This window comes from Tildeniella sp. (assembly GCF_059505325.1).
This window is the reverse complement of the sequence record NZ_JCACKI010000066.1, coordinates 37,825-88,695: the sequence shown is the minus strand read 5'-3', so window position 1 is coordinate 88,695 and position 50,871 is coordinate 37,825. Positions and strand designations below refer to the sequence as shown.

69 protein-coding genes (1 of these 69 only partly in view) are annotated in these 50,871 nt (G+C 49.1%); 37 read left to right on the top strand and 32 right to left on the bottom strand.

All coding sequences use genetic code 11. The annotated features are described in order from the left end of the window. The 6 genes from AC5JO6_RS23460 to AC5JO6_RS23435 all read left to right on the top strand — a co-directional run. Positions 1-267, top strand: the 3' portion of a protein-coding gene (locus AC5JO6_RS23460) for a hypothetical protein (protein WP_496083456.1). 165 nt of this gene lie to the left of the window's left edge; only the last 267 of its 432 coding nucleotides appear in the window; its start codon lies beyond the left edge, outside the window; it ends in the stop codon at positions 265-267. A 24-nt stretch (positions 268-291) separates the two neighbouring features. Next, positions 292-1,218, top strand: coding sequence for a hypothetical protein (locus AC5JO6_RS23455; RefSeq protein ID WP_496083455.1), 927 nt, complete (start codon positions 292-294; stop codon positions 1,216-1,218). A 2-nt stretch (positions 1,219-1,220) separates the two neighbouring features. Then, on the top strand, positions 1,221-1,472 hold the full coding sequence (locus AC5JO6_RS23450; protein WP_496083454.1) for a hypothetical protein: 252 nt from the start codon (positions 1,221-1,223) through the stop codon (positions 1,470-1,472). After that, a complete protein-coding gene (locus AC5JO6_RS23445; RefSeq protein WP_496083453.1) occupies positions 1,469-1,693 on the top strand; it encodes a hypothetical protein in 225 nt (74 codons plus the stop codon). The genes AC5JO6_RS23450 and AC5JO6_RS23445 overlap by 4 nt, the downstream gene beginning before the upstream one ends. A 61-nt stretch (positions 1,694-1,754) precedes the next feature. Continuing rightward, entirely contained in the window at positions 1,755-2,720 is a 966-nt protein-coding gene (locus AC5JO6_RS23440; protein ID WP_496083452.1) for a hypothetical protein, read from the top strand. A 98-nt stretch (positions 2,721-2,818) separates the two neighbouring features. Continuing rightward, the gene (locus AC5JO6_RS23435; RefSeq protein WP_496083451.1) at positions 2,819-3,055 is read left to right on the top strand and encodes a hypothetical protein; all 237 of its coding nucleotides are present in this window, start codon (positions 2,819-2,821) and stop codon (positions 3,053-3,055) included. Between the two features lie 4 nt (positions 3,056-3,059). Here the strand turns inward: AC5JO6_RS23435 and AC5JO6_RS23430 are convergent, their stop codons facing one another. Beyond that, positions 3,060-4,259: an RNA-guided endonuclease InsQ/TnpB family protein gene (locus AC5JO6_RS23430; RefSeq protein WP_496083450.1), complete on the bottom strand. Its 1,200-nt coding sequence runs from the start codon at positions 4,257-4,259 to the stop codon at positions 3,060-3,062. Positions 4,260-4,412: 153 nt separating this feature from the next. Here AC5JO6_RS23430 and AC5JO6_RS23425 point away from each other — a divergent pair, with 153 nt between their 5' ends. Then, a complete protein-coding gene (locus tag AC5JO6_RS23425) occupies positions 4,413-13,436 on the top strand; it encodes a tape measure protein (protein WP_496083449.1) in 9,024 nt (3,007 codons plus the stop codon). A 126-nt stretch (positions 13,437-13,562) separates the two neighbouring features. Beyond that, positions 13,563-14,210 (top strand): hypothetical protein, encoded by a 648-nt coding sequence (locus AC5JO6_RS23420; RefSeq protein ID WP_496083448.1) that lies wholly within the window; start codon positions 13,563-13,565, stop codon positions 14,208-14,210. Between the two features lie 34 nt (positions 14,211-14,244). Here the strand turns inward: AC5JO6_RS23420 and AC5JO6_RS23415 are convergent, their stop codons facing one another. Next, the gene (locus AC5JO6_RS23415; protein ID WP_496083447.1) at positions 14,245-15,198 is read right to left on the bottom strand and encodes an HNH endonuclease; all 954 of its coding nucleotides are present in this window, start codon (positions 15,196-15,198) and stop codon (positions 14,245-14,247) included. Positions 15,199-15,272: 74 nt separating this feature from the next. Beyond that, positions 15,273-15,545, bottom strand: coding sequence for a hypothetical protein (locus tag AC5JO6_RS23410; RefSeq protein ID WP_496083446.1), 273 nt, complete (start codon positions 15,543-15,545; stop codon positions 15,273-15,275). A 203-nt stretch (positions 15,546-15,748) separates the two neighbouring features. On the opposite strand from AC5JO6_RS23410, the gene AC5JO6_RS23405 reads away from it, so the two are divergent. From AC5JO6_RS23405 to AC5JO6_RS23380, 6 genes are all read left to right on the top strand, one after another. Then, positions 15,749-15,979, top strand: a complete 231-nt coding sequence (locus AC5JO6_RS23405) for a hypothetical protein (RefSeq protein ID WP_496083445.1) — start codon at positions 15,749-15,751, stop codon at positions 15,977-15,979. 71 nt (positions 15,980-16,050) lie between these two features. Further along, a complete protein-coding gene (locus AC5JO6_RS23400) occupies positions 16,051-16,335 on the top strand; it encodes a hypothetical protein (protein WP_496083444.1) in 285 nt (94 codons plus the stop codon). Beyond that, positions 16,322-16,816, top strand: a complete 495-nt coding sequence (locus tag AC5JO6_RS23395; protein ID WP_496083443.1) for a hypothetical protein — start codon at positions 16,322-16,324, stop codon at positions 16,814-16,816. The genes AC5JO6_RS23400 and AC5JO6_RS23395 overlap by 14 nt, the downstream gene beginning before the upstream one ends. A gap of 192 nt (positions 16,817-17,008) precedes the next feature. After that, positions 17,009-17,473 (top strand): hypothetical protein, encoded by a 465-nt coding sequence (locus AC5JO6_RS23390; RefSeq protein WP_496083442.1) that lies wholly within the window; start codon positions 17,009-17,011, stop codon positions 17,471-17,473. After that, positions 17,473-21,186, top strand: coding sequence for a hypothetical protein (locus tag AC5JO6_RS23385; protein WP_496083441.1), 3,714 nt, complete (start codon positions 17,473-17,475; stop codon positions 21,184-21,186). The genes AC5JO6_RS23390 and AC5JO6_RS23385 overlap by 1 nt, the downstream gene beginning before the upstream one ends. Before the next feature lie 31 nt (positions 21,187-21,217). Next, positions 21,218-21,751 carry a type IV pilin-like G/H family protein gene (locus tag AC5JO6_RS23380; protein WP_496083440.1) on the top strand — a complete coding sequence of 178 codons (534 nt, stop codon included), beginning with the start codon at positions 21,218-21,220 and terminating at the stop codon, positions 21,749-21,751. Between the two features lie 78 nt (positions 21,752-21,829). Here the strand turns inward: AC5JO6_RS23380 and AC5JO6_RS23375 are convergent, their stop codons facing one another. From AC5JO6_RS23375 to AC5JO6_RS23365, 3 genes are all read right to left on the bottom strand, one after another. Continuing rightward, complete coding sequence (locus AC5JO6_RS23375; protein WP_496083439.1) at positions 21,830-22,594, bottom strand: hypothetical protein; 765 nt, start codon at positions 22,592-22,594, stop codon at positions 21,830-21,832. Next, complete coding sequence (locus AC5JO6_RS23370) at positions 22,581-22,865, bottom strand: hypothetical protein (RefSeq protein WP_496083438.1); 285 nt, start codon at positions 22,863-22,865, stop codon at positions 22,581-22,583. Before AC5JO6_RS23370 ends, AC5JO6_RS23375 begins: the two co-directional genes overlap by 14 nt. A 73-nt stretch (positions 22,866-22,938) precedes the next feature. Next, the gene (locus AC5JO6_RS23365) at positions 22,939-23,202 is read right to left on the bottom strand and encodes a hypothetical protein (RefSeq protein WP_496083437.1); all 264 of its coding nucleotides are present in this window, start codon (positions 23,200-23,202) and stop codon (positions 22,939-22,941) included. Positions 23,203-23,375: 173 nt separating this feature from the next. On the opposite strand from AC5JO6_RS23365, the gene AC5JO6_RS23360 reads away from it, so the two are divergent. Genes AC5JO6_RS23360 through AC5JO6_RS23350 form a run of 3 tightly spaced genes read left to right on the top strand, consistent with a single transcriptional unit; the run spans position 23,376 to position 24,696 of the window. Further along, a complete protein-coding gene (locus AC5JO6_RS23360; protein WP_496083436.1) occupies positions 23,376-23,597 on the top strand; it encodes a helix-turn-helix domain-containing protein in 222 nt (73 codons plus the stop codon). Next, entirely contained in the window at positions 23,590-24,474 is an 885-nt protein-coding gene (locus AC5JO6_RS23355; protein ID WP_496083435.1) for a BRO family protein, read from the top strand. The genes AC5JO6_RS23360 and AC5JO6_RS23355 overlap by 8 nt, the downstream gene beginning before the upstream one ends. Before the next feature lie 3 nt (positions 24,475-24,477). Beyond that, the gene (locus tag AC5JO6_RS23350) at positions 24,478-24,696 is read left to right on the top strand and encodes a hypothetical protein (protein ID WP_496083434.1); all 219 of its coding nucleotides are present in this window, start codon (positions 24,478-24,480) and stop codon (positions 24,694-24,696) included. Positions 24,697-24,714: 18 nt separating this feature from the next. On the opposite strand, the gene AC5JO6_RS23345 is transcribed toward AC5JO6_RS23350, so the two are convergent. Next, positions 24,715-24,954: a hypothetical protein gene (locus AC5JO6_RS23345; protein ID WP_496083433.1), complete on the bottom strand. Its 240-nt coding sequence runs from the start codon at positions 24,952-24,954 to the stop codon at positions 24,715-24,717. A 93-nt stretch (positions 24,955-25,047) separates the two neighbouring features. Between AC5JO6_RS23345 and AC5JO6_RS23340 the strand changes: the two genes are divergently transcribed. Then, entirely contained in the window at positions 25,048-26,451 is a 1,404-nt protein-coding gene (locus tag AC5JO6_RS23340; protein ID WP_496083432.1) for a hypothetical protein, read from the top strand. Positions 26,452-26,513: 62 nt separating this feature from the next. Here AC5JO6_RS23340 and AC5JO6_RS23335 read toward each other — a convergent pair whose 3' ends face one another. Next, positions 26,514-27,320: a hypothetical protein gene (locus AC5JO6_RS23335; protein ID WP_496083431.1), complete on the bottom strand. Its 807-nt coding sequence runs from the start codon at positions 27,318-27,320 to the stop codon at positions 26,514-26,516. A gap of 124 nt (positions 27,321-27,444) precedes the next feature. Here AC5JO6_RS23335 and AC5JO6_RS23330 point away from each other — a divergent pair, with 124 nt between their 5' ends. Genes AC5JO6_RS23330 through AC5JO6_RS23320 form a run of 3 tightly spaced genes read left to right on the top strand, consistent with a single transcriptional unit; the run spans position 27,445 to position 29,846 of the window. Next, positions 27,445-28,095 (top strand): hypothetical protein, encoded by a 651-nt coding sequence (locus tag AC5JO6_RS23330; RefSeq protein ID WP_496083430.1) that lies wholly within the window; start codon positions 27,445-27,447, stop codon positions 28,093-28,095. Continuing rightward, positions 28,095-29,558 (top strand): hypothetical protein, encoded by a 1,464-nt coding sequence (locus AC5JO6_RS23325; RefSeq protein ID WP_496083429.1) that lies wholly within the window; start codon positions 28,095-28,097, stop codon positions 29,556-29,558. The genes AC5JO6_RS23330 and AC5JO6_RS23325 overlap by 1 nt, the downstream gene beginning before the upstream one ends. A gap of 6 nt (positions 29,559-29,564) precedes the next feature. Beyond that, a complete protein-coding gene (locus AC5JO6_RS23320; RefSeq protein ID WP_496083428.1) occupies positions 29,565-29,846 on the top strand; it encodes a hypothetical protein in 282 nt (93 codons plus the stop codon). Here the strand turns inward: AC5JO6_RS23320 and AC5JO6_RS23315 are convergent. The 17 genes from AC5JO6_RS23315 to AC5JO6_RS23235 all read right to left on the bottom strand — a co-directional run bounded on the left by AC5JO6_RS23315 (position 29,827) and on the right by AC5JO6_RS23235 (position 39,914). Beyond that, positions 29,827-30,057: a hypothetical protein gene (locus AC5JO6_RS23315; protein ID WP_496083427.1), complete on the bottom strand. Its 231-nt coding sequence runs from the start codon at positions 30,055-30,057 to the stop codon at positions 29,827-29,829. The two genes, AC5JO6_RS23320 and AC5JO6_RS23315, sit on opposite strands and share 20 nt — an antisense overlap. A 191-nt stretch (positions 30,058-30,248) precedes the next feature. Then, positions 30,249-31,448 (bottom strand): RNA-guided endonuclease InsQ/TnpB family protein, encoded by a 1,200-nt coding sequence (locus AC5JO6_RS23310; protein WP_496083426.1) that lies wholly within the window; start codon positions 31,446-31,448, stop codon positions 30,249-30,251. Positions 31,449-31,579: 131 nt separating this feature from the next. Further along, a complete protein-coding gene (locus tag AC5JO6_RS23305) occupies positions 31,580-31,945 on the bottom strand; it encodes a hypothetical protein (protein ID WP_496083425.1) in 366 nt (121 codons plus the stop codon). 9 nt (positions 31,946-31,954) lie between these two features. Then, entirely contained in the window at positions 31,955-32,320 is a 366-nt protein-coding gene (locus tag AC5JO6_RS23300) for a hypothetical protein (protein WP_496083424.1), read from the bottom strand. Then, on the bottom strand, positions 32,313-32,519 hold the full coding sequence (locus AC5JO6_RS23295) for a hypothetical protein (RefSeq protein ID WP_496083423.1): 207 nt from the start codon (positions 32,517-32,519) through the stop codon (positions 32,313-32,315). The genes AC5JO6_RS23300 and AC5JO6_RS23295 overlap by 8 nt, the downstream gene beginning before the upstream one ends. After that, entirely contained in the window at positions 32,516-32,914 is a 399-nt protein-coding gene (locus tag AC5JO6_RS23290; protein ID WP_496083422.1) for a hypothetical protein, read from the bottom strand. The genes AC5JO6_RS23295 and AC5JO6_RS23290 overlap by 4 nt, the downstream gene beginning before the upstream one ends. Continuing rightward, positions 32,914-33,279 (bottom strand): hypothetical protein, encoded by a 366-nt coding sequence (locus AC5JO6_RS23285; RefSeq protein WP_496083421.1) that lies wholly within the window; start codon positions 33,277-33,279, stop codon positions 32,914-32,916. The genes AC5JO6_RS23290 and AC5JO6_RS23285 overlap by 1 nt, the downstream gene beginning before the upstream one ends. Before the next feature lie 86 nt (positions 33,280-33,365). Next, the gene (locus tag AC5JO6_RS23280; protein WP_496083420.1) at positions 33,366-33,671 is read right to left on the bottom strand and encodes a hypothetical protein; all 306 of its coding nucleotides are present in this window, start codon (positions 33,669-33,671) and stop codon (positions 33,366-33,368) included. 18 nt (positions 33,672-33,689) lie between these two features. Further along, entirely contained in the window at positions 33,690-34,118 is a 429-nt protein-coding gene (locus tag AC5JO6_RS23275; protein WP_496083419.1) for a hypothetical protein, read from the bottom strand. Continuing rightward, positions 34,111-35,835, bottom strand: a complete 1,725-nt coding sequence (locus AC5JO6_RS23270; RefSeq protein ID WP_496083418.1) for a trypsin-like peptidase domain-containing protein — start codon at positions 35,833-35,835, stop codon at positions 34,111-34,113. The genes AC5JO6_RS23275 and AC5JO6_RS23270 overlap by 8 nt, the downstream gene beginning before the upstream one ends. A 3-nt stretch (positions 35,836-35,838) precedes the next feature. Next, entirely contained in the window at positions 35,839-36,015 is a 177-nt protein-coding gene (locus AC5JO6_RS23265; protein ID WP_496083417.1) for a hypothetical protein, read from the bottom strand. Beyond that, entirely contained in the window at positions 36,015-36,212 is a 198-nt protein-coding gene (locus AC5JO6_RS23260; protein WP_496083416.1) for a hypothetical protein, read from the bottom strand. The genes AC5JO6_RS23265 and AC5JO6_RS23260 overlap by 1 nt, the downstream gene beginning before the upstream one ends. Further along, the gene (locus tag AC5JO6_RS23255; protein ID WP_496083415.1) at positions 36,205-37,443 is read right to left on the bottom strand and encodes a P-loop NTPase family protein; all 1,239 of its coding nucleotides are present in this window, start codon (positions 37,441-37,443) and stop codon (positions 36,205-36,207) included. Before AC5JO6_RS23255 ends, AC5JO6_RS23260 begins: the two co-directional genes overlap by 8 nt. 13 nt (positions 37,444-37,456) lie before the next feature. Beyond that, entirely contained in the window at positions 37,457-38,158 is a 702-nt protein-coding gene (locus tag AC5JO6_RS23250) for a hypothetical protein (protein ID WP_496083414.1), read from the bottom strand. 89 nt (positions 38,159-38,247) lie between these two features. Beyond that, positions 38,248-38,622 carry a hypothetical protein gene (locus tag AC5JO6_RS23245; protein WP_496083413.1) on the bottom strand — a complete coding sequence of 125 codons (375 nt, stop codon included), beginning with the start codon at positions 38,620-38,622 and terminating at the stop codon, positions 38,248-38,250. A 69-nt stretch (positions 38,623-38,691) separates the two neighbouring features. After that, positions 38,692-38,934, bottom strand: coding sequence for a hypothetical protein (locus AC5JO6_RS23240; RefSeq protein WP_496083412.1), 243 nt, complete (start codon positions 38,932-38,934; stop codon positions 38,692-38,694). After that, positions 38,931-39,914 carry a ParM/StbA family protein gene (locus AC5JO6_RS23235; RefSeq protein WP_496083411.1) on the bottom strand — a complete coding sequence of 328 codons (984 nt, stop codon included), beginning with the start codon at positions 39,912-39,914 and terminating at the stop codon, positions 38,931-38,933. Before AC5JO6_RS23235 ends, AC5JO6_RS23240 begins: the two co-directional genes overlap by 4 nt. Positions 39,915-40,076: 162 nt before the next feature. Between AC5JO6_RS23235 and AC5JO6_RS23230 the strand changes: the two genes are divergently transcribed. Further along, positions 40,077-40,361 (top strand): hypothetical protein, encoded by a 285-nt coding sequence (locus AC5JO6_RS23230; RefSeq protein WP_496083410.1) that lies wholly within the window; start codon positions 40,077-40,079, stop codon positions 40,359-40,361. A 128-nt stretch (positions 40,362-40,489) separates the two neighbouring features. Here AC5JO6_RS23230 and iscB read toward each other — a convergent pair whose 3' ends face one another. Beyond that, the gene (gene iscB / locus AC5JO6_RS23225) at positions 40,490-41,764 is read right to left on the bottom strand and encodes an RNA-guided endonuclease IscB (RefSeq protein WP_496083409.1); all 1,275 of its coding nucleotides are present in this window, start codon (positions 41,762-41,764) and stop codon (positions 40,490-40,492) included. Between the two features lie 274 nt (positions 41,765-42,038). Between iscB and AC5JO6_RS23220 the strand changes: the two genes are divergently transcribed. After that, the gene (locus AC5JO6_RS23220) at positions 42,039-42,338 is read left to right on the top strand and encodes a hypothetical protein (protein WP_496083408.1); all 300 of its coding nucleotides are present in this window, start codon (positions 42,039-42,041) and stop codon (positions 42,336-42,338) included. A gap of 15 nt (positions 42,339-42,353) precedes the next feature. On the opposite strand, the gene AC5JO6_RS23215 is transcribed toward AC5JO6_RS23220, so the two are convergent. The 4 genes from AC5JO6_RS23215 to AC5JO6_RS23200 form a co-directional block, all read right to left on the bottom strand. Beyond that, positions 42,354-42,839: a hypothetical protein gene (locus AC5JO6_RS23215; RefSeq protein ID WP_496083407.1), complete on the bottom strand. Its 486-nt coding sequence runs from the start codon at positions 42,837-42,839 to the stop codon at positions 42,354-42,356. Next, entirely contained in the window at positions 42,836-43,081 is a 246-nt protein-coding gene (locus tag AC5JO6_RS23210; protein ID WP_496083406.1) for a hypothetical protein, read from the bottom strand. The genes AC5JO6_RS23215 and AC5JO6_RS23210 overlap by 4 nt, the downstream gene beginning before the upstream one ends. Positions 43,082-43,178: 97 nt before the next feature. Continuing rightward, the gene (locus tag AC5JO6_RS23205) at positions 43,179-43,691 is read right to left on the bottom strand and encodes a GIY-YIG nuclease family protein (RefSeq protein WP_496083405.1); all 513 of its coding nucleotides are present in this window, start codon (positions 43,689-43,691) and stop codon (positions 43,179-43,181) included. Further along, the gene (locus AC5JO6_RS23200; protein ID WP_496083404.1) at positions 43,688-43,894 is read right to left on the bottom strand and encodes a helix-turn-helix domain-containing protein; all 207 of its coding nucleotides are present in this window, start codon (positions 43,892-43,894) and stop codon (positions 43,688-43,690) included. Before AC5JO6_RS23200 ends, AC5JO6_RS23205 begins: the two co-directional genes overlap by 4 nt. 282 nt (positions 43,895-44,176) lie before the next feature. Between AC5JO6_RS23200 and AC5JO6_RS23195 the strand changes: the two genes are divergently transcribed. The 7 genes from AC5JO6_RS23195 to AC5JO6_RS23165 all read left to right on the top strand — a co-directional run bounded on the left by AC5JO6_RS23195 (position 44,177) and on the right by AC5JO6_RS23165 (position 46,155). Further along, positions 44,177-44,323 (top strand): hypothetical protein, encoded by a 147-nt coding sequence (locus AC5JO6_RS23195; RefSeq protein WP_496083403.1) that lies wholly within the window; start codon positions 44,177-44,179, stop codon positions 44,321-44,323. Between the two features lie 30 nt (positions 44,324-44,353). Further along, positions 44,354-44,788: a hypothetical protein gene (locus tag AC5JO6_RS23190; RefSeq protein ID WP_496083402.1), complete on the top strand. Its 435-nt coding sequence runs from the start codon at positions 44,354-44,356 to the stop codon at positions 44,786-44,788. Between the two features lie 2 nt (positions 44,789-44,790). Continuing rightward, positions 44,791-45,018, top strand: a complete 228-nt coding sequence (locus tag AC5JO6_RS23185) for a hypothetical protein (RefSeq protein WP_496083401.1) — start codon at positions 44,791-44,793, stop codon at positions 45,016-45,018. Positions 45,019-45,073: 55 nt separating this feature from the next. After that, positions 45,074-45,265, top strand: a complete 192-nt coding sequence (locus tag AC5JO6_RS23180) for a hypothetical protein (RefSeq protein WP_496083400.1) — start codon at positions 45,074-45,076, stop codon at positions 45,263-45,265. Next, positions 45,262-45,495 (top strand): hypothetical protein, encoded by a 234-nt coding sequence (locus AC5JO6_RS23175; RefSeq protein WP_496083399.1) that lies wholly within the window; start codon positions 45,262-45,264, stop codon positions 45,493-45,495. Before AC5JO6_RS23180 ends, AC5JO6_RS23175 begins: the two co-directional genes overlap by 4 nt. Next, positions 45,492-45,800: a hypothetical protein gene (locus AC5JO6_RS23170; protein ID WP_496083398.1), complete on the top strand. Its 309-nt coding sequence runs from the start codon at positions 45,492-45,494 to the stop codon at positions 45,798-45,800. The genes AC5JO6_RS23175 and AC5JO6_RS23170 overlap by 4 nt, the downstream gene beginning before the upstream one ends. A 79-nt stretch (positions 45,801-45,879) precedes the next feature. Then, positions 45,880-46,155: a hypothetical protein gene (locus AC5JO6_RS23165; RefSeq protein ID WP_496083397.1), complete on the top strand. Its 276-nt coding sequence runs from the start codon at positions 45,880-45,882 to the stop codon at positions 46,153-46,155. A 21-nt stretch (positions 46,156-46,176) separates the two neighbouring features. Here AC5JO6_RS23165 and AC5JO6_RS23160 read toward each other — a convergent pair whose 3' ends face one another. Continuing rightward, on the bottom strand, positions 46,177-46,443 hold the full coding sequence (locus tag AC5JO6_RS23160; RefSeq protein ID WP_496083396.1) for a transcriptional regulator: 267 nt from the start codon (positions 46,441-46,443) through the stop codon (positions 46,177-46,179). Between the two features lie 460 nt (positions 46,444-46,903). On the opposite strand from AC5JO6_RS23160, the gene AC5JO6_RS23155 reads away from it, so the two are divergent. Beyond that, positions 46,904-47,776, top strand: a complete 873-nt coding sequence (locus AC5JO6_RS23155; protein WP_496083395.1) for a hypothetical protein — start codon at positions 46,904-46,906, stop codon at positions 47,774-47,776. A gap of 15 nt (positions 47,777-47,791) precedes the next feature. Here the strand turns inward: AC5JO6_RS23155 and AC5JO6_RS23150 are convergent, their stop codons facing one another. Beyond that, positions 47,792-48,490: a hypothetical protein gene (locus AC5JO6_RS23150; protein ID WP_496083394.1), complete on the bottom strand. Its 699-nt coding sequence runs from the start codon at positions 48,488-48,490 to the stop codon at positions 47,792-47,794. A gap of 215 nt (positions 48,491-48,705) precedes the next feature. Between AC5JO6_RS23150 and AC5JO6_RS23145 the strand changes: the two genes are divergently transcribed. The 6 genes from AC5JO6_RS23145 to AC5JO6_RS23120 form a co-directional block, all read left to right on the top strand. Beyond that, complete coding sequence (locus tag AC5JO6_RS23145) at positions 48,706-48,882, top strand: hypothetical protein (RefSeq protein ID WP_496083393.1); 177 nt, start codon at positions 48,706-48,708, stop codon at positions 48,880-48,882. 67 nt (positions 48,883-48,949) lie between these two features. Continuing rightward, positions 48,950-49,399 (top strand): hypothetical protein, encoded by a 450-nt coding sequence (locus AC5JO6_RS23140; protein WP_496083392.1) that lies wholly within the window; start codon positions 48,950-48,952, stop codon positions 49,397-49,399. Then, positions 49,396-49,590, top strand: a complete 195-nt coding sequence (locus AC5JO6_RS23135) for a hypothetical protein (protein WP_496083391.1) — start codon at positions 49,396-49,398, stop codon at positions 49,588-49,590. Before AC5JO6_RS23140 ends, AC5JO6_RS23135 begins: the two co-directional genes overlap by 4 nt. Beyond that, complete coding sequence (locus AC5JO6_RS23130; protein WP_496083390.1) at positions 49,587-50,195, top strand: DEAD/DEAH box helicase family protein; 609 nt, start codon at positions 49,587-49,589, stop codon at positions 50,193-50,195. Before AC5JO6_RS23135 ends, AC5JO6_RS23130 begins: the two co-directional genes overlap by 4 nt. Then, positions 50,195-50,635: a hypothetical protein gene (locus tag AC5JO6_RS23125; protein ID WP_496083389.1), complete on the top strand. Its 441-nt coding sequence runs from the start codon at positions 50,195-50,197 to the stop codon at positions 50,633-50,635. The genes AC5JO6_RS23130 and AC5JO6_RS23125 overlap by 1 nt, the downstream gene beginning before the upstream one ends. Before the next feature lie 63 nt (positions 50,636-50,698). Continuing rightward, a partial coding sequence (locus tag AC5JO6_RS23120) for a pentapeptide repeat-containing protein (RefSeq protein ID WP_496083663.1) occupies positions 50,699-50,871 on the top strand: 173 nt, incomplete at its 3' end.

The window sequence follows — 50,871 nt, the reverse complement described above, 5'->3', positions numbered from 1 at the left end:
CGGCATTTCACACAATTAACCAATGACACCTATCAATGGCGTGTGGATTTAGTACTGCATGGTTCACCCGGTAAGACACCAGCAGAATACGCAATTTACGAAGCCAATTTACAAAAGTTTGACCGCGCGATCGCGCTAATGCGATCGGCGTTCCCTGTGCGTCGTGAGTCCATCCCTTCATACAGAGAGGATCTACCACCACAGGCAATCTTCCAAATCACTGTTCGGCAATTCGTGTCTGGGCAGCAAGTTTTGGTGTCTCGCTGACTGTTTACTTACTGGAGTTCCTGAATGTCTACTGCTGTTCTCAATTATCCCGGTGGTGCCAAAGTCACTACGGGTATTGCGCTCCGAGTTGGTGAACTACCGCTCGGTGTGCGTACCCCTGCTACCTATACCGTCACTGTTGGTACGGGTGGATCATCTGTCAACGTGATTGTGGCTGCTGATGCTGCGATCGGTGCTACGACTTTAACGGTCGGTGCGCTGACTGCTGCAGTTCCTGCTAACTCAATCCTATCGATCGGCGGTCAAGTTGTCGTCACATCCGCTGCGGCTGCTTCGTCTGCTACATCGCTCACGATCTACCCTGCCAACTTCACGATCCTCAACGGCACAACCTTTGTCTACAACCCAGGCACGCTCACCATCGGTTCTAGGGTCATCCCTGTCACTGCTCTACCCGCACTGATTGACGTGGGCGATACGCTGCTATTCAACAGCACCATTCCTCAAACGTTAACTGTGACTGGGCGATCGCCTGCTGGTGCCACACAGCTACGGGTTAATGCAATTACATCAGCCCTAACCGCTGGCAACTCTGCCTCAACTAAAGCGCTCTATGCAGTCGTTGGTTGTACTGTTAGCCCGGTGCCTAGTCCGACTCCCAAGGTGGTCGATACCACCAACCTGCTATCCGGTATCGGGATGGAGAAGGTCATCACTGCCATTTCGCAAGAAATGAGTGTTGACTTCAACATCGTGCGCGGTGACTTGGGTGGTGGGCTGCTGGTAGAAATCCTGCGCGACAAAGACAAGTACAACAAGGAAATTTACTTCCAAGTGACGATGGATGACGGCGAACGGCATGAGGGTGTTGCCATCATTACCGCTGGTCCTGAAACAGGTTCAGTCCAAGATTTGCGGAAAATCCAATGTAAGTTGCAAGTTCAGGGTCAGACCTACGTTTACACGAAGTCTACCTACGCCTTCTACTAACGATGGTTTACGACTACCTCACTTCCGAGAATGGCGAGGTCTTCGCTTGCAATTGCGAGGTATCAGCGCGTCGCGTGTTGGCGGGTTTGCTTTATTTCGCTGGGAATCTGCCACCCACGATCGCGCTCTACAACCCACAGTTCCAAAAAACTTGCATCATCAAAATCGCGCCTCAGATTCAACGCAATCAAACGCCAACGCTGCTCAGCAGCCCTAACGACAACCTACAAATCGACGTGGAGAAACTCCTATGAAACTCGTTGCGATTACCGCTTGCTCTGACGACAAAGGCATTGTGCATCAGCCCGGTGCCGAGTTTGAACTACCTGATGCGATGGCAAAGTCCTTGATTGAAATCAAAGCGGCAGCCAAGCCCGGTGATGTTCCTGCTGTCACTCCGCTAGTCGGTGTCTCACAGTTTGGCGAAGAGCCTGTATTGCCAACCGTGGAACCTGCTAAGCCCGCTACCAAATAGTTTCCTGCTTCACGCTGTCTCCCTAAAATCCGCGCCCTTTCTTGATTCCTGAGAATAAACCATGCGTAGCCGTTCACCCTTTGCCTCACTCAAACAAGAAATCCGACCTGTTGTGACGATGCCCGATGGCGCGATCGTCTACTTTGTCAGCACTGGCAGCATTGACCCAAACACATCACCTGTTTCCATTCAGGAAAAACAACGCAAACAAGCCCGGATTAATGCGTTAATTCTAGAAGCGATCGAAACCCTAGCGGTACGCCAAGGCATCACTTCAGAGCAAGCACGATCGCTCATCTTTCCTGATGACAAAGAAAAGGGCACTGCGATCGAAGTCAATCCACTTTCCTACCTAAACCTGGAACAAAAAACCGAGTATTTTGGGCTGACGGCTGAAGCGGCTGAATTGCCACTGCTAGCAGCCACACTGATGATGCGCTTCAGGGTTGCCTATGACTTGACACTACTTGAACCAGTAGAAGGTAAAGCCCGTAAACTCTACGTGCGTGAGCCGTGGTATGAAATCAGCGTCGGTGCTGTGTTTAAGTTTGACCAATTAAAGGTATCCATCACTGAACCTTACGATGCTGAGGATGGTTCGATCGGCATTGCTCAGATTGATACAGTCTTGCCAGTCGGCGCGGCTGGCTTTCTTCTCAACAGCGATCGCAAGACCTATGCAATGGGCGATCCATTTTGGACGATCGAACATACCAAGGAACTATCGCTAGAGAATGCCGATGGTAGCGACTCACAGATTCAATCAATCTATAACTTCTATCTGCGTGAGTCCGGTCAGTTTGTGGAGCCAAAGCTAGAGACGCTGACTGATAAGCCACAGCTAGAAGGTAGCGAAGAGGAGCCAAAGCGTGAGGGAAAGTCTCAGAGCAAAAGCAAAATCTTGAAACCTACTACAGATCAGCCTGCATTGACTGGGATGACATCTTCGGTAGAGTCCACACCTACGGAATCAGAGACGAACGGCTTGCCAATTACGAGAACTTTGGAAACTGCCCCGATTGGCTGATCTTTTGGTTCCTAGAGCGTTACGAAAAGCAGCGACAGTTAGACGCGAATATCGCAGCGAAGACTAACGCGATCGGGTGGGCAGGCGTTGATCAATTAGTGGATGCCTGGAAAAAAGCGAACGGTGGTAAAGGTAGAGAAGTGCAAACAACCTGGATTCAATATCTACCTTTCCCTGATGCTGTTGGCGAGACACGCGATCGTCGCCGCGTGTCCAAGGAAACGGCGCGGATTTTTTTAGGGTTAGAGGCTCAAGGGCTGATACCTGTGCAAGTAATTGGTGCTGCTAGTGAGTTGCTAGGCGAGATGGAATCGGTAACGTCTTCCCAATGCTGACCGCTTAGGCAGTGCATCGCGGGCTTTCCAAAAGCCCAGGAAGTTTCAGTAGCCCGCCAGCGATCTCGCAAGATAACCAGGAGCCTCCAGGCTGTATTACCGACAACCCGATTCTTTGAATGTTTTTCGCCCCGTTCAAATCCGCATCACCATGCCAACCGCAATGACCACACTTAAACCGCTTACCGTGCCTGTACGACTCCCTTTTGACGGGGTGAATGTGCAGGCATTGGTGGCAGGTTTGGCTGGTATAGGCAGGCTTGATCATGATGACCTTTACCCCTGCTCCCAAAGCTTTGTAGTCAATAAACAGTCTCAGTTGGTTGAATGCCCAACTGTTCGACCGTCTGCGCTCGGTTTTGTTGCGGGGTTGTTGGTTCGTGCACTCACGAATGCCTGTCAAATCTTCCAGCGCGATGCTGGCTTGTTTGGACTTGGCGGTTTGAACAAGACTTTTCGAGATGTTGTGATTCAACCAGCTTTGAAAACGACGCTCACGACCAGACAACCGTTGCAACAGTTCACGCACTCGGCGGCGTGTACTGCGTGTGCCTTTACTGGCTTTATGCTGGAGATTCGCTCTCAAGTTGGTGTAGTGGTCACGCACCTTGTTGATACTCTGACCTTCCCAGGTTTGACCCTCAGAAGTATGAGCAATGTCAGTGCGCCCCAAATCCACACCCAAAATATCGCCACCGTCTTGCGGCTCTGGCGGCTCCGACTCCAGACAAATTTGGATGTAGTAAGAACCATCCTGTCGCTTGATCAGTGTGGCGGACTTGGGGTTAGCGTCTGCCAGCATTCCCCGTTGGTAGTTACCAATTGCCAACTCAAACCGCTCACGACCATCAACAGTAGTGAGCGAAACCGTCCAGTCCTTTTCTCGAAACGAGAAGATCCGAGCGTCGTAGGTCGCAAAGCTATGCTTGAACGCCTTGACCGGACGGTGCTTTTGTTTGGCGACCTTGCGAGAACCTGCTACCCGCCTACAGACCTGTTGAGCCAAATTACTCGACAGACCAAAACGAGCGCGGACTTCGTAATAACAAAGGGACTGCAGTTTGACCGCATTGGCTATCTTCTCAGGTGTGTTCTGGTTCACCCAGTTCAACGCCTGCCCAAAAGCGTTCAGTGTCGCAGCAAGTTTTATAGCTTGCGATTCGGATACCTTGAGCTTGCAGGAGACAGTCAGGACTTGATTCATAGCCCTATTCTACCTCATCAGAAACAGGAGTACAACTGTATGCCCGGTGAATTATTGTCCGGCTCCGTGTCTCCGCCAGATCCGCATTCCTCCCGACTCTCGACCTCATTAGAGTGCAGGAGTCCTGTTGTTTTAGCTGATCGGAGGTGACAGTTGACCTCACTTGGATCTCTCTATCTTGAGTTGGGGCTACAGACAGATAACTTCGATCGCTCTCTTGCCAGTATCAAAAACCAGACTGCGGCAATGGGTAAAGACTTGGAGCGATCGCTAAAAGTTGCTCCTACTTTTGATGCCAAGGTTTTACAAAATCAGATCAGACAAACTGAAAGTCAAAAGCCTACAATTGCCATCGGTGTCAAGGTCGATCGCTTACAGGTAGCCCACGAAATCAGTCAGACTACTTCTACCACGCTTGACCTGAGAGCTACGCTAACAATCAACAGTAGCAATGTTGAGCAAGTCAGGGCACGGCTAGAGCGATCACTACAGGTCACAGTCAGTGCTGACACGCCATCAAATACTAGCCGCAAGGTTGAGCTAGACACTAAAGGATTAGAAGAGGATTTAACTAAGGCAGTTACTGAAGGCACGAAGAAAGCACAGGCACGATCGGGTTTGTTTGCACCGATTACAGGTGGGCTACAAAACACGATTCGAGGCTTTCAGGAAGGCGTAGGTGCTACCTATGCCCGCAAGTTTACAGAAGGCTCTATCAAGAATATCGAAGCTGAGCTAGGCACATCACTAGATAAACTAGGCGAGAAATTTAGTGCTGGGTTTGGCAAGGCTGGCAAGTTTGCAGGCGATCGCTTTGTCAAACGGTTAGGCATTGAAGAAGGTCTGGCAGGGCTAAAGCCTAAAGTAGCGCAAGCCACTGAGTTCCTCAATGAAATCATTGATACCAAAACGCTCGATCGCAAATTCAGTGTTCTTGAAACCCAGATCGGCAAACTCATTGACGACCTGCTGCGGCTTAAAGGGGTGGGTGTCCAGGTCGGCAATCTCCAGGGTATTGCTGGAGCGGTTGCCGATATTGCTGCTACACCGCTGGAAGGTATTGAAGACAGGCGGCAGCGCTTAGTTAAGGAAGCAGCCAAAACAGCGCAGGCAAGATCAGAACAAATTGAAGCACCAAAATACGACAATGCTGATTCTGTAGTGTTTGGGATTGGTGGCTTTGCTGGCAATGAAGATAAGGCGCAACGAGGTAAAAGCAGTATTCCTGTCGCTGAACGCTTGCAACTGCTGACGGGTGAGCGGAATCCCGTTATCCCTGTTGAAAACCAGGCTACTGATTTATCAGTGAATTTGGGTGAAGGTAAGCTCAGATTCTTTGCTGAAGCGATCAACAAGATCGTCATGCAAAACCTCGTAGTTAGCAAAGATGCTATTGAGGCAGCAGCGCAGGCGATCGCGGTGCGTCGGGAAAATCCAGACTTACCGATCGGCATTGCGGGTTATTCAGCAGGTGGCTTTACTGCTAGAGAATCCTCTGAAGTACTCAATGCGGCAAACGTTGATAATGTTCGCGCCGTTGGTATTGGTACACCGCGCTTTAGCAGCACTGCCAGCACTACGAAAGAACAGTTTCAAACGGTTTTAGGTGAAGGTGACCCATTATCTAAGATCGCTAGGTTGTCAGGCGCAAAGGATGCTCAGATTCATGCTGAGGGTGGTAAGGGGCATAAACTATCGAGCTACCTCAGTGCTGATGACACGCAAGGGGCAATCCTCAAGCAACTCAATATCAAGCGCCAGATTCCTGCCGAATTAAAATCGGCTGTGGCGTTTGAGATGAAGTCGGTTGAGCAGGACATGGAGGCGGCAGCCAATGATTTCATGGCAGCAATGCAAGGTTCTGACTTTTACCTGAAAACAGGACTCTATAAAACGGTCATTGCCAAAATTAAGATCAACCGTGAAAAGCTGCAATTGCTGATGGAGCAAGCCACGGGCAATCTTGATCAGACACTTGCTGGCTATGATGAGCAACTGGCTGAAGCTGAAACAATGCTGTATCAGGCGTTCGGCACGCAGCAGCAAGCGGCACCCGCACTCAAAGCAAGACAGCGTGAGCAGGCGATCGTAGAAGCGGCTGCCATCCCTCCCCCACAGATGGCGCAACCACTGCAAACGAAACCGCTCGATCGCTCGATCATTAGTGGCTATAACACCGAAATACTCAAGGAAGTCTCCAGTCTTTCTGGTGGTGCTGGCAAAGGTACAAAAGACAGGCTAGTCAAAGAATTACTAGAAGCCGATGCCCGGTCCGTGCGTGAAGCGTTTGATGCGATCGCGCCTTTGGTGCAAACGGGTCCGAAGGGTGGGCAGTCGATCAAAAAATTGCCGCAGTCGGCTGAAGAGAAAAAGGCGATCGCGGCTACTAAAGACGCCGAGAAACGCATCAATGATTCGCTACGTATTTTTGTTGATGCCCAAGGCAAGCGTCGTGAAGAGATTGCCGCAGCAGCAAACAATGAAATCAATGCCACCTTAGCAGAGCTTGAAAAGCTACGCGCTTCGCAGTCTCCTGATACTCGCTTGCAAGCAGGCAGGACGCGCGGACGCTTAGAGTCACTGCGAACCAACTTTAACGCAGCCGATGTTGAAGGGCTAGCAAGATCGCCTAGAGAAACACTGAGAGACGCTACAGGCGCTTTAGCAAAATCCTTTAATGCTGAACCTGTTGGTTCCATTCGTGGCAATTTGGCGCAGACGGCGCGTACACCCAAAGCAAAAGCGATCGCTACTGATTTAGCAGTGAATACGGCTGGGTTTGCCGCTTCTCAGCTAGGCAATAACTTTGGCGTTGTCCCTGGTCTTGCAGGCGATTTGGTCGGGGCATTGGTAGCGCGTCAGGCGATCGCAGCATCGGCTGAAGTGTTCAAGGCTTATCAGTCTAGTACTGGTAGGCAGTTTAAGGAGATTGCACGAGCAGCGCTAAACGGGATGCGTGGTGCGGCGTTCCAGAAAGAAATGGGCGCAAACCTCACAGGCGACTTGACTGGTTTTGCCATTGGCAATGTTTCAGCAATGGCGGCTAATGCTGGGCTATCAGCGCTGAATGGTGTTGTGCCCGGTGCAGGACTGCTAGGCAAAATACCGCTCAAAGGTGCTGCTGTGGCAATGGCTACGGTGCCTCGTATTGTGAATGCTAGAGAGCGAGTTTTAGAACCTGACGTTGCAGAATTAGCACGAGTTGGCGATCAGCCCAAGCAAGGGTTGTTAGGCGGTTTGATCAACCGAGCGAAAGCTGACACTGAGAAAGCTAAAGCAGCGATCGCGTCAGGTCTGAATAAGACAATGGATGCTCTAGAAGAACGTTATATCAAAGAGCCTACGCCCGTTGCACAACCACCTTCAATGGCTGCCAAGGTGCAGGCAGCAGCAAGAGAAGCGCAGAAGCAAGTAGAACGTCTGCCTCAACAGCTTAAGTTAACGACTGATCAAACCTATCAATTGCTAGTACAGGAAGCGGCAAAACTTTCTAAGGTCACAATCAAGCCCGGTGATTTGCCTAAACTGGTAGTCGATGATGCCAAGCTGCAAGCCATTGGTGCTAGGGCACTGTACAACATCAAAAATAATCAGATCATCATCACCAAAGAAGTCGCTGCGATGCTCAGCGGCACGGTGGATCAGATTGAGAAACAGCAAGAAGCAATTAAGGATGTTGTCCACGAATCCCGTCATGCCTTCCAGTTTGACTTTGGGCGTTCCAGCATTGCTAAGCAATCGCTAGGCTTTGCTCAACCTGGCGTAGCCTTGGCACCGATCCAGGAGCTACCGCGATCGATGCAGTACAACGCCATGCGATCGGCTCAAGTAGCCAATCAGCAGGCAGGCGGATTGCTGCCTCAGAATTTCCAACGCACGATCGCCCGGACCGAAGCTGACGCTTATGCGTTTGAGACGCAAGCACCGAAAGTCTTCAGCAATGTTGCGACTCGCGTGCGTAGTGGTGAAGCGCTGCCACAGCCTATCCAGGAAGCGCAGCCGAATCAGCGGATGGTTGACTTCTTTGTCAAAGCACTTCAGGCGAAACAGTCGGTTGGTAACGCCATTGGTAATCCACTAGGCGCGATCGGTAATGCGTTTGGAGCGCTCAAAGAATCAGCACTCGGCGGTCTTGGTAGTCAGGTGTCAGTAGCGCGATCGCCTCAAGCAACAGGCAGCCTGAAGGCTGAGGCTTTAGAGAATGCCGTTAGCTACGTTGAATCATTTAAACAAGGGTTGCAGCAACTAGGTATTTTTATACCAAAGATTGTTGAGTCTGCAATCGATACGATTCCAGGTATTTTGTCCAAGTTGCCAGGGTTTGCTGATAGGGCTGTCAAAGGCATTCTTGGTAATTTTGGATTGATTGTGAAAGGCGTAGGAGCAATTGGTCTAACCATAGCCGCTGTCAATATTTTCAAGCCAATCGTTGATCAATCTTTGGTTGCCGCCCGTAATTTGAATAATTTCAAGACAGCGCTAGATTTTGCCAGTGGTAGCGCTGCACAGGCAGGAGTAGACTTTAAGTTTGTCGACAAGACTGTTGATGATTTAGGCATCCCACTTGAATCAACTAGGCAGGGTTTCAAGAATCTGGCAGCTTCAACCAAGGGCACAGCGGCAGAAGGTTTTGCTGTCAAAGAAACAATTACGGGTGTTTCTCAAGCTGCAACAGTTTTAGGGCTAACTAGCGAACAAACGGCGCAAGTCATGAAAGCGCTAAGTGACATGGCTTCTAAGGGTTCCGTCCAGATGGAGGAATTAAAAGGACAGCTAGGAGACGCAGGCTTGACAGGCGTGATGAAAACGGCTGCTGACGCTATGGGGATCACTGAAAAAGAATTAGCAAAACTTACTGAATCAGGTCAGTTATCAGCAGAAGAATTTATCCCTAAATTTGGGCGACAGCTACAGATTGCTTATGGTGCTTCTGCAAAAACAGCTTCTCAAAATGTCCAATCTTCCGAAAATCGCTTCAATGCTGCCAATCAACGTGCTCAGGAAGCTTTTGGTTTGGTTATTCAGCCAGCTCAAAAAGCGGGATTAGATACTGCTACGATTGCTGTCGATTTACTGGCAGGAGCGATGGAAAAGTTGGGATCAATCATTGCTATAACTGCTGCTTATATTGGCGGCAATCTGATTGTCCGACTGACTGGAATGGCAACAGCGGCGATCACTGGTAGCACGGCTGTTGCGTCACTTGGCGTAATCTTTAATGCCACAACAGCCCGAATGATTGAACAATCAGTCATGATCGCGGCTAAATTTCTGCTTTTTTCAGCCGCGATCGAGTCTGTGCAGTCTCTGATGCGGCAGTTCACCCCTGATGAAAACACCAAACAGTTTAACAAGTTTACAGACGAGGCAGTTAGCGGGCTGAAGCGCATAGAGGAAGCGGCAAAAGCCGCTAGAGGTGAAGTCGCTGGGATCGGTAACGACAAAAAAGATTTGCCTTCGCAAGGCTTTGACTTAACGCTTGGATTGGGTGGGATGTTCGGTAAGTCGTTCAAAACAGATGATGCGATTAAAATTCGCAACAACTTAGTTGAAAAGATGGGGCTTACTGGTCTAGGGCGAATGACCACGCTGGCAGAATCAAAACAGTTCGATCAGCAAGTATCTTTAGGTGATCAAGCGTTAGCTGCTCAGGACGTGGCTGCTAAAGCCTTTGACGCTAGTGGCATGAATGCTCAAATCGCCAAAGTAAAAGCGCTTGACGATCAAATGAAAGCGATCGACATGCAACGCCAAAAATTACAGATGCAGCCCAATGCTGACAAGAATCAGCTAGAAGTGTTGCGCCAGCAGCGGCAAGCATTATCAGAGCAGCGAGACAAGCAAGCTTCACCCATTTTGGAGCAATCAGCCCAAATTGACTCGGCGCTGAAGAATTTTAGAGAGTCTGTCAAACAAGCTAAAGAACTAGGCTTACCCACAGAAGAATACGAAGCTACGATCAAACTACTGGAAAAGGCTCAAAGCGTCCAAACACAGTACAACCGCAAACTGTCTGAGGCGGCAGTTTTAGCCGCTAATTTTGCTGATAAATGGAATCTTGCCACCGCTAAAGCCCAAGACGCACAAAAAGCGATCGATGCATCAGTGTCAGGCAGTAAATCGGATGTACTAAAACAACAATTAACTGGTGGTTTGAATTCAGAACAGGCGCAGCAAAAAACAGCGCAACTTGACACGCAAGGGGTAGAGCAAAAGCTTGGCGCTAGCCAAGATGAGCTTGCGAAGAAACAACAGTATTTGCAATCGATCGATGCTACAAGTACGCTCAAAGCTGCTGGTATTGATCCGAATGCGGGCGCAGCAGAATTAAAGCTGAAAGCAGGGCAAGCGTCTAATCCACAGCTTAAAAAAGCTATCGAGTCTACAGCAGAGTTCAAAGATCTACAAGACCAGTTACCAGCACAGCAACTACAGGTTGACCAGTCCAAACTACAGCAGCAGCAAACCGAACGACAGTTAGCCGCTAATCTCAGACAGAGATCAGATGCAAATGATGCTGCCTATGCTACGCGGGTTGAGTTAACCCGGAATACTCAACTGAGAAAAGACCAGTCAGCAATCAACGTTAAAAAATCGCGCAATCAATATTACTCTGACGCTGATGCAGGCGTAGCAGAAGCAGATTTAGGACTGAGCCAAGCCCAATCACAACAACAAAGTGCAGGGGCTGGGCTGGCTAACTCTGGCGCTGCCTTGAGCCGACTACGTGAAGACTACAAGGCAGGGAAAATTGATCAGATTGACTTCAAGAATCAGGAGCGTGACTTAATTACTCAGGTGGCACAGGCGAGGGCGAAAAGTGCTGAAGCCGAAGCCCAAATCGAGGAAGCCAAGGGCAAACGTATTGAAGCCATTAACCGCAAGCGCATTGAGCAGATTCAGAAAGTCACTGCGGCTGAAGCTAGCGCATTGAGTAGACGGCAAGCGCTGGCTAATGCGGATTTTGCCACCCAAAGGGCAAAGCTGACTATGCAGAAGGCGAAGAATGTTTTCTTTAGCGATGCCGAAGCGGGTGTAGCCGATGCAGATTTGGGCATCAGTCAAGCTAAAACTCAAAAAGACCTTGCGGGTCAAGCCATTGTCAACGTTGAGCGAGAGATGCAGCGCAATAAGCAGCTTTACCAGGAGCGCCGCATCAACGCTAAAAAGTTTCATGATGATGAACTAGCACTAGGGGACAAGCTTACTGAAGCAAGAGCAAGAGGGACAGAGGCAGCGGCATCGCTTGAGGAATCATACGCGAAGAAAATTGAAGCAACGACCAGGCAAAAGATTGAGCAGATTAATTTTCTCAATCAAAGCGCTGCCGCCGCGATCGCCCTCGCTCAAACTCAGCAAACTACGGCTTTACAAGGTAATCTCCTTAACAGCCCCGACGCTGGCGAATTCTCTCAAGCTCAAGCAGGGCGATCGCAAACACTGATTGAGCAGGGCACTTCTGTAGCGACTCTAGCGCTCAACCGCAAAGCCATAGAGGACAACAAAGCGTTAGTGGCAGAGGGTAGCAGGTCACGGAAAGAAGGCATTCTAGAAGAGCAAAGGCTAAATAAAGAAACAGCCGATATTCAACTGGCTCAAGCACAGCGTCAGGTGCAGATGCAGCAGCAGTTACGAGACTCACGTATCAAGTCACTGGAAGCTGTTGCCAAATTAGAGACGGATCAGCTCGATCGCTCCAAGCAATTACTTGAGAGTCAGGGGGCGTTAGCAAAGGCTCAATCTGACTTAGCGATCGCCCGTGACACGACGCAGCTAAACAAAATCGATCGACTCGTCGGTTTGCAAGATCGAGTGGAAAGCGATCCGAAGATGGATCCGCGCCTAAAAGCACTGATCGGCAAGCAGTTAAACGAGTCTGGCGCTAGTGGCGTTAATGCCAACTCAAAATCCTACGAAATTCTACTGGCTCGGCAGAAGATTGAAGACAGCATTGCTGATAAGCAAAGAGGTGCCCGCGAGAAAGAGGCTGAGCTTTCTAAAAAATCGCTTGAGTTTGATATCCGCAAGCAAGAAATAGCAGCAAAGTTACTGGTGATTGAGGGGCAGCGATATAAACTCGATGCCGATCGTGCCAAGCTCCAAGCAGTTAAAGACTATTCCACAGCGATCAAGTCAGGTGATAAAGAGGGGATGGCGATCGCTCAAATGTCGCTTGCGATCGCCAACAATATGTCTAAGGTGGCTGACATTCAAATTCAGACAGCGCTGGAAGGCTTGGCAAATCAAAAAGAAATGGCGCAAAATAGCCGTCAAGTTCTGGCGTTAAACCAAGAGACGGCAAGAGAACAATTTGAAGGGCAAGATCAGAATCGACGCGCTAATAATGACGTTTCATTCATTGAGCAGCTTATCAAATCAGGAATGCAAGGTAGTATTCCCGGTCGCGCCAAAGGCGGCGACGTTCAGGCAGGCAAACCCTATGTCGTTGGTGAAAAAGGTCAGGAACTCTTTATTCCAAAAGTGTCAGGCGAGATTATCGACGCTTCTAAGACTGCCACGATACTGAGCGGACAGAATATGCAAGGGGCAAAGCAGGCAATTCAAGCCCGCGCCACAGGTGGACCCGTCAACGCTGGGCAGCCGTACTTAGTGGGCGAACGTGGGGCTGAAGCGTTTGCACCGTCCGGTAGTGGCTCAGCGGACGGGATTGGTCAGTTACTGGCAGGGCTAGGCGCTCTCATCACGCTGATTGGAGTCACAGCGTCGGGCATCAAGAAACCTGCTCAAGAGATGAGCAACGCCGCGATCGATACTGCCATTAGACCGACGATTTCCGGTAACGGCATGGCAGACACCGCGATCAGACCGACGATCGCAGGCAACGGTCAACTTGATACGGCTATTAGACCCGCGATCGCTGGCAATGGGATCGCTGATACATCATTCCGTCCAACTGTCATTGGTGCAGGCATGAACAACGCGCCACCACTGGGTAGCAGCGGACTGGCAGACAAACCTATACCATCACTCGGCGGCGGTGCTGTGGGTGGTTCTGGAGGCGGTGATGTCTCTAGCAAGCTCGATCAGTTAATTAATGTCATCAGTTCAGCAATGGGTAGACCGAATCTCACAGTTTCTAGTCCGTCACCCGTGAATGATGCAGCCAAGATTTACTCAGACATTTCTGCCCAACAAGTTTCCAATGCCAACATTTGACGTACTTCCAGAGGTTAGCGGCATTGTTGTTAACCTCTAATGCTACCTTTGCAAAATCTTTATTGTCCTCGTGCGGATTTTCTCTAAGGTAGAGGAATGGTTTAAACATCCTCCACAAACTTAGTTATGACCCCACAGGAAGTGCTAACTGCTGCCAGACAAGGCAACCCGCAAGCTATAGCAGCATTGATTAACCGATCGCTCAAGCCCCAACAACTCGTCGCTAAAGTTAGACTTGCCGATGGCTATTTGCACGTCATGGTTGAAGGAGCGACGGTGCCTGAGCAGAGAGCGATCGTCCCTTTTATTGTCAAAGGAGTGCAAGGGTTAGGAGTAGCAAACGTAAGTAGTCTTGTTGTCTACGGCAAGCTAACGGGTGAGGATGTGCCAGCGTGGAGCGATCGGGTGGAGTTAGCGCGGATACAAGTCTCAGAAGTGAGCCAGCTAAAGGTTTTCAGGGTCAAGCAGAGCGATAAAGAAATAGAAGTGCCTGACATTGAAACGCTGCGACAATGGCTTAGGGATGGCAGTGTTAAGCCAAGCGACTATATTTATAACCCAACCCTTGATCAATGGATGTATGTCAAAGACTTGGCAGAACTTAGTTCAGACCTCAAAAAACAGGGATCCACCCAACAGGCAGATCAGTACAACCGGATGGGATTTATCTTTGGTGGGCTTGGCGTTTTAATGCTTCTTGTGTTCCCTCCAGCAGGAATAATTCTAATCATTTTAGGGGTTGTCTTTGCGGCAATGTACTACACCAAGAAATAGCGCTAGAGAAATCATCTACCATGCTATTTACAAGTCACAACAAAGGCAGTACCAAGTAGTTGCTATCCGTCTTTCCTAGCACTTTTAGAATTTTAGCCCACCGCTTTTTCTGAGAAAACGACTGACTAAAATACCATTCTTTTGGGTCTTTATCCTGCTTGCTGCTGTTGCACGACCAGCAACAAGGGAGTAAATTGCTTAAAACATCAGATCCGCCCTTGCTGACTGGTATGAAGTGATCCATAGTTTTGGCTCCGCCCGATTGACAATAAGCGCATAAATTGCCGAACTCTTGACGAAGCGACAATAGTTGTTCAGGGATGTATTTGGCGCTATGGTTGCCCTTCTTGACCGCCTCTCTCTTTCTTTCAAGTTGCCTTCGTACCAGTCTTCCCCTTTCTGTCTGCCGATAAGCTTTATTTCTAGCTAGACAAGTCTCTCTGTGCTTGGAATACCTTTCCCGGTCTTTTTCTTTATACTTCTGTGGATTCAGCTTTCGATCCAGTTTTTTCTGATCTAAAACATGCTGCCTATTTGCTCTATGCCAAGCTTTTTTATAGGCGTTGTTTCTGTCAGCGTTTCGATGATGATACGCTCTGCTGTATTCATTTATTCTGTCTTTGTTCAATGCGTAATATCGACGCATGTATTCAAGCTTTCTTTCTCTATTTTTTCTCCTGTATTCAATGCTTCTAGCTGTAATTTTATCTTTGTTCGCTAAACGATACTCTTTTTGTTGAGCCTTTATCCTCTCTAGGTTCTTGTCAATGTATTGCTTATTGTAAGCCTTCCTGCTATCAATGTTTTCTCTGTGGTATTCAGACTTTTTGGCTAGGATGCGTTCTTTGTTGCGCTGGTGATAAGCTTTCTTGCACTCAACGCAGCCACGATCTTTTGTGTAACGCAACGATCGCGGTTCACCTTGCCAAAAATGATTGTGAGGGCATAGATCTCCCACAAAGAATTTAGCCGTGTCAAAGTCAGTCATTTTACCGCTGGTTGAATTTTATTAATCTATTAGTCTTTATTTTTGGTTTAACACCCTAAATACTAGGGTGTTTATTAGCCAACTTTGACCTCTTCCTGACCAGTGACAATCTCTTCCCGATTGTTCCACTTAATTACTTGCTCACCGTCGAGCGCTTTAACCAACGCCTCAATAACTTCAGTGCTTGAGCGGTTAGGATTTTCTAGCGCTCTTTTAACAGTCCCCTCATAGCGCTTTACAGAGTCTGCCGTAGTAGGCTCACCACGGACACGGCAATATTCTTGAGTGAGACGATACCGCGTCCACCCTAATTGCTTTAGTCGATCCTGAAGGATCTCTTTTCGCATGAAAATGACTCTCATCTTTCTACACACCTCCAGTTAACAGGTTGATACAAAGGTTTTGAACCCTTATGTAATTAAGCATATACCCATTTATAAATAGTTGACTATCTGCATAGAAATAGATATAGTGGACAAAGGAAAGGCGGCTCACCGACCAAAGTTAACCGCCCTCCCACTCAGTCCACTTATTAGCAGACTTCATTATTATGCCTCAAGCAATCACCCCTTCCAAGACCGTAGAAACCGCAACCATTCTCTACGGCTCCTCTGATCCGAGTCTTAATCTTGCTCTTGTCCGTGCCCGTCAGATATCGCCTGATGAAATGGAAAGTGCTGGCTTTCGCGATGGGTTTAACAACCTGGGTTTACGTGGTTCGCTTTACAGCAACGCTGACTACATGAATGGCTGGCGCAGAGGTCACGCTGCACGGTTCTAATCCTCTACCTGCTGCAACAGGGGCACCTAGCCCCTTCCTTACCCACTGCACTTTTAGAAGGACTTAGAACGATGCACTTACTTTACGAAGACTTATCCGAAATCACCCGCTTTGGTTTCAACCTGACGCAACGCCTGCTCTATAGCCACGCTGAGACTTATCAGGATTGGCTAATCGTCCCTACCGTCACGCCTGATGGTCGTTTCGCTTTTGTGGTGTTCGATCCCGATGGCGATCGGCACGAGGATATGTACGGCGAAACGTACTGCTCTGCTGAAGCTGCCTTAGTAATGGCGCAACACTGGGTCAACGTCCATTTGGCTGATTTAGAGGAGATGGTACGTGAATCAGACTAACCTTTACCAATTCCCACAACCCAAATACGAAGAAGGGCAGCACATCCAATCATCATCGGGTGAGTGTGGCATCATTGCCGCTTTCACCTACACAACTAAAACGGATGATTGTCGGCTTGATCCAGGCTTCAATTACCACATTGATTTCTACAAGCCGCATCAGATCAGCGATGTGCTGCACGAGAGCAGAGTTTTCCCATTGGATAAAGGAGGTGTCATGGAGCGCTTGATTATTGCCATCCCTACTTCTGTGCCTACCCCTAAATTCCAATTGTTTGAGGAGGCATATTATGGCAAGTACAAGGGTACGATCGTGGGGATGGCGTATGAAAATCCCTATGAATCACTACGGCAGGACTCACAGACCGGATGGCGCTATGACTTAAGCTTTTCCTTCGGATGCACACCGTTGGAAGCTGTTTCTGTCAGTGAAGATGACACGCTGATTTTTGAGGATTCGCTGAGTCGGTGCGGCTGCTAGGATTGGTTTTGTTGAGAAGCCTTTAGCCCGTAGATCAATGATCTACGGGCATTTTGCTAATCGTAAGCAGAGCAAGCAGTTTCAGGATCGAAGGGCATAATAGACTCATACTGAGTTTTGTTCCAAACTGCCTGTTAACGCGAATATCTAATGGCGATCAATTACATATCATTTAGTATTGCAGGCATCACCATGCCAATTTACGCCGGATCTGGGGAAGTTATTTTTGCGAAACAGGACAGCTTCCCACGGGTGAGGGCAGAAGCGCCGGGGATTGAACGCAGTGCCTACAATACCCCTGTGAAATATGGCGGTTTCCTGCCAGAACCTCATGTGTGGACGTTGAAAGTATTAGCACCGATCGCGCTTCAGCCCGTTGTGCAAGCAATGTATGACATTCACAACGATTTGTTTGTGAAAAAACAGGCAGCACAAATCAGGCTCATTGATGCGTATCAAAGCTTTAATGAACTGGGCACCCGTACCCGTGCTGTAGCGCCGTCTCCCTTTAATACTGTGACCACAAATACTTATGGACTAACTGAGTATTTCGCACAGTTTGATGTGTGGTTCTCTAAGCAACCTACTTTTGCACAGGAAGGTGGGAAAGTCATCATTGACTTAGCGTTTGAAGAGTATAAGGTCGTGCCTGCGTAATGGTAAACGCTACTGCTGTTAAAACTAGAATCTTAGTAGGACCGGATGAGATCCTGTTTGATGAAGCCTTTGTCACCTTAGCAGCAGGCTTTGACAAGCGCGATCGCGGTGGCTTAGCCAAAATCAGCGGCACATTAGTATTGACAGCATTAGACAACAATGTAGCGCTGCTTAACCCCAGGCTTAACTATGACATTGGGGGCGGCATCATTCCCCGTGCTTTATGGAGTCGCGGGCAGTTTTTTCGTGTACAGGTCTTAAATAGCAGCGGGGCATGGATTGACCATCGCTTCAGTGAACTCTTCATCCTTAAGGAGCCTTTACCGCCAAAATCACCGCAACCCCAAGATGCACGCATTACGCTAGAAGTTGGTTGCTGGTTGAAGCTAAAAGATTATGCAGCACCCAACCCTAACCCTTTGCTAGCGTGTGACCCTGAAGATCCAACTCTCAGCAATGTTGGCATTGTGCAAAGCCCTGGTGAAGTAGTCCGTAAGCTACTAGTAAAAGCAGGCGTACAGGGCACATGGGAAGGCTCAATCGAAAACTATCCTTTCTATTACCCTGTTTCTAATGACAGTGGCAGCTATTTAGCGGTTGCAGGAGAGGTTGCCTATGCCCGGTTTTACTCGCTGGTGCAGAAGCGATCGCCTGCTGGCAATCTCACCGCTGTAGACTATCGTGCTGATGTCAATGCTACGCCGTTGCTAACAGTGACGATCGGAGAAGACGAGGCTGAGTATATGCCTGTCGCTGGGCAAGAAACGCCATGCGAAGAAATTCGCGTGCAAGGCTCAACCTACGACATCACGGATACCTGGCAAGACACAACCGTTTGCAAAATCACTTATGCCCCTGGCTCTAATCTTGTCACTCGGATTACCTGCACTAGAGACGCACAGGACGCAACGCAAATCCTGCATGAAGTCGAGGAACTTGAGCCTCGTGGCTTATTAGCACCTGACGATTCGCCAGGTGATGATTCGCTCATCTTCAGTCGCCGCACGACTAATATCAAGACTTACGAGGTTAATGTCTGCGGCAATGGGAAGTTGCTGCAAGACGAGACAACGATCGTGCGTCCGTTTCGAGTAGCAGCCAGCGAATTTTGGAGTGGCTTAAGCACTGCTCAGAAGGCAAATTACGCGGCTTTTAGTCCGTCGATCGATACTCGCACGATCACCTACTACCACTACACGCCCAAAGAAGTAGTAGACGAGATTGAAAGCCGCACTAGCCGCATGCTGGCAAGCGTTCTGCCTGACGTGAATCCATTGACAGCAGGCGTGATTTTCCAAGTCCCTGCTGCGAGTGAAATCCAGACGTACCGCGAAATCAGACCGGGGCAATGGGAGTACACACAAGCGCCAGCCGCACCGCTGATTGATGTCTTTCCTGATGCTGTGCCTGATACGGCAACGGTCAGCGAGAAAATCAGACTCACTACAACCAATCCAATTTCTACGGTGAGCGGCAGTGGGCAAAACAACCCTCCTGCTGCTGAACGGCGACCACAGCGCTACGGACGCAATGAACGACAGCTAGACGGCGTGGCGTTATTTGGCAGCTTTGCAGGTTCCAATCAGCAAGACCGTCGCCGCTTTATCTCAATCCCCTGGATGATCAGCAATGAGCAAGCAAGCGCGATCGCTCAAGAAATAGGTGAGGATCTCGTCGGACGCAGACAAGGAGCGCAAATCCTGCTAGGGCTGACTGACGAATGGTTGACCAATGAAAACCCTTACCCGGTCATCCACGTCAGAGAACCGCGCTTTGTGTTTAGCAGTGGTGTTTGGTCAAAGGTGTATGACACGATTGTTTATCAAGTTGACGGGCTGAGCTTCTCGCACGATCGCACTCGCGCCACTGTGGGGTGTGAGTTAATCTGGCTGGCAACCATCCCCGCTAACGCTACTGTGCCAGTGCTGCCCTATGTGCCTACAGTGATGCGATCAGGTGTAGCGCCAGTCCTGCAACTCAGTAGTATCTCTGGCTCGTTCGGTTCGTTGATCAGTCGTTCTGGTGTGGCACCGATCATTCGCTTGTTTGCCCCTAGTGGCAAAGCTGCTACAACAATTACGCGATCGGGCGTAGCTCCTGTACTCAGGCTTTCTGCCTTGAGTGGTTCAGGTGTCGGAGTGATTGGCGGCAGCTCTCTGGCTACAGGCGCGATCGGTGCCTGGAAGCTTGACAACAGCCTCAATGATGCAATTAGTACGAATAATTGGATCTGTCGCTACTTTGATCAAAATGCTGGCAGCCTACAAACAGCAACACCTACCTATGTCACTGGCTATAACGGTCAAGCCTTTACCAGTAGCGACACTGCTGGTTCTGGTGTCTATGGTTCTTTCCTGCAAATCAGCATTGCTACTGGCACAGCGCTGCGGATTGACGACAAATCGTTTACGCAAGCCTTTGTTTTCAGACCGCAAAGCTCTAGCTACACTTATATTCCGTTGTGCTACTACAACACAAGCTCTGGTGCCACTCAAATGCAGGTTGTCTTTAATGGCACTAAAATCACCTTCCAGTATGCGTCTACGACTGGCAACGGAGACGTAGCGCTATTTGATTCGGCTCAAGATGTGGGGCTAGAGACAAGCGAATCGTACAGCATCAACAAAACCTACCTCGTAGTAATTTGGAATAATCCTACAGGCACCGCAGGGTTAGCTGTCCGAAACTTAACTGATAGTGTTAATTTCACAACCGTTACAGCAACAGGTAAGCCGCTGATTGTACGGACAGGTGGCAGTAATCGTTTCTTACTGAATCAGCCCAACTCAGGTTTCTTCGCTGGCACATGGATTGACTGCGTAACGATGTGGAACCGCGTTCTGAGTAGCGCCGAAATCACTAGCCTAGTCTCTAATCCTCAATATCCTTTTGACGCTTTGCCCGTGGTTCGTTCCGGTGTGGCACCTGTACTCAGGTTGAGTGCGTTGAGTGGTAGCCGGAATGCATCTGTAGCGCGATCGGGTGTGGCACCTGTGCTCAGGTTAAATGCTACCCCCGCAACCCTAGCTGCTAGTGTTCCTTCTGCTGGTTCTCCTTCTGCTTATTGGAACCTCACAAGTAATGGCAATGCGGTTGTGGGTACACCTAACCTTGATGCTGGTGCAGGCGCAACTTTTACAAGTGGCGATTATGTCACTCTAAGCGGGGGTTCTAACTCTACTTTGACCGGGGCTGATACTGCCGACATATCCGTAGGCAATGCTGCTTTTACTTGGTGTACATGGGCTTATTTAAATTCAACTACTGCTTACTTCATTCTTCAAAAGGGTTTTGTGCCGGGTACGAATTATTCAAATGCTATTTTTGAATACGTCTTGTACTTCGACGGGTCACGGTTTGTTTATGTTTTGTATAACATTGCAACGGGTGCGCCTACTTCGCAAACAGTTTTGGCTAGTAATTTTAGTGGAGCTACCTCTAGCACGTTCTATTTTCTCACCATTTACTACAAGCCTGGTTCCCCAAACGAAATTGGCATTAGCGTGAATGCAGGCGCATTCAATAAGGCAACTACCACCATACAGCACGGCGACACGGCACAGAATCTAACGCTGGGGTATCGCTCTGAAGACGGCGCTAACTTATGGGGCAGGATGCGCTACACGGGTTTCTTCAAAGACCTGCCAACTTCTGAGGGTGGCAACGTTGACCTCTCGTACTACTACAACAGTGGTGCAGGTCGTGCCTTGTAAATGTTCTACTCAATCCAATCTGGAGTTCCTTGTGCAACCAATTCAATTCAAGCTCATCAACGCTATCAAAAAGTCAGACGACGGCTTCACTTTGATTGAACTGCTAGTTGTTATCATCATCATCGGCATTCTCTCCGCGATCGCCCTGCCATCTTTCCTGAACCAGGCAAACAAAGCGAAAGAGTCTGAAGCTAAGACTTATGCAGGTTCTATGAACCGTGCTCAACAGGCTCACTTTCTGGAAAACAACGCTTTCTCTAGTGATGTTTCGTTATTGGGCTTAGGCATCAAAACCGAGACGACTAACTACACTTACGCGATCCAAGATGCCTCTGAATCCGCTGTCGCTAATGTTGCCTACCCCCTTTTCACCACTACACTAAGGGCGTATACAGGTGGTGTCGGCATCGGCTTCACGACTGGCACGACAGAAGGGGAAGCTACCACTCTAGCCGTGCTCTGTCAGTCAGTAAAACCTGCTAGCGGTAACCCAGCAGCAGTAACTTTCGTCGCTAATGTTGGTCCGTCTTGCGCTGAGCCGGATTTTGCGGATTTGGGTAAATAAGGTTTCTATCTCCATAAAAGGTGCAAGCCCGGTAGACGTGAATCTACCGGGCTTTTATTTGCCAAATGATGGCGCTATCTAACAGCTACAACGGCTTAGCGAGTCTTCATAGATCAGAGTGTCATCTTCACTGACAGATACAGCTTCTAGCGGAGTCCGATTGAGCGAATAGCTTAAGTCGTAACGCCAACCGGGTTCCGAGTTATGCCGCAGCGCTTCAAACGGATTTTCATAAGCCATCGCTACAATCACCCCTTTGTGCTTGCCGTAGAAAGCCTCCTCAAAGAGTTGAAACTTAGGCACTGGTACAGATTCAGGTACGGCAATGATCAAACGCTCCATCGCGCCTCTCTCATCTAGTGGAAAGAGCTTGCTTTCGTGCGACACATCGCTCATCTGAATAGGCTTATAAAAATCAATGCGGTAATTGAAACCAGGCTCAAGGCGACAATCTTCTGTGTCGGTCGTGTAGGTAAAGGCAGACACCACGCCGCAATTGCCTCCTGGGGTCTGGACATGTTGACCTTCCTCAAACTTAGGTTGTGGAAACTTGTACTGACGCGATGTAGCAGTAGATTGGCTCATAGCAATGTCTCCAATGATTTCAATATCGTTCTCTGGTACGTCATCAACAAAGACACGCGGCTTGTAAAACTGCACGTGGTAGGTGAAGCCGGATTCGTAATGATGCCGATCGGCTTCGTAATCGGTATAGGTCAGCGCAATGATTACGCCCTGTTCGATCACCAGTTCTTTTGTGTCATCAGTGCGCCACTCAGTCTGGATATGCTGACCCGCTTTGTACTTCGGTTGCGGAAACTGGTAGGGGTTAGTCTGATTCACGTAACGACTCCTCTAACTCCGCCAGTTGCAGGTTGATGTAGTGCTCACCCATCTCTAGGGCAGCAGTAAGCGAAACGTAGTTTTCGCCATACGGATCAGTCCAATCCATGCCATCGGGGTCAAAGACACGGAAGGCAAAACGCCCTTCTGGTGTGGCTGTCGGTATGATCAGCCAATCCTTGTATGGTTGAGAATGAGCGTAGAGCAGTCGCTGAGTGAAGTTAAAGGCACGGCGCGTAATCGGCAAAACATCTTTATAGGTCAGGTGCATGGTTCTATTCCTCTAAAAGTGCAGTGAGTAAAGGAGGGGTGAGGAGGCTCACCCGTGCAGCAAGTAGAGGATGTTAGAAGCCAGGTTCTGAGAGGGTTTCCCAAATCTCGTAACCCATCAAGCCGTTGATCACTTTCTGATGAGCAATCTCGCGGATCACATCGGTGAAGCGATCGGTCTTGGTCGTGATGGTCAGGGTGCGCTCATCCTCAGTGCGTCGGTTGATAAGGGTGACAATGTGACGGACTTGCGGAGGAGTAGCGATCGGGCGTGGAGCGGACAAAGGAAGGCTGGTAAAGCGCTTAGCAGGAGAGACTTGAGCGGTTGCGGGTGTCATAATGAGCAGGAGTCCTTGTGTATGGATTCAGAGAGCCGTTGCTTTTTCTTCGCGGGAGGGGCAGCGGTTTCTCTATGCCTTATTATTACTAATTAGTTAGTACCTGTCAACTGCTTGGTACTTTAACAACGTACCATTTACATGTGATACACTAGCCGTAGTAATCTATTGGTATGAATATGAAGCAACTACGCCTCAGATCTGGTAAAAGGGCTGAAGAGGTCGCCGCAGAGCTAGGAGTGGCGATGTCTACTGTCCGAAACTGGGAGCAGCTTAAGACTGTGCCTAGAATGACTCCTGTGCATATGCAGCAGGTAATGGCTGTATACGGGTGTACTTTTGATGAGCTTGTTCAGGCTGAAATAGAAAGACAGGGGAGGCGGGCTAATGCCTAACCTTTCTCGTGCAGCCTCTAATCTCTTTGACTCAATCTGCCGTATTGACGAAGCAGGTAATGAGTATTGGTCTGGTCGTGAATTGATGCCGTTGCTTGGCTATTCCGAATGGAAGCATTTCAGCCCTGTGATTAGCCGTGCAAAGCTTGCCTGTGAAAACACTGGAAACCCAGTCATAGAGCACTTTAGCCGCGATACCGGAAAAAACCCTTTAGGGGGTAGACCGATGGAAGATTACAAACTTTCGCGACTTGGTGCTTACTTAGTTGCGATGAACGGAGATCCACGCAAGCCGGAAATTGCCTCCGCTCAGTCGTATTTCGCTGTGAAAACTAGGGAAGCAGAAGTAGTCGTTCCCGCTCAAAATGAAAGACTGAGAGAATTAGAACTAGAGTTAGAGCTTGAAAAATTGAAACGCGATCGTGAGACGACGTTTTTTGCTGTCACTGCGACGATGGGGGAGGAAACTGGGCGACGTGTGATGGCAGAAGCTAGAGGCGAACAGCTAATTCAGTTAGCACCACCAGCTCCAGAAACCGTTTTCATTGAGCAGGGTACCGATTTAGTAGTTGGCAAGACAGCTAAAGGTCGATCGCTGACATCTCTCTTAAAGGATGCTGGTCTAAATCCAAGCTCAAAGAAAGACATGAGCAAAGCTAAAGAGCGGCTCAAAGCGATCGGCATTGACTACGAGACTGGAGACGGGCTGGAAGAGGCTGCTTATTTGCGTCAGCACTACGTCATTGCAGAGTCAAGGTATGCTGAAGCTCGTCGCATTTTGACCCAAGACAATGCTGCTGCCAACCTGTTTGTTTGGGGAATGCAGCAAAAAGCCTTGAATGGGCAGGTAAGACAAGCACGGCAATTAGAGGGTTAAGCCATGACTGATGAGCTTTTAGAGCGCCTTCAGAAGTTATCCGATCGTATTCGTGAGATGACTGCTGAAAAACAGGCGAAGAACGCAAAAGTTCGGGCAGACCTTGCCTTTCTTAAGCAATGGTGTGCAGAGCGAGGGCTTGATCCTTGGGAAGGTAGCCCCTGGGAAGGAAAGAACAGCCCGCATAACACTCATGGCGCGGCGGTCGAAGAGGTTGATTAAAGCCTTAAACCCCTAACATTATTTGTTGAGCTGCGCTACCAGCACAGCAACGCTATCAGCTAATGACCGGATCGTATCAGCTTGTTTATCCGCTGTCTCCGACTGTTTTTGAACAAGCGTTTTCAGCTCCGTAAAACCCGTTTCAACGGTCTGCGCCAAATGGTCAACAGTGCTTGAGAGATGGGTCATCGTCTCGGTCAGGTGCCCGATCTGCTCAGTCAAGATGTCTAACTTCTCATTATTTCCGTTGACAGTCATTGTTCTCGCTCCAAGTTTGAAGCGATCGCCCACCTTCCAAAGTAGCGATCGCCTGTTCAGTTGCACCCAAATCACTTATCTAGAGGTAACCTCATGACATTTTCGCACAACTCCACAAACAACGGCTCTAACAACGGCGCTACTCTCCCCAGTACTTTTGACGCTTTCTTTCGACAGCCCCAAGCAGGGGACTTCATTAAGCAAGTGGAAGATGGTATTGAATATTACACAGAGCAGACAACCGGGCGATCGGGTATGAGCCACAGTGGATTAGGACGCATGGCAGGAGTAGCTCATCCGTCCATCATCTATTGGGAACGCAAGATTAGTACTTCTGACCCTGTAAACAACTCCCTTCCAGAAGTCTTCAAATCATTTGCAGGCAAGGCTTTGAAGCTTGTAAACAACTCTGATCCACAAGGCTCTGAAATCTTGCCCGATGATTTCTGTGCAGCGGTTATAGTTTACTACGCTTCTTTTGCTAGTCCCAAGGATCAAACTCAAGCAGCCAAGCTTGCTTTGATGATTTGCACAGGCATTGGACTGAGGACGCACATTCAAGCTAAAACAGGCTGGCGTGAATCGGGTTTGCCAGTGGATAAGGTTGTCTCAACACAGCCTGAACCAATTTCTACTTCTGCCCCTGAAATCTCAGACGATCGCATTCTTGAAGTGATGTCTGCGATCAAGCCTCACCCATTCACCAAATGGCATGGCGATCTGATTGCAACCAATGAAGGCGTAGCTGAGTGGTTAGAAGTGACGAGTAGCAAAGTAGCAGGTTTTCGGCATCGACACCGTGAAGCGCTAATCAAGGATGGGGTGATCACACGTCCCGTTAAAGTAGGCTTGCGGAAGAAGTTAAACCTGGCGGTGCCAACCAGTAGTGCTGTCATTTGGACACCACAAGCGTTCTTAAAATTGGTGCAGATGGTGAGAGGCTCTGAACCAGCCGCAAAGTTTTGCCAAGTGCTAGGTTTGCCATCTAAATCAAAACTACAGGAGACGATCGAGGTCAAAGCAGAGCCAGTTAAGGCTTCGCATAGGCAATCAACCAAAGCAAAAACAGAGCCGACGAAGTTAGTGCGGCACAAGTCAGAGTCTCAGGCGAAACTAGCGTTGCTGAAAGAAGGCTTTGAGCTATTGGAGCAGATTGGTGTTGCTGATGACCAAGACAGACTGCTGCTCAAGAACGAGGTGATGCATTTGCTGATGTCCGATCGCTCATCAACACAAAGTAAGTCAGCAGCGCCAAGCGAAAGAGTAGAGGAATCGGTTTATTTCATCAGCGATCGGTGTGTAGAACTGGGCTATCAACCCGATACCTATACTTTGCTGGAAATTGCCCGTAAAGCTTCCAGGAATTATGCGCTTCGGCATGGGGTCAATCCAGCCAAGGTAACTCAATCAACAAACGGTACGACCAGCAAGGTCAATGTCTACAGTAGTGCCGACTTAGACATATTGGATGAGGCGATTAAGGCTGTGATGGGTTGAGTTGAGATCGAAAATCAGCAAAAAGGGGCGAGCGACAACCCATCACTCGCCCCTTTTGTGGGTTAAGGTTTCACTTTTGGCTTTGGAGGATCGAGTTCTGTTCTATACTTCAGTTCGCCGGAAGCGCCTTTCACCAGTTCATTCAGCGCGCCAGTTTTAGCCAGAAATTTGCGGCATTCATTTGATAAAACTTCTTTGTCAACGTCATTGAAGTTTGCTAATTTCTGTTCGTTGATGCAATACAGTCTTTCCTTATATTCTCGGTTTGTCTTTTCTTCGTTTTCTGCAATTTTGCTGGTCGCATTTTCCAGGCTAGCAATCAACCTGTCGGCAGCATCATATTCTTTTCTTTTTGCTATTGTCTCTTCACGAACTGCGGCAAGATTGTCAGAAAGAGTCTGAGCAGTTAAATCAACTGTTATGCCTAGAGTCCATTGTTTAGCAACAAGGTCGAGCTTGGAAAAGCTTAGACTGCCATAAGGATCTATTTCAATCGTATAAAAGTCGGCTGCGGGTATTGGTTGCATTGCGAAACTGAAGACGCAAGCCCCAGAACTGCTAATTTTTTGGACTTCGCCATTGCTTAATGCTCCGGCAGCAATTAAATTGCCAGCTCCATTTTTTAATCTTATTTGCTTCCCGATCGCGGCACCGTTGGAAACGCTTGCTGAACTACCATCGCACTGCTGAACTGCTGGTGCATCTTTAACATGCCTAAGTCGCCATGCTGAGTCAGATTTTGATTCAAAAAGTACAGCAATCTCTCCTTTTAAGGCTTGAGGTGTTGACGACTGAGGCTGTGGAATAGATTTGCAGCCAACCAAAAGCACCAGTCCAACCGTGCCAGCGAGAACTTCTTGGAGTGTCATTGTTTTCGCTTTAGCCTAGCCACTGCAAGAGGCGATCGGCAAGGATCAACTGTACTAGCGCTCTAACAATGAAGCGAAACACTTGACAAGTGGCATCATATAAGCATCGTCACTGCTTCTTCTCATGCCCTCTGTTATCCCAAATCGCTTGTCGTTGGACTTTCTGACTGCCTACCTACCGGGCTCAACCACGATCGACGCTCATCTGTTGACCGCAGCGCCTGCCGAATCTGCCACCACAGGAGCCGATCTTACCGTTGCCAGTGGTGGTAATGTTAGCCGTCAAAACTTTACACTTAGTTCACCGTCTGCCGATGGTTCAGGTGCCAAAACAGTCCCCAGTGTCACGTCTCTAACCTGGACGGGACTTTATGCAGGGGCTGCTACTGCCATCACTCACATTGGGTTTACCAAGCGGATCGGTGGTAGTTATGCGTCATCTGACCCCATCATTGACGCGATCGAGCTTACGACTGACACAACGATCGCCTCTACCACTACCGTCTCTGCCTCACCCAACATCAGCACGACCAATAGCTTCTCAGCTTTAAGTGTCGGGCAGACCATCACGGGTACTGGCATCCCATCGGAGACGACGATTCTGGCGATTCCGACCAGTACAACGATCGTGCTTTCTAAACGGGCTACGGCTTCAGGTACGGTCACGGTCACGGTCAAAACGCCTAATTCCTACACACCACCGACCGCTTCCGGTGGTGCTGATTTCGCGTTTACTTTCCCTGCCTACCTGCTAAAAATTGACGATTATTTGTAATGCCTGATGATGTTACTGACAACCTGCGGAGCCTTCTAAATACTAAGCGGGGCGATTACAATAAGCAGGTTTTAGCCAAGCATAACGACCCTACTCAGTCGCAAAGTTTTGTCACTGCCTGGTCAGACGATCGCGTGGTGGTGCGCGGTCACAATGGCACTGTTACAACCAAAAATGCGATCACCAATGGCGCGATCGGGCTGGGCGATCCGGTGACTGTGCGCGGCAATACTGCTAATGAGATGCCAGTGAGAAGGCGGCAAGCGGTGGCAGAAGAAAAGACAGCAGTTAAGACAAAGATTGGGTACGTGTTTAGCAAGACTGTGACAGGGAGTACGGCGATCGTCTGTGCTTCACCAGTGTCAGGCGGCGGCAATGTGGGCGGAACCGCTTTCGGTTCAGTCTATGTATCTTATACGGAGACAAATAGTGCAGGATTCAGCTTTACTAGTCCGCGATCGTTTCTTGGTGGTGCAAGTGTTCAACCTTTTTTAACTAGTCAAAGTCTCAATGAAGACACATTTGTGTTCATTACTGGTTATGGGTCTATACGCCAAGTTACTGTAACAAATCAGCAAACTTTGCAATATGGCGGCGGCTCTTTTTTGTTAAACCTGCGTCTTGACAGAACTTATCCAGATCATCCTGAGCTGGATAACTGGTCGCAAAGAGTTGGTGCTTTCGACGTTGTTTTGCCACCGCCTGACTCTACGCCGAATCCTACGAGCAGCTTTGAGTTTTGGTACAACGGCGGTAAAGCAACAGTACCGATCAGGCTGAAGAAGTTTGCCTCTAACCAGCCTCTTGATGCAAAGCCCTACATCATTCACAAATCAGCCTCCCTCAGTTACGTGGTGCTGAAATACGGCGGCGCTGGCAATGATGGCGGGTCTGCTGACGATTGGTGCAAAATGAGCCTCTTTGAAATCGTTGGCACTTCTGACTTAACAAGTAGTGAGACTATCTACAGTTGGACTCAGGCAGTTTCACTGGAGACGTTTTTACAAGAAACGCAGAATCTGTTTTACGCGATCGCTGCCTCCAAAACCAAAACAGAGGAGCTTGACCTTGCCGCCCTCGTGATGGCAGGCAAGCTGAACGTTAAACTCCAATGCTTCACCCATCGCAATTTGACTAACTTGAAGCTCACAAAAGGGCTGTACTTGATCGACCCCATCACAGGGGAAGATTCGCCGCTTGATGATTTGGTTGGCGAAGCAGTTTACACCTATGGCGCGATCGCCTCTAACCTCGTCAGCCTCGAAGACATCCAAATAAACTTGCGATACTTTGACCTCAAGACTAATCCTAACTACACTGGTTCGGCTGAAAATTGCACGACCAACCCTGCCTATAAACTGATCGAGAAAAAAGTTAAACGGGTTAAGCGAGTGAAGGTCAAAGGGTTAGGCAGTGCTGACAATACGATTAAAATTTTGACGTTTAACGCAGGGCAAATTTAATTAACAATGTCTGACGTTACTGCTAACCTACGCAATCAGTTAGATCTTGCCCGCAGTCGCTACAACGATCGCGCCAATGCCGTCCCACAGCCACCCACAACAGGTACAGTAGTTGGCGTGGCAGGCGAACTATATCAGGTACGTGCAAACGATGGCAGTGGCAGAATATATACCTGCCGTAGCATCTCGACTGGTGCCATAGAAATCGATGCGAATGGGCAGGGGAAGCCTGTAGCGCTAAATACTACTGATCAGGGTACGCCGACGATCAGTGTAATGCCGAATTAGCCGCTTCTATCAGTGCTACTGCTGCGGTTACGGCTTCGTCGATCGTTCTGCCAGTACCTAGCCGCTCAAGCTCGCCTTCTAATGCAGCGTATATCTCATACGTCGAAAAGTAGTCGTATGAAAATACACCAGCGTACCAAACGGCATCATCTTCATCGTCTGGCACGATCGTCAGACGGTATTTAGCAATTAGATCGATAGTTTCAGTCATCTATAACCTTCTCAATGCTATCAGGGTCTTTGTCGTAATCGTAGGGATCAAGATTTGGCACTTCCAAACCAGCGATCGTATGCAATCTTTCGACAAAGCTTCTAACCGTCCATAGTTTACTTACATTTGCGAACAAACTGAAATTTACTTGCTTCAACCGTAGGTGACGGCACTTCTACGTCCACAAGCCTTCACGAACTGAGACTCAGCCCGATGCGCTCTATATTCAGAGACGCATTTAGATCACGGTCAATTGATTCATCACACTCAGGACAGTAGAAAATTCTGTCTGAGAGTTTGAGCGTTTCATGCTTCCAACCACACTTGTGATGTAGTTTACTAGAAGGCTCCCAGCGTCCGATTACAGACAGTCGAGAACCGTAAAGCTTGCACTTATAAGCCAGTTGCCTACGGAACTCGTAAAAGCCCAGCATGGCTACAGCACCCGCCAGCCTGCCAAACTTCAGCATCCCCGATACGTTCAGATTTTCAATGCAGACGACCTGAAAAGTTTTGGCTAGATAGGTTGTCAGCTTATTTAAGAAGTCCTTGCGAGCGCAAAACAAACGGTAGTGAAGTCGAGCGACTTTAGCTTGAAAGTCTTTATAACCTTGAGAGCCAATGACTTTATGACGGTTGACATATTGCAACTTCGCAATCTTCACTTTGAGCCGCTTGTACAACGCAGGCACGTCGAACACTTGACCGTTAGACAAGGTAGCAAAATGCTTCACGCCAAGGTCAACACCTACAGATAGATTGGTTTTTTCTGTCTGGGTTGGCTCAACTTCTAGATTGAAACTAACAAACCACTTATCGGACTGACGACTAATCGTGACACTCTTTGGCTTGAACGATTGCGGCAAGTTTTCAAACGTCCGCAACACTCCAATTACGGGCAGTTGAAGATGATTAACGCCTAAAATTTTGATCGTACCATCTAATCTAAATGCATCACGCTGTCCTTTTTTCTTGAATTTTGGCGGCTTAGAGATTTTCTTAAAGCACCGATCCCACCCATCACGCAACGCTTTCAGCGCGTATTGACCAGCGCATTTAGACACTTCGTATATCCAAGGATTGGCAGATTTGATAGATGCAACGTACCACTTGTGTAAGTCAATTGCTGTCGGGAACTTGATCTTATCTTCTGGGTGTGTAGTATTCCAATCAAGCACCTGTTTGGTTAAAGCAAGACCCTGGTTGTAAGCGTGACGAGCAGTGCCAGCATGTTTCGCCAACACTATGCGCTGCTCGTTGTTTAACCTGAGTTCCGTCTTGAAACCTAGGAGCATGATAAGCTGTGAGTAACTACTACTCACATTATAGCAAATGACAAAGCGAAAAGGTGTCAGGTTGAACGCAGATATTTTGGTTGGTGAGATGGACATTTTGGAAGTCTACTCAGATCAGGTGGCGCGGTCAAAAACGGAATTGATTCGGGAGTGGGTGAGAGGACTGGAAGATTCACTCACTCCCGAAAGCAAGCAATTGTTGGCGAATAGGAGGGAAGAGCACGCTCTTAGCTAACTTTTTTGCCTCTAAGAACATTCAACGGTGATTCAAACAACTCACGATCGGCTTTGAATATTGCCAATCGCTCTAACAACTCATCCCCGGTCATCTGCGGCAAGGTTAAGCAGTCCCAGCTTGAAACCCATACCTTCGTCTGGCTGTAGATCAACACAGCCATTTTTGTTGCTCGGCGCATACGCCTGAAAATGTTCATGCCTAATGCAGCGGGCATCACGATCGCTACGCCATCCATCGCAAAACCTAAGTACCAGTAATTTGAGTTAACTACTTGCGGGGCTTGCCAGAATAGCGCGATCGAGCAAGCGCCAACCATGCAACCAGAAATCAACCATCGTCTCAATGTTTTATTCATTTTGGAGCCTTAGCTGTCCCAATCAGGGCAAACATCACCTTGCCAGCCTTTCGGATGCACCGCGCAGATCAACTGCGTGCCCCGATGCACTTCCCCGTGGTAAAAACGGCAGCCAACACAGGTCGATCGGCGTGGTGGTGTGAGCGTTTGGATGACATCATCCCAATCGATCGATGTGAAGTGGGGTGTGGTTTCTAGTTGCCCGTCAGCATCCAAATAAATAAAATCAGCCCGAAGACGATCGCGTATCCCTTGCCATGTCAAACCACGAATCATTTTAAGCCTGATTAGCGCTGCGACTGCATCTTCAGTTGATAGCCCAAAAAGATTACGCGCAAGGTCGATCGACTCAATCACAAAACGATCACTATCCATTGCTCACCTTCCTGTTCCTCAAAGCTTGCGCGATCGTACCTGCCAACCGCTTGTCCTTCGGGTCCACAAAATACTCGATATTGCTTTCCACAAAGACAGCGCAATACTCCAGAGTGCTGTCGATAGTGCTCAGAGCCTGCGCGATCGCATCTGTCGTAGCCCTATCCTTAATTGCGTCTAGGTTGCGATCGTCGTTCATAGCTTGAACACCATGCCGCGACAGAACAATTTCTCGTCCTCGTAAATATCAAATGGTTCGCCACCTTCAGTGTCAATCAGCCATGAAGCATCTAGCCCTTCTGGTTCCCATGTTGCTGTAACTTTGCGAACGCCTGTCAGGGATGCAGTAGGATACTTCGCCAAGAAAGCTAACTCATCCTTAGAAGTGACGATCGCCCCGTTTACTATTGCTACTTCAGCGCCATCGTAAGCCCCTACCTCATCATCGATCGCGCCTCTAAATTCAACATTGTCGTCGGAGTAGCCAAACGCTACAACCAAGCTATGCTCTTTGGCGATCGCTTCTTCCTCTTTAGTAATCTCATCGCCCATCTGCCGACCGTCTAACAATGCTGCTAGTGTCTTAGCGTCCATCAGCCCTCCCTCCTGTATAGGTGCTTATCTTCTGCCTCTTTCAATTCTTGCAGGCGACGTTTCACAGCTTTACGATTGAAATGGATTGCCCGAAGTGCGCGATGCTCCGAAAGCTGATTTCGCAATGCGCCCTGCGCTTCCAAATACTTCTGATGCATCATGTCGAGCTTATCCTTAATCTCTTCATCCGTCATGAAGTCGGAATCAGCACTAGAGCGATCGACCAGCGCTTTATGCGCCCGCCGACATTGAGCACCGATATGAAACATGGCAGCAGCGATCGCTTCTAGCCATTCAGCAGGCGCATTCACTTCTTCTGCTTTAACTCTGCCACCGACGACAACGGGCTTAGATCTACTTTGCATGGGGCAACCTGGAACACATAACAATTTTATAGAAAAGGGAGAGGCTGAGAACCCGCAAAACCGATCGTGCTTTAGCCGTGGGAGTGTCAACGACGTTGAATCTTAAAAGGGAATAAAAAAGTTTTTGCTACATAACCTTTTGTGCCATTAAGAAAAGCGACATCAACATAATCAACCAAGCCATCACGCCCAAAATCAATCCTGTACTTAACCTTATAATTTGTCACGCCACACCACCGAGAACCGATTGGCACCTTGGCAATAGCTTTTTGGTCGGCACCACGTACAGATAAACCTGTGCTGCCTCCATTAACACAAACTTTAGTTGCAGCAGAAGCAGGCAAAGCGCCTAGAAAAGTAAGTCCAAAAATCACTATAAGAATCTTCGACATTTTATTGCTCCAGTTGAATCAAAGAAAACGGTGCAGAACAAGACCGATCGCTGTCATAGTTGCTAACTCAAACTTGTAGCGCCATACCGTCAACACAAAACGACATAGCAGCAGGCACAACAGCACAAACCTCCCCCACCAATGCAACAGCGTTTGCAAAAGATTTGGGTAGCGCCCATGCTTGCGTCGTTGTTCGCCTGCCGAAAGACCACCAGATAAAACGCCGTGCAAAACGCTGTCGTGAAAGCTTTTAGAAACTGGTAAAACAGACCACCATAAGCGATCGCTACCATAGTTCAGGTGATGGCAGGCGTACCCTGTATAGCCGCCGCGCTGTTGCCCGATCGCTTGCAATGTGATGCAGCAGCGCCCACAAACCAGCCAAAGCCAGCGCTTATGATGCCGCCTCATCCTTTCTAGCCGTGCGTAGTAACCTAAATCAGCCATCGATGAACCTCCTGACTTTATTGACTGGAATTGCAAAACCATTGCCGCCAGCTTTGCAATTGCCACGCTCATCAGCATCACATTGAGCATTGATGCCGACTAACTGCCCTCGATCGTTCAGCAATGCCCCACCGCTGTTGCCGCGATCGAGATGGGCTGAATGCTGCACCATGGCACTGATAGCGCTCACACTACCCGTTGTGCGTGTCATCTTGCCAAGCTGATTACCGATCGCTGTAATTCGCTCACCCTGACGCACATTTGCCGCCAGCGGCACACCAGGCAACGCAGTAGAGACTGACAACAACGCTAAATCTTCTGATGGGGATTGCTTGATTAACTTGGCGCGAGTAATAAAGCCGTTTGATAATTTGACGTTAACTGTATTGCTGCCTTTGACCACGTGGTAATTCGTGAGCAGCTTCCCTCTGCCAAGACTCACAGCGCTACCGATTTCGTAACCTGCATATATTGCAAAGGTCGTCTGTGCTCCACGACTAGCAGCAACCTCAGTCTGCTTGCCAACCTTAGAGCAAACCTGAATCGTGTAATCCTGAATAGACGGATAACCGCCTTGAGGCTTGCTGCTGTTCTTATTACTGGCATTGCCTGAGTACCAGAATGCAGCGGTCGATCGACAGGCTTCAAAACTGCTCTCACCAGCCTTACGCGATCGCTCAAACTCTTGTGTTAGTTTGCAAGTCGCAATTTTTTCTTGGAGACTGGAACTACCTAAAAACTGTTGAGCACTAATCGATTGCCCTAAGCACTCCTTCGACCAGGACGGCACATTGTCAGGCATGATCTGATACTTGCCTAGCGCTCCAGAATCACGGTTGACCTGAGTATAGTCGCCGCCTGATTCCTGGGTGGCGATCGCCTTGATCACTGGATTTGCCACAACGATCGACGCTTGCCCCACCACAGCTAATTCTAAGTAACCCCGCATCGGCGGCATGTAGCTACCACCTTTGGGCTTTTGCGCCCAATGCAAATGCGGTCCAGTTGAATTGCCTGTGTTACCAGAAAGGGCGATCGTAGCTCCTGCTTTATAGGTGCCTGAGTTGCACTGTGACAGATGCGCTGCCATAAACTCATAAGTGCCTTCAGTCGGCACAATCACTGCATAAGTGCCTGCTGCATTGCCTTCACTTTGGTCATGGCATTTCACGTTGCCATCTAGAGGCATTTTAATGGGTGTGCCAGATGGCAAAGCCACATCTACACCTTTATGGGAAGTCGATCCGATACCACCGGGGGAGTTACGCGGTCCGTAGCCACTAGTGACTTCGTAACTGCCAATCTTCTCGCCTGCTGTAACTTTGGCAAGATCAATCACAGTATCGCCGCTCGGTTCAGGTGTCTTGCTGTCCATCGGCACTAGACCAGCCACAGGGTTAATCATCGTCAAGACCACGCGCACCCAATCCTTCGGGTCTAGCGTTTTTGCTTGCTGTCCCACTAGCAGCACTCCAATACAAACCCACGGCGCAATCAGATGAAAGCCTAGCGTATTGAGATAGAGCGCTTCCTGGATGTCGTCTGAAGCTGCTTTAAGTTTGCGATTGACAAACTTGACCAACTTTTCAGCATCATGATCTTTGCTCTTGCGATCGCGCTTCGTTGATGACTGCGATCGTTTTAGTCCTGACTCAATGCCATCCAGCCGTTGATTTATTTTTGTAAGGGCTCTTACTAAGTCAGCGTTCTCAGCCATTGCTCACTCCTTCGGTGTCGGTGGCTGCATCTGACTTGAGTCTTTACCCATGCTTGGCAGATCCCACCCTGTCGCCCGTTGAATTTCCTGGTTGGCAGGCGCAATCAACCCAGGCGTAAGAATCTGCATGGCAATCCAGAGCATGACGAAGTAGTAAGTGGCGATCGCTGTGCGTACCATCACTCAACCCCGTTTGGTGGTACTGGGTTGCGCTGCTCTGGTGTGGGCGTGCGGGTTTGCCCAGTCAGAATGAACGTAGCGACGTTATAGAGCACTTTGATCGTGCCGCTTACGTCCACTGAAAGTTTGATGGTGCCTGAGCCTAGAAGGTTCAGTAGCAGCGAAGCAATAACCAAAGTGCCAACCAATCTAACCATGAACCAATACCCCCACTTTTTGTAATGCACTTTCCCAGACCTGCTTCACCCGTTGGTATTTCGGGTCAGCGTTGCGGAGTTCTTTCAAGCCACAGTCGATCGCAATCTGCCTTAACGGACTCTTGATCTCTTTTGCTAAAAACTGCTCAGCCAGCTGTTCAATTTCAGCCAACTTTGCGGTTGTAAACACTTGCTGATGCCAAACTTCAAGCGGGTCTGTGTCGTCTTCTGGCAACTTAAGCTCAACGCTGTCCACGCTGAGATACGGCATGATGCGAATATTGATCTCTTGATTAGTCCGCACAACACCAATGCGATCGCAGCCTGGGATCCTTGTGATGCCCTTAGCGCGTTCAAGCATTGCATCTACATCTTCAACACCCATGCGCTTCAATGGGTCTTTTTTCAAGGCTGATGTGTGAAGGACGATCGTATTAAACGAGTCTTGTGCCGCCAGTGATAACCCGGTGTCGGTCACGGTCAAATTCTGCACACCGCAGATTACCTTCACCCGCTGTTTGAGTCCACGGTTAAGAATATTTTTAAAGGCAGAGATAAACGGATCAAACTCGTCTTTACCTTTTGACCGCGCAATGTCAATCACTGCAATCAGCTCGTCAATCACTAAGAGCCTGGATTGGAAGTTACGCACTTGCATTGGATCCTGGCTCAGTTTGGCACGTCGATCGACTTCTGCCGATTCAGCCAGAATCGAATCACGGATTTCTTCGTAGCTGGCACGGATATAGCGTCCTCGCGGCAGGTTAAACCACCAATTCGGCTCACTGCCCTCATGCGACGAACCATAATCCAAGTCGCAGATAGTGACATGCAGATCAGCAACAATCTCAAAGTGCTTGGCTAAGACCCACAGCAGAAAGGTAGTCTTGCCATCGCCACTCACACCGCAGACCAACAACGATCGTCGGATGCAATCGCCTAGCCACTCGCCTTTGATGGACTCTGCTTCTACCCAAGCTTGCACATTTGTCTTGAGTTCTTTTTGCAGGTTCTGCACTTGGATTAACTTGCGAGCTTCACCAATGTCCTTGCGACTGAAGGCAAACGTCTCGAATAAGTGCTGCCAGCCTTCGGTAAAGCCATTGACAGGTTCACGCAAAACAGCAGCATAATCGCCGTTTGTGAGCTGGTGCTTGCGGTTGATGCCATACGCACCGCCCACCATTGCCAACCCTGCATACATCCCTACCGGACTACGCAGCAAAGACATGGTGAGAGTAGCGCTACTTAACAGCAACAGGCTTGCGATCGCTTTTGGGTTCATCTTGAGGCACCGAAGGATTGAGAAAGTTTGTACCGAGAATCAGAGAGTATTGCGCGATCGCTTCGTTGGCAGCGTCCAGGTACTCTTTAGGCGCGATCGCCTTGCCACTCACAGCCTCGCCTTTTTTGACGGCTCTCAGGGCGTAGAGACAAGCAAGCGAATCGATGAAGTAGTCTTTGATCACTTGAAACTGTTCGGCATCGCCAGAGAGAGAACCGTAGCGCTTGGAGGCTTTGATGTACTGGTTGTACTGCGCAACGTAGGTCTGCACCAGCCAATACTCAGCATTGCTACTCTTTTGCGCCTGACGCTGGAATTGGTCAGCCCGAATCTTGAGCAGTAAACCAAAGTCACGATCGCCTGTCACTACCGCCTTATCTAACGTACTGATCAACTCATCCATTGAAGGAGAATCAGTTGCAGGTGCTACAGGCTGTCCATCCTTCAGTTGCTGCCTCACTACTGGCGTGTCGCGGGTTGGTGCAACAGATGGTGATTGGTGGGGACGTGTGACTAGAGGTAAGATCAACGCCCCACCAACAGCACCAAAGAACAGTAGCTTGCTGAAAAAAGTGGGTTTGGCGATCGCGCTTGGCTGAGGCGTTGGTGGAGTTGGTGTGTGCCCATTTTGAGAGCCGAAATCTGGTGTGTCTGAAAGCATGAAAATGTCCCACTAGATTTGAATTTGTCCCACTAAATGAACGCAAGAATCGGTCTTTGAGGCTTGTTGTTGGTGGGAAACTGGGCTTTCTACGGATTGGTTTTTTGATCCTCTCGGAGCGAAACCAGGTTGCTGAGTACTTCTAGCTCAGTAGCCGTAAGTGTGCCTCGATTAAACTGTCGAGCAATGAATTTGGCTACCACTGCATCATCATCTCGCTCTGGTATGGCTAAGGCTGTGGCGATTACTGCCGCTACAGCAGTCAAGCCCGCAAAAGGCGCAATGTGCGTCATCACCACACCCAGAAAGCGCTCACGCCCCTGAATTGTGGTTTCTGGATAGTTCTCCAGGTAGTGATTGGTGGCAGCGCCAGTGGCAAGGAAAGCAGCAACACCACTAACGATCGCGCTGCTTAGTGTTTTCAGGCTCAGACGGTGGAAAGCTTTAGTTAAGTGGTTGGACATGGCTAATGGTGAGGACGCGAAACAACAGGTGGCTATCAGTGGTGACTTGTGGTGACGTATAGCCACCTGTTACAAGCCAGGTATCGAATCAACTGAAAGATCGACTTCAACAGTCGGTGGCGAAAAGCTTGCTGCTGGTGGTCGGAACTGGTTGCTATCCGCTGCCCATCGACTCTCCCAGTCAGATCCATACAAGTGCATCATTTGGCAAAACAAGCGGTGAACATCATCATCAAGACCAGCGACTTTAGCCAAATGCCGAGCGTACTCAGCTTTATCGCCTGAGAACTGAACACGCAGCGGGGAAGTCATAGCAGAGGCATGGAACGAATAGAGATCACTTGAGGCATATCAGCAACAAAAAATCGACCTTTAGTTAACTCTTCCAGTGGTTTTGCTAAAGGGGCAGAACCACCGATGATGAGCACTTCACCAATCTGACCCGATTGATTTAGCGGCTTCCACTTACTGCCAATCTTCTGCCGGATGTTGGTCAACCATTCGGCATGTGCGTCATCAAATGCATCTTTGAAGCTCTGACCATTTTCACCAATTGCGTAGTCGCCACGTTCAATACCATCCATCACAGCCCACGCCTGCGCTGTGTGCCCTAACTTGTGGTTGATTCGTGCTGAAATTGCTTCTGCCAGAGCGTCAGTACCCTGCAAAATAACATCCATATCGCGCTTGATGGAGCCATCTGTTTTATAAAGACGAGCGATAGCCGTGCCCCCACCTAGATCTAGAACTCCGTTGAGCTTGGTATCAGACTTGAAGAGCCGATCTTTAACAGCACGAGCATGAGCCGCTTTTGTTTCATCAACTGGAACCACACGACCGACAGTTGCAACGATACGCTGCCCATCGCGGGTAAATTCGTGCGTACCCTCGATCGACTTGAGGACTTCCAAATCTTCAGTGACACGAGAGCTTGGTAGTGCCAGCAATAGTCGCTCAATCCGTACAACGTCCTCCCCTGGATTCGGTTGTAACGCTGCCAGTACAAGCTTCGGTGCAAGGCTGATTTTGCCAGCCTCAAAAATAGGCTTGCCGTCCTCTTCCTTCGCTGCCTGCCCAAGTACAAAGGTCTGTCCTTCGTGCTCAATCACCACGCTGTTGTGCGATGGCTGAATCTCCTGCCAAGTAGGATCAATGAATTTGATGAACGAAGGGATTGTATGCACCATGCCTAGCGCGTCAATCCACTGAATCGTGCGATTGCCGCCATCAAAAGCGACCGTCTCCCTGATCAAATTTTCAGTCTTTGGCTTGATTGCCGTAGTCGCGCCCATAATCCTCCTAATTTCAACGGGTGGTGACAGGTGGTGACGAGTGGCTACCTGTGGTTACAAATTGAAGATAGCACAATCTGCCCCTCAGTCAACCCCGTTTGAGGGGTTCTTTTTGGGGATGCAGGTTAAAATCATCTCAAATGAGATAATAGGAACCTAAAGATGGCAGACAGGATAGTGGCAAAAAACGAAGTCAAGATTCGGATTAGCGACAGCTTAAACAATGCCGCTCGGAAGTTGGCAGCTAAAACCAACGTAGCGATCGCTGAAGTTTTAGCTCAAGCGGTTGAGCGTGGAATGCCTATCTTGATTGAGGAAGACAACAAAATTAATTGGTGGGATGAATCCATAGCCCGGTCTGAAATCAAGTCGCTGCTAGATTCTTTGCCATCTGATAAGCAGAATGAAGCAATCGCTTATCTGAAAAGCCTGAAATCAAACAATTAGAGGTTGTCGCAATAGAAAACAGGGGCGATCGCACTAAACACGATCGCCCCTGTTTTGTTGTGAAAAAATCCTTTGGGAAACCCTCGTCTTTTAAGCGGAATAAGAACAAAAACACTGATTAAAGTCGGTCAGAGTGCGTAGCCATAGCCGTCTTTGCGTTGCGTCACTTTGCAGGCTTTGTAACTGATGCCTTGCACCAAGCCAGATTTGTCCGAGATGTTGAACGAACCGCTAGAACGCACAGCCACACGTCCTGCATAGGTGCCAATCTTCTTCCCGGTAGTGACAATCGCTTGCACAATATCGCCAGTCTGGAAGCCTTGCACAAACTTTAACCGGGGGACATAACGACTGGGGAATCCGTATTTATCGGTTCTGCACATCTGCCGCGAACCTTGCCCGGTCGCTTTGATAAGCAGCGGTTGCGTAGTCAACACTGTCAGTGTGAGCGTTTCACCCACACAAGCAGCATCCAGCCAGTGAGTCTTAGGCAGGTTGAGACGTGTGCGGTTGAACTTAGTGAGTCCTCCCGATCCCACTGACACGGGTAGCCCTGTCGCCTTGAGTGCGTTGAACAATGCCCAGCGGGTAGAGTTAACCGCTGCTGCATCCTTCAATGGGCGTTTTGCTTGTGCCAGGACTCGTTTAAGGGCTTCTGGTTTTTTCGCTAGAAACACCTTGATGTCTAGAGTCCCTTTTTTCGTATTACAAGGTTCGCAAGCCAAGCACAGGTTACTGATCCTGTTACTGCCACCTTTGGCACGGGGCTGGATGTGTTCCACTTGGAGCGGCACATTTTCTTTGCCGCAGTAGGTACACTTTCGATCCCATTTATTGAGCAAGTATTCACGCACTTCATAGCCAGCAAGTTCACCTTGCTGATACTCAACCCCGCTGATCTCTGGATTCTCAAGCTTTTGCAAGTCAAACCGCACAAGCTCTTGTGAGAGTGCTTTGACATGGGTAAAACGGTTAATCCGTTTTACCCATGTCAGCGTCGTCAACACCCGATGCCGAAGGCTAGGCGCTAACCAACCATCAGGACGGGTACGGTTCAAGAAACGAGCTTGACGGTAGCGAGTATGGCGGCTGCGTCGTCCACGTCTCATGGATCGACGGGAATCTAGAGACGCTTTGATGACTTGCCCGCGATGAGTAAGTTCACCCGCCCAGATTACAGCATCACCCGACAGCAAAGCGATACCAGTCGTTTTAGAACCGGGGTCGAGCTTCAGAGTGAGGGGTAAGGGGTCAGCAGCTACAGACTTTTTCAGGATGATGGTGAACGGATAGCGCCTGAAAACGGCAGCTTTCCCGTTGGTTAAGAGTGAACGCGCTACTCCTGGTTTGCAAGGGTTGAGCGGTTTGTGGTGGGTGTCGAGGACAAAAACAAAGTTAGACATTGGAGCGTCTCTTCTATGGGAATGTAATGTTTGCTTCGATCTTGTTAGTGGAGCTTGTTAGGCTGAAAGCACTGTTCCAGTGACCTTAGAACTGTTTAACTGACAGCGACAGAGCAGGGGACTAGCACGCATCCCAGGGTGTCGTGACTCCACTAACGGCTACTCTTGCGAGTGATCTGGTCAGCATGGCTTAGGCTTGCGCCTGAAGCCCCGTCACTTCAGTGCGGGGTTGCCGACTCATCCGCTAAAATGGCAAAAACTTGGAGCTTGACCTATGCCCGGTTTAATGCAATGGCGCAGCAACTCTCTATCATCCAATGCCAAAAAAGAACTGTACGTGCAAGACCCAGGACACACCTGGAGGCATTACCGACTATCGCAGCATTACCAACCCGATCGCATGAGCTTTGGTGGGATGCAAACCCAGGTTGAATGTGCAGCGCGTGGGTATCAGCTACTGCGATCGGATGAGCCATTGCCTGCTGTGGAGTTGCGTCAGATGGATGAACCAAAAGCACCCATGATGCCGCTGGCAGGATTAAGTGAGGTGCAGCGGCAGCGGTGGACGGCTTAGCCTGGGAAAGCAGGCTTATGGCAGTTTTACCCCATTCGCTTTTGCTAAGTAGGTCAAAATATCACCTAGTAAATCACTGTCAACCCACGCCGCTTTATCCGGGTTGAAATTATCTAGCTTGCTCTGAAGGTCTTGTAATTCAGCTTTAATCAAGGTCAGTCGATACTCGCACGTTTCTTTAGCCGTAGCTTCTACTTCGCCTTTGTTTTCAATCAATTTTTCGATCTCAATCTGATCTGTAACATTGCTCGACGCTAAATGGATGATTGCTGGAATCCCACAAAGAGGGCATTTAGGCTTCTCAGCCAATTGAGGATACTGTTGCCAGCTTGACTTAAGGGCTTCTATTAGATTGCTCATGGCTGCTGCTCCAATACTTTTACTTTCGTTAGCCTTAGCGGGGAGGATGTCAAACCCTCTACGACCAACCGTGCCAGCCGCTTGCGATGTCCAAGTGGCGATCGTGCCTACTGCCAAAATCTCTGTTGTTTTACTGCTCATGGCTTTTGATCTCCTTCAATAAATTCCAATCCTCCTAACCTACCCATCACACGAATCAGGTTGGTATCGAACCGCTTGTAGAACCCTGCACACACAGCGCTTTCCGTTTTGTGGCAGACAAAGTGTGAATCGCTACTGCGGCACTCTGTCAGCACTTCAGCCTTGCGCTCTGCTGAGACGATGCGCGATCGGCTGAACAGGCATTGGCTGCACGGTTTGACGCATACCTGCAATTTACTCATGGCTTAACCCTCCCCTAACAACTTCTGTCTACTGCCCTTCTTCTGACCCCACAACCGTCTAATTTCTTTGATGTTGTCAGTCCTAATGTGCTGACAGTCATTTGCATTCCTCAATAAAGCTCAGTAGTTCTGGAGTCGCCTTGAACCACTCGCCCCTAATATGCAAATGTGCAAATTTTTTATGCAATTGATGCTCTTTCCTCCTGCCACCTTTTATTACTTTTAGGCACTGAAGATTTGCCGATGTGCCCGCTTGCAAATCTTTAACTCTTTGTTTTACGCAAATGGTGGTGCCAATTTTTATTGATTGTCTAAGGTCATCAAACAAAAAATAAACTGAGTCAAACCCGTTTGTACCAGGTTTGGTGCTTGATTCTTTTTGCTTCACCTTGAGACAAGACTGATGCCATAGCAAAAGGTACTGCTTGGCAAAATCGTTGAACATTGTCACTTTTTCATCTGTTACAAGTATCGCCTCCATGTAGTCAGAGCCATAGCTAGAAGGCGAAAGCTTCAAAACCATCTCCAAGTCTAGTTTTGACTTAAAACCAAGCTCTTCCCATTGCGTTGAATTGTATGGATACTTTGCCAATGCATCTGCAGCTATCATTTTTTAATCCTCACCAAAATATCTTGGATTTCACAATCAAGCGCATCACAAAGCATATCAAGCGTATCTAGCTGAACGCCTTTAGCTCTGCCTTGCTCTAATTTTTGAATGTTTTGCGGAGACATCTTTATACGTCTAGCCAACTCATTTTGTGAGATCTCTTTTGCCTCCCTGACTTGCTTCAATCTGATTTCCACTGGCATTACCGTAAACGTCTCCTACTATTATAAGTGGTACTACTTTCTTTTGTGCTACTTATCGTAATAGATATAGCTTATACAACAAGCACAATAGTATCACTTAATGTAATACTACTTTTATTGACGTATTACTATTGGTGGTATTACTATTAGAGACATGGGTTCGACCCAACGCCCCGGCGCTTCAAGCGGCAGCGAAAGACCGGAGGCGACCCGGAATAAAAACACCGCTGTTTACAGCAGCCCTGAATGATGGGCGTTTTGTAAACGATCGAGGATTCCGCCATGTCTATCGCCGCTTTCACTCACGACTACTGCTACATCGTTATCGACGTTGCGACAGGCTTTGCTTCCATCCGTGACATTTGGGACGGAATGGAAATCTGGGAGGCTGACGACCTGGATGAAGCGCTAATTTTTCTCGCTGCCTAACCACTCCAACCACTTCATAAGGAGAACATCATGATTCAACTTCCAGAACTCACTCATCCATTCACAGCCAAGACGATCGCACTCGTCTCCCGCACTTGGGAAATCGGCGAACAAGTTTATGCAGCAGTGACAAGCGATCGCGCCCAGTCCATCTACCGCACGATCAGACGTGCAGCAGTCACCACAATCTTGCTCAGCATCGCCTCGATCCTCTTGTTGATCGATGGAGCGAAAGCAATTCATCAATGGGCGCAAGCTCATGCCGATTGGCAGTATGAAGATTTTGAGAAGGTTGCTACTGACAAGATTCAGGCAGCAGTGGCGGCGGTAAAAGGGGTGTTAAAGGAGCAGCGCGATCGTGCCTCGCTGTTAGTAAAAGCGACCGCTCAGCAGGTAGAGTCAGCAGCACGGCTGAAGGTGGCTGAGTTGGGGCAGAAGATTAGCGATCGCGCTTTGGAGGTTTAGCGATGAAAATGTTAAAGAACCCACACGGCAATGGGTATCTGGTATCAGAAAACGTACAGCCGATCGCAGTAGTGCCAAGCATCAACAATGCTCAGCGAGTGATGGGCATCGAGCCATCGCCTGAAGATTACAGACCATCGCTATCGCTAAATGGAATTCAGGCACGAGCAGCAGCCAGCAGCGACCCACATGAACTGTATTGGTTGTATCTGGATAACGGTTTGATGTGACTAGGCAGGGGCGCACCTACCAGCCGATCGCGGCAGTCCCCCACTCTTAAAAACCATGTTGCAATTCACTGCCCACATTTACCTTCACGATACTGGCAGTTGGCGTTACGGTTATTTGCTGCCAGTCCAAAACGAAGCAGAAGCTCAAGCGCTAGCAGAAGCGATCGCGCTGTGTCACGGTGCCGATGTCAAACGACCAGATAAAGCAGTCTACGCACTGCACAAGCATCAGAAGGTTGCAGCATGAACCAACCACCAACTTTCCTGGATGAACCTGTCAAAATTGCGCGATCGACCACATCCGGTAAACTGCTGCGCGATTTGGAAGCGCTCTACTGCGTCGAAATCATTGGACTGTCCAACGGTATCAGAGCAAGGTATTGGATGACTCAGATTGAGGTTGAAACTCACATTAAAGGTGGGTTTGCAGCCATTAGAGAATTGCAACAGAAATGGTTAAAACAGAAAGCAGCATGAATACTCAAGCAATTATCAGAGGAGGAGATCGCCTCCTTGACCACTATGACTACGTGGGCGCAATGGCAATAGTGAAAGCCAATCAAAACGCTTACGAAGGCGAACTACTGGCATCGTACGAAGACAGAGAGGCGTGGGCGCGATCGGTCTTGGAGTGCAACGACTGGAGCGAACTTCAAGCGCTGCCAATTGTGAAACAGCGTCACGGACTGCTGCTATGGGCAGTCATTGGACAGGAAGAAGATCGCTCAAGTGGCTTCCCGATTCGGTTCGTTAAGTTGGCGATCGCCATCCCGAAAGCTTAATCAATTACTCAAATCAAAGCGATCGCCCCGTCCCTGGTAAGTCAAAGCGATCGCTCAACCCCATTACAAGGTCAAAATCATGCTACGTCAATCAATAGTCTCGCGCAATACCCACAGTTTCTATACGCTGTGCCCGAAGCATCCTCAGTGTGGTTGTACCGACTTCTGCAAAGAGTACAAGTTTACGCTCTCACTGGCTACCCTTGTCGTTTTGGTGGCGATCGCCTTGCCTCTTGCCACCCTAGCTCCCTCACCAGAAGAGTGTCATCGCGGGTCAGGTCGCACCTGTTTGATGGCGGGTGGTAGTGGTATCCCTGGTCCGAGACTGCCCAAGCCACCCAAACGCGCCGTTTAGATCTTGGTCGCTGCGATCGCACTACTCCATCAACCTTAGTCGCTGCTCAATCCGCGATCGGGCATCTTCAGCACTAAAGTCGTCAAACGCCAGACTCAATTCTTCAGTCGAGCCATTGAGCAAGACTTCAAGCTGGAGTATCTCAGCAAAGGTGAGTGTTGGATAACTGATGCGTCTAACCCAATCCGATATCGTAGATTCGCGTTTATTCAGTGCCACTGCGATCGCGCGTTGAGTCAAACCTGATCGTCGGATCAGATCAGCAAAAGTAAGAGGTAAGCGTGGCATACTGATAACGATTGCGGTTGTCGCATTGCGCTAGACCGCAAGCCCTTCTAAACGTGCGGAAAGCCGCTAGAGTACAAGCTTCCCGGCACTTCTCTAGCGGCTTTCTCAGCACATTATCCCACCATCAAGCGCGATCGCCCTACAACCCATCACCCATCAGAGGCACCACTTAAAACACCTTGATTACGCCGATCGCGCTCCGTTGGATGCACTTGCACTTGCAGCTTCATCACTTCTTTAATTTGCACCCGATGCATTGTATAGTTTAGCGATCGGTGTTCCAGCCTTCCTGTGATTCGTTAATCTAAATAAACGATTGGCAACAGCCAGAAAGCTTAACTCAATCAGTCTTTTTGCGTTCTCAGGTGCTCTCAAGCGTTGTTCTGTCCACTAAGCTGCGAAGCTTCCAACGCACTCAATCATCACTACCCGGCAACTCGATCGCCCCCATCATTCACCAATGCCCCAACCTTTGATCAAGCGCCCCCGCAGGCGTGACTTTGTTGTGCGATCGCTCACACGTCGAGTTAAGCCATTCAGCGTAGAATTACAGCAGCCCTCTCTGTTGCTGATCTCTATGTCTACCCCGGAACAATCAGCAGCCGACTTTTTAGCACAACTGAAGCGATCGTTGAAGCTTGAAGCATACCCTTGCACGGTGCGGTGGGATCTAGAATCTCACGACAACCCGCTTGTCCCTTGGGAGCAGCAGCAAGCAATCGAAGTTGATTGTGTAGACGAAGAAACAGTTGGCAAAGTATTCGCCGATCGGCTGAATGTATCCCACCGTGCTTTACAGATGGGCGTAAGGCGCATTAACTTGAAGGTGCAAGGGGAGTTGTTCTTACCGCTCTCACCGCATCTCCTCACTACCTTCGGGAAGGGTGCTAGTGCTATGTCTCAAGCTGCAAACAATGGACGGCTGATTTTGCCCAGACAGGCGAACGGACTACGCATCATCGAAAGCAAAGCCGTACTCGATCAGTTAGTAGCAGAAAACGCAGATCTCAAAATCATTCGTTTCATTGATCACATTGGTTTAGCGTCTGGCAGCAATTGTCTTTCAGGCTGTGGACTGACAGTAGAAGAATGGACTGGGCGCAGCATGGACGAACCCACGCCCAAAGGTGTCAGCACGTGGATACCGGAACACCTCAAACGGTTTCAGACGCTCTTAGCAAACCATGCAGGCGAAGATGTGGAATACGAATATCCTGCCTACACCTATCACGGCGATCCAATCTATCAGCACGTACGAGCCTGGTTAGGACTGTACAACGGTGCGATCGTCCGGGGTGTAGAATGCTTGGAGCTGAGGCAGGGGCATGAATAGCTGATTCTGCTTTGCTTAAGCTTTCGGCTTAGGCTTCGCTTCTTTCTTGGCAGGTTTACTGTGCCCATTGCCTTGCTTGGACTGTTCGTGCTGTGCGGCGATCGCCTTAAGATCCAGGTCAAAAAGCTTTGCCCAGACTTCAATATTGCTTTTGATACCGTCCAGCGGTACGCGATTTGCTAAGCAATGAAGTGAATCCGGGTCTACTGTGGTGCTGCCTGTCATTAGCGACTGTAGCCACGCTGTCGGCTCTGTAATACCTGCTGTATGCAGCTTCATTGACTCAGCCAGCGTTTTTAGATCAATTTGCTCAGCCTCAAGCACAGCATCGATCGCACCTTTAAGCTTCAAAATATGAGTCGGCAGCGCAACGGGTTGTGGTGCCTGAGAAAGTACGATGACGCGATCGTTTAACTTCCACGCGATCGCTAAGAACTTGGCAGGGTCAAAGTTTTCACCAGTATCAGGATCAATGATGTGCGGTGCAATTTTGAGTAGAAACTCTGGCGCGGGTATGTGACTGTAGAAACCTTTGCTGTTGCCAATATTTTTGAGGAAAAGCGAAAGGTTACTTTTCCCAACTCCAGCCAGATAGCAAAGCCGCTCTTGAGTCATTCGCTTGCCTGCTTGAGGACCAGTTTGGCTTTTTATCAGCTCCGCAATGCGGCGCAAGCCCTGCGAATCCCAAAACAAATCGTCCCCTGCTTCTGACATTTGCAAGCCCCGTCCAGTGTATCGAATTCATTCTATCAAACGAGATGTAAAGAAACGATGAAGTCTACTTGATCCAGCCTGCGGAATCCAGTACACTAAATTTCAGAAGCAAACACCACGTTTACTGTCTCCTCAATCTAGAAAAATCAGCCCGCTGCCACTACACAGCGGGCTTTTTCAAAGCCTTGCTTGAATTCAATCATGGAATTAAAGGAATGAAAACCACAAAAGTAATCAACATCGATCGCGTAGCAGTCTACGTCCCTATCGCACTCAATGCCCAAATTGAAGCATCCAAGCCTGCGCATCTAAAGAAGTGGGAATGGGTGCATTTTTTGCTTAATCAGGGTCTTGCTCAGTTACCTGAAACGTCTGAGCAATCTGCCGCCTGAAGAATTTTGCGCCGGGTGCACCCCGGCTAGTAGCCTATCGCCCGTATTACACGTACGGACTCGACTAATGACCAATCTAGCAGATACGACTAAATCAATCGACGTTGCCGCTCTCAAAGCAAACCTCGTCTCTCTTGCAAAACTAGCGCCTGAAGTGTGCAGCTATTACACGAGACACGAAAGCGCTGGAAAAGAGCTGGAAGTAACAAGCCACTTTACGCTTGCCAAGGGGCACACGATTACGTTAACAAACGATCAAATTATCAGCCAACCAGAATGGCAGAATTGGGCAGCGCTCCAATGGGCAATTCAGCAGGCGATCGCGCTGCGCGGTTGGGTAATTGACGCAGAATCCTACCACCATGCAGACACCAATGAGTCACGGTGGGATGTGTTCGTTTACGACAAAGGGCGCATAGCGATCGACGGGGCAAGCTATCGCTGTGATGATGCAAACCCCGCGATCGCGCTTCTCCAAGCCTTCATCTCAGCCCTTCAAGGTGAGGTGACAGCGTGAAGCCATCACTCCGATTGATGCACGAACAGCCACTATCTGAGGCTGGGCACTGCCAGTTCCAGGTGACGCGCTATAAAGCTTTAGCAGCAAAAACAAAGGATGAAGGGGAGCGGCGATCGCTGTTGGCGCAGGTCGATTATTGGCAGGGGCAGTTGAGCGCGATCGAGTCTGAGTTGAGGGTGGTGGCATGACTGACTACAACACTTTTCTCAATGCCAAGCTCTCTACAGCCTCTCAAACTGGCTTTGAAGTCAATCCTGAATGGTTAGGCACACCAGAGCCAAAGTACGCCTTTCAGCCTCATATCGTGAAGTGGTCACTACGTTGCGGTCGTGCTGGTATCTATGCCAGTTACGGCAAAGGCAAGACCTACATGCAGCTTAAGTGGGCTGACTGCGTTGCTAAATATACAGGCGATCGCGTCCTTATTCTGGCTCCCCTAGCAGTAGCAGAGCAAACCGTACAAGAGGGTGAGAAGTTCGGCATTCGCGTTGAGTATGCAGAGTCAGGTGATGAAGCGCTTAAGTCAACATCGCCCATTATCATCACGAACTACGATCGCTTGGATAAATTCGAGAGTGCGATCGCATCTGGTGAATTTTCGAGCGCAGCTTTAGACGAGTGTTTTCCCCATAACACGTTAATTGACGTGATTGAGGATGGAAAGCTAACTCAAAAAGAAATCAGCAACGACATTTCTCTGCCGTTCTTGACCAATGCGATCGAGTCAGAGTTAGGCGGCACCTGGAAGCATCAGAAAAGCTGGTTTCCTCAATGCGATGGAGGGTTCAACTAATGGACTTCACCACAAGCAATGAAGCCGGATCAGCCCTCAGTCGATACGCCCAAGGCGACATCAGCGGAGTCAGCGCGATCGCGTCTCTTCTACCCCCTGCCTACATCAACATTGACGAAGACCCAATCAGCGGCGAACCGCGCATCATCAACTTTTTGCAAGATGGTGGCTTTCGTCGGTTTACCAGCGATCGACCAACTGAACCAATCAGCTACAGCCTTTCTTGGCAGAGTCGCGGCGGCAAGGCTCAACTGCTAGGGCAAATCAAGGTCAGTGCAGGCGGCTGGATGATCAGCTACATCGAGCGCAATTCTTTGCAGAACGGTGAAAGTCTTGAATACGCCACCTACCAGGATGCAGCAGCTTATCTGTTCCAGCAGTGGGAGCAGGTACGGTATGAGCGCAACCGACAAGCAGTGAGAGAGCGTAACGCTGCCTGAGTTTTACTTGTGTACCGGGCGGCACTTGTCGCCTTTCTTAATCTTTCAACCATTAGAGGTTTTATGCGCGTAATCAACGATTTAGAGCAAGTGTTAGAGCAGCATAATCAGTGGCTGCAAACACGTTGGAGTGATGAGGTGAAAGGCGATCGTGCCAACCTGAGTGGTGCCAACCTGCGTGGTGCCAACCTGAGTGGTGCCAACCTGCGTGGTGCCAACCTGAGTGGTGCCAACCT

What these genes read in the sequence shown, in the direction of transcription:
- AC5JO6_RS23455 (WP_496083455.1), top strand. Translation starts at nt 292, where the DNA reads ATGTCTACTGCTGTTCTCAATTATCCCGGTGGTGCCAAAGTCACTACG.
- AC5JO6_RS23450 (WP_496083454.1), top strand. Translation starts at nt 1,221, where the DNA reads ATGGTTTACGACTACCTCACTTCCGAGAATGGCGAGGTCTTCGCTTGC.
- AC5JO6_RS23445 (WP_496083453.1), top strand. Translation starts at nt 1,469, where the DNA reads ATGAAACTCGTTGCGATTACCGCTTGCTCTGACGACAAAGGCATTGTG.
- AC5JO6_RS23440 (WP_496083452.1), top strand. Translation starts at nt 1,755, where the DNA reads ATGCGTAGCCGTTCACCCTTTGCCTCACTCAAACAAGAAATCCGACCT.
- AC5JO6_RS23430 (WP_496083450.1), bottom strand. Translation starts at nt 4,259, where the DNA reads ATGAATCAAGTCCTGACTGTCTCCTGCAAGCTCAAGGTATCCGAATCG.
- AC5JO6_RS23420 (WP_496083448.1), top strand. Translation starts at nt 13,563, where the DNA reads ATGACCCCACAGGAAGTGCTAACTGCTGCCAGACAAGGCAACCCGCAA.
- AC5JO6_RS23415 (WP_496083447.1), bottom strand. Translation starts at nt 15,198, where the DNA reads ATGACTGACTTTGACACGGCTAAATTCTTTGTGGGAGATCTATGCCCT.
- AC5JO6_RS23410 (WP_496083446.1), bottom strand. Translation starts at nt 15,545, where the DNA reads ATGCGAAAAGAGATCCTTCAGGATCGACTAAAGCAATTAGGGTGGACG.
- AC5JO6_RS23405 (WP_496083445.1), top strand. Translation starts at nt 15,749, where the DNA reads ATGCCTCAAGCAATCACCCCTTCCAAGACCGTAGAAACCGCAACCATT.
- AC5JO6_RS23400 (WP_496083444.1), top strand. Translation starts at nt 16,051, where the DNA reads ATGCACTTACTTTACGAAGACTTATCCGAAATCACCCGCTTTGGTTTC.
- AC5JO6_RS23390 (WP_496083442.1), top strand. Translation starts at nt 17,009, where the DNA reads ATGCCAATTTACGCCGGATCTGGGGAAGTTATTTTTGCGAAACAGGAC.
- AC5JO6_RS23385 (WP_496083441.1), top strand. Translation starts at nt 17,473, where the DNA reads ATGGTAAACGCTACTGCTGTTAAAACTAGAATCTTAGTAGGACCGGAT.
- AC5JO6_RS23370 (WP_496083438.1), bottom strand. Translation starts at nt 22,865, where the DNA reads ATGCACCTGACCTATAAAGATGTTTTGCCGATTACGCGCCGTGCCTTT.
- AC5JO6_RS23365 (WP_496083437.1), bottom strand. Translation starts at nt 23,202, where the DNA reads ATGACACCCGCAACCGCTCAAGTCTCTCCTGCTAAGCGCTTTACCAGC.
- AC5JO6_RS23360 (WP_496083436.1), top strand. Translation starts at nt 23,376, where the DNA reads ATGAATATGAAGCAACTACGCCTCAGATCTGGTAAAAGGGCTGAAGAG.
- AC5JO6_RS23355 (WP_496083435.1), top strand. Translation starts at nt 23,590, where the DNA reads ATGCCTAACCTTTCTCGTGCAGCCTCTAATCTCTTTGACTCAATCTGC.
- AC5JO6_RS23350 (WP_496083434.1), top strand. Translation starts at nt 24,478, where the DNA reads ATGACTGATGAGCTTTTAGAGCGCCTTCAGAAGTTATCCGATCGTATT.
- AC5JO6_RS23345 (WP_496083433.1), bottom strand. Translation starts at nt 24,954, where the DNA reads ATGACTGTCAACGGAAATAATGAGAAGTTAGACATCTTGACTGAGCAG.
- AC5JO6_RS23340 (WP_496083432.1), top strand. Translation starts at nt 25,048, where the DNA reads ATGACATTTTCGCACAACTCCACAAACAACGGCTCTAACAACGGCGCT.
- AC5JO6_RS23335 (WP_496083431.1), bottom strand. Translation starts at nt 27,320, where the DNA reads ATGACACTCCAAGAAGTTCTCGCTGGCACGGTTGGACTGGTGCTTTTG.
- AC5JO6_RS23330 (WP_496083430.1), top strand. Translation starts at nt 27,445, where the DNA reads ATGCCCTCTGTTATCCCAAATCGCTTGTCGTTGGACTTTCTGACTGCC.
- AC5JO6_RS23325 (WP_496083429.1), top strand. Translation starts at nt 28,095, where the DNA reads ATGCCTGATGATGTTACTGACAACCTGCGGAGCCTTCTAAATACTAAG.
- AC5JO6_RS23320 (WP_496083428.1), top strand. Translation starts at nt 29,565, where the DNA reads ATGTCTGACGTTACTGCTAACCTACGCAATCAGTTAGATCTTGCCCGC.
- AC5JO6_RS23315 (WP_496083427.1), bottom strand. Translation starts at nt 30,057, where the DNA reads ATGACTGAAACTATCGATCTAATTGCTAAATACCGTCTGACGATCGTG.
- AC5JO6_RS23310 (WP_496083426.1), bottom strand. Translation starts at nt 31,448, where the DNA reads ATGTCCATCTCACCAACCAAAATATCTGCGTTCAACCTGACACCTTTT.
- AC5JO6_RS23305 (WP_496083425.1), bottom strand. Translation starts at nt 31,945, where the DNA reads ATGAATAAAACATTGAGACGATGGTTGATTTCTGGTTGCATGGTTGGC.
- AC5JO6_RS23300 (WP_496083424.1), bottom strand. Translation starts at nt 32,320, where the DNA reads ATGGATAGTGATCGTTTTGTGATTGAGTCGATCGACCTTGCGCGTAAT.
- AC5JO6_RS23295 (WP_496083423.1), bottom strand. Translation starts at nt 32,519, where the DNA reads ATGAACGACGATCGCAACCTAGACGCAATTAAGGATAGGGCTACGACA.
- AC5JO6_RS23290 (WP_496083422.1), bottom strand. Translation starts at nt 32,914, where the DNA reads ATGGACGCTAAGACACTAGCAGCATTGTTAGACGGTCGGCAGATGGGC.
- AC5JO6_RS23285 (WP_496083421.1), bottom strand. Translation starts at nt 33,279, where the DNA reads ATGCAAAGTAGATCTAAGCCCGTTGTCGTCGGTGGCAGAGTTAAAGCA.
- AC5JO6_RS23280 (WP_496083420.1), bottom strand. Translation starts at nt 33,671, where the DNA reads ATGTCGAAGATTCTTATAGTGATTTTTGGACTTACTTTTCTAGGCGCT.
- AC5JO6_RS23275 (WP_496083419.1), bottom strand. Translation starts at nt 34,118, where the DNA reads ATGGCTGATTTAGGTTACTACGCACGGCTAGAAAGGATGAGGCGGCAT.
- AC5JO6_RS23270 (WP_496083418.1), bottom strand. Translation starts at nt 35,835, where the DNA reads ATGGCTGAGAACGCTGACTTAGTAAGAGCCCTTACAAAAATAAATCAA.
- AC5JO6_RS23265 (WP_496083417.1), bottom strand. Translation starts at nt 36,015, where the DNA reads ATGGTACGCACAGCGATCGCCACTTACTACTTCGTCATGCTCTGGATT.
- AC5JO6_RS23260 (WP_496083416.1), bottom strand. Translation starts at nt 36,212, where the DNA reads ATGGTTAGATTGGTTGGCACTTTGGTTATTGCTTCGCTGCTACTGAAC.
- AC5JO6_RS23255 (WP_496083415.1), bottom strand. Translation starts at nt 37,443, where the DNA reads ATGTCTTTGCTGCGTAGTCCGGTAGGGATGTATGCAGGGTTGGCAATG.
- AC5JO6_RS23250 (WP_496083414.1), bottom strand. Translation starts at nt 38,158, where the DNA reads ATGCTTTCAGACACACCAGATTTCGGCTCTCAAAATGGGCACACACCA.
- AC5JO6_RS23245 (WP_496083413.1), bottom strand. Translation starts at nt 38,622, where the DNA reads ATGTCCAACCACTTAACTAAAGCTTTCCACCGTCTGAGCCTGAAAACA.
- AC5JO6_RS23240 (WP_496083412.1), bottom strand. Translation starts at nt 38,934, where the DNA reads ATGACTTCCCCGCTGCGTGTTCAGTTCTCAGGCGATAAAGCTGAGTAC.
- AC5JO6_RS23235 (WP_496083411.1), bottom strand. Translation starts at nt 39,914, where the DNA reads ATGGGCGCGACTACGGCAATCAAGCCAAAGACTGAAAATTTGATCAGG.
- AC5JO6_RS23230 (WP_496083410.1), top strand. Translation starts at nt 40,077, where the DNA reads ATGGCAGACAGGATAGTGGCAAAAAACGAAGTCAAGATTCGGATTAGC.
- iscB (WP_496083409.1), bottom strand. Translation starts at nt 41,764, where the DNA reads ATGTCTAACTTTGTTTTTGTCCTCGACACCCACCACAAACCGCTCAAC.
- AC5JO6_RS23220 (WP_496083408.1), top strand. Translation starts at nt 42,039, where the DNA reads ATGCCCGGTTTAATGCAATGGCGCAGCAACTCTCTATCATCCAATGCC.
- AC5JO6_RS23215 (WP_496083407.1), bottom strand. Translation starts at nt 42,839, where the DNA reads ATGAGCAGTAAAACAACAGAGATTTTGGCAGTAGGCACGATCGCCACT.
- AC5JO6_RS23210 (WP_496083406.1), bottom strand. Translation starts at nt 43,081, where the DNA reads ATGAGTAAATTGCAGGTATGCGTCAAACCGTGCAGCCAATGCCTGTTC.
- AC5JO6_RS23205 (WP_496083405.1), bottom strand. Translation starts at nt 43,691, where the DNA reads ATGATAGCTGCAGATGCATTGGCAAAGTATCCATACAATTCAACGCAA.
- AC5JO6_RS23200 (WP_496083404.1), bottom strand. Translation starts at nt 43,894, where the DNA reads ATGCCAGTGGAAATCAGATTGAAGCAAGTCAGGGAGGCAAAAGAGATC.
- AC5JO6_RS23195 (WP_496083403.1), top strand. Translation starts at nt 44,177, where the DNA reads ATGTCTATCGCCGCTTTCACTCACGACTACTGCTACATCGTTATCGAC.
- AC5JO6_RS23190 (WP_496083402.1), top strand. Translation starts at nt 44,354, where the DNA reads ATGATTCAACTTCCAGAACTCACTCATCCATTCACAGCCAAGACGATC.
- AC5JO6_RS23185 (WP_496083401.1), top strand. Translation starts at nt 44,791, where the DNA reads ATGAAAATGTTAAAGAACCCACACGGCAATGGGTATCTGGTATCAGAA.
- AC5JO6_RS23180 (WP_496083400.1), top strand. Translation starts at nt 45,074, where the DNA reads ATGTTGCAATTCACTGCCCACATTTACCTTCACGATACTGGCAGTTGG.
- AC5JO6_RS23175 (WP_496083399.1), top strand. Translation starts at nt 45,262, where the DNA reads ATGAACCAACCACCAACTTTCCTGGATGAACCTGTCAAAATTGCGCGA.
- AC5JO6_RS23170 (WP_496083398.1), top strand. Translation starts at nt 45,492, where the DNA reads ATGAATACTCAAGCAATTATCAGAGGAGGAGATCGCCTCCTTGACCAC.
- AC5JO6_RS23165 (WP_496083397.1), top strand. Translation starts at nt 45,880, where the DNA reads ATGCTACGTCAATCAATAGTCTCGCGCAATACCCACAGTTTCTATACG.
- AC5JO6_RS23160 (WP_496083396.1), bottom strand. Translation starts at nt 46,443, where the DNA reads ATGCCACGCTTACCTCTTACTTTTGCTGATCTGATCCGACGATCAGGT.
- AC5JO6_RS23155 (WP_496083395.1), top strand. Translation starts at nt 46,904, where the DNA reads ATGCCCCAACCTTTGATCAAGCGCCCCCGCAGGCGTGACTTTGTTGTG.
- AC5JO6_RS23150 (WP_496083394.1), bottom strand. Translation starts at nt 48,490, where the DNA reads ATGTCAGAAGCAGGGGACGATTTGTTTTGGGATTCGCAGGGCTTGCGC.
- AC5JO6_RS23145 (WP_496083393.1), top strand. Translation starts at nt 48,706, where the DNA reads ATGAAAACCACAAAAGTAATCAACATCGATCGCGTAGCAGTCTACGTC.
- AC5JO6_RS23140 (WP_496083392.1), top strand. Translation starts at nt 48,950, where the DNA reads ATGACCAATCTAGCAGATACGACTAAATCAATCGACGTTGCCGCTCTC.
- AC5JO6_RS23130 (WP_496083390.1), top strand. Translation starts at nt 49,587, where the DNA reads ATGACTGACTACAACACTTTTCTCAATGCCAAGCTCTCTACAGCCTCT.
- AC5JO6_RS23125 (WP_496083389.1), top strand. Translation starts at nt 50,195, where the DNA reads ATGGACTTCACCACAAGCAATGAAGCCGGATCAGCCCTCAGTCGATAC.